Origin of the sequence: Brevibacillus laterosporus (assembly GCF_030489605.1) — a bacterium.
Classification (GTDB): Bacteria; Bacillota; Bacilli; order Brevibacillales; family Brevibacillaceae; genus Brevibacillus_B; species Brevibacillus_B laterosporus_E.
This window is the reverse complement of the sequence record NZ_JAUKFY010000030.1, coordinates 1-40,829: the sequence shown is the minus strand read 5'-3', so window position 1 is coordinate 40,829 and position 40,829 is coordinate 1. Positions and strand designations below refer to the sequence as shown.

40 protein-coding genes, 2 pseudogenes and 2 other annotated features are annotated in these 40,829 nt (G+C 42.6%); of the genes and pseudogenes, 39 read left to right on the top strand and 3 right to left on the bottom strand.

All coding sequences use genetic code 11. From position 1 onward, the window contains the following. From QZ995_RS21600 to QZ995_RS21590, 3 genes are all read left to right on the top strand, one after another. A partial coding sequence (locus QZ995_RS21600; RefSeq protein WP_301811655.1) for a LysM peptidoglycan-binding domain-containing protein occupies nt 1–785 on the top strand: 785 nt, incomplete at its 5' end. A 14-nt stretch (nt 786–799) separates the two neighbouring features. After that, a complete protein-coding gene (locus tag QZ995_RS21595; protein ID WP_301811652.1) occupies nt 800–1,783 on the top strand; it encodes a hypothetical protein in 984 nt (327 codons plus the stop codon). Beyond that, the gene (locus tag QZ995_RS21590; protein ID WP_301811649.1) at nt 1,780–2,775 is read left to right on the top strand and encodes a phosphotransferase; all 996 of its coding nucleotides are present in this window, start codon (nt 1,780–1,782) and stop codon (nt 2,773–2,775) included. Before QZ995_RS21595 ends, QZ995_RS21590 begins: the two co-directional genes overlap by 4 nt. A gap of 67 nt (nt 2,776–2,842) precedes the next feature. On the opposite strand, the gene QZ995_RS21585 is transcribed toward QZ995_RS21590, so the two are convergent. Continuing rightward, nucleotides 2,843–3,028, bottom strand: a complete 186-nt coding sequence (locus QZ995_RS21585) for a hypothetical protein (protein ID WP_301811646.1) — start codon at nt 3,026–3,028, stop codon at nt 2,843–2,845. A 135-nt stretch (nt 3,029–3,163) separates the two neighbouring features. Here QZ995_RS21585 and QZ995_RS21580 point away from each other — a divergent pair. The 26 genes and pseudogenes from QZ995_RS21580 to QZ995_RS21455 all read left to right on the top strand — a co-directional run bounded on the left by QZ995_RS21580 (nt 3,164) and on the right by QZ995_RS21455 (nt 29,850). Then, nucleotides 3,164–4,026, top strand: a pseudogene (locus QZ995_RS21580) (YitT family protein). Nucleotides 4,027–4,160: 134 nt separating this feature from the next. Then, nucleotides 4,161–4,440: a binding site (T-box leader), on the top strand. A gap of 61 nt (nt 4,441–4,501) precedes the next feature. Next, nucleotides 4,502–7,168 (top strand): valine--tRNA ligase, encoded by a 2,667-nt coding sequence (locus tag QZ995_RS21575; protein ID WP_301811643.1) that lies wholly within the window; start codon nt 4,502–4,504, stop codon nt 7,166–7,168. A gap of 51 nt (nt 7,169–7,219) precedes the next feature. After that, nucleotides 7,220–8,590, top strand: coding sequence for a bifunctional folylpolyglutamate synthase/dihydrofolate synthase (locus tag QZ995_RS21570; RefSeq protein ID WP_301811640.1), 1,371 nt, complete (start codon nt 7,220–7,222; stop codon nt 8,588–8,590). Nucleotide 8,591: 1 nt separating this feature from the next. Further along, nucleotides 8,592–9,998, top strand: coding sequence for a UDP-N-acetylmuramate--L-alanine ligase (gene murC / locus QZ995_RS21565; protein WP_301811637.1), 1,407 nt, complete (start codon nt 8,592–8,594; stop codon nt 9,996–9,998). Nucleotides 9,999–10,137: 139 nt separating this feature from the next. After that, nucleotides 10,138–10,656, top strand: coding sequence for a prepilin peptidase (locus tag QZ995_RS21560; protein WP_301811634.1), 519 nt, complete (start codon nt 10,138–10,140; stop codon nt 10,654–10,656). Nucleotides 10,657–10,726: 70 nt separating this feature from the next. Next, nucleotides 10,727–12,223 (top strand): sporulation protein, encoded by a 1,497-nt coding sequence (locus QZ995_RS21555; RefSeq protein ID WP_301811632.1) that lies wholly within the window; start codon nt 10,727–10,729, stop codon nt 12,221–12,223. Nucleotides 12,224–12,407: 184 nt separating this feature from the next. Then, entirely contained in the window at nt 12,408–12,650 is a 243-nt protein-coding gene (locus QZ995_RS21550) for a DUF4321 domain-containing protein (RefSeq protein WP_003338397.1), read from the top strand. An 11-nt stretch (nt 12,651–12,661) separates the two neighbouring features. Continuing rightward, nucleotides 12,662–13,252, top strand: a complete 591-nt coding sequence (locus QZ995_RS21545; RefSeq protein ID WP_301811628.1) for a Maf family protein — start codon at nt 12,662–12,664, stop codon at nt 13,250–13,252. A gap of 71 nt (nt 13,253–13,323) precedes the next feature. Further along, nucleotides 13,324–14,013 carry a RadC family protein gene (gene radC / locus QZ995_RS21540; protein ID WP_064019237.1) on the top strand — a complete coding sequence of 230 codons (690 nt, stop codon included), beginning with the start codon at nt 13,324–13,326 and terminating at the stop codon, nt 14,011–14,013. Between the two features lie 94 nt (nt 14,014–14,107). Beyond that, the gene (locus QZ995_RS21535) at nt 14,108–15,148 is read left to right on the top strand and encodes a rod shape-determining protein (protein ID WP_301811623.1); all 1,041 of its coding nucleotides are present in this window, start codon (nt 14,108–14,110) and stop codon (nt 15,146–15,148) included. A 15-nt stretch (nt 15,149–15,163) separates the two neighbouring features. After that, on the top strand, nt 15,164–16,222 hold the full coding sequence (gene mreC / locus QZ995_RS21530; protein ID WP_301811620.1) for a rod shape-determining protein MreC: 1,059 nt from the start codon (nt 15,164–15,166) through the stop codon (nt 16,220–16,222). Between the two features lies 1 nt (nt 16,223). Further along, nucleotides 16,224–16,751, top strand: a complete 528-nt coding sequence (gene mreD / locus QZ995_RS21525) for a rod shape-determining protein MreD (RefSeq protein ID WP_031410668.1) — start codon at nt 16,224–16,226, stop codon at nt 16,749–16,751. Between the two features lie 27 nt (nt 16,752–16,778). Next, complete coding sequence (locus QZ995_RS21520) at nt 16,779–19,181, top strand: penicillin-binding transpeptidase domain-containing protein (protein ID WP_301811614.1); 2,403 nt, start codon at nt 16,779–16,781, stop codon at nt 19,179–19,181. A 93-nt stretch (nt 19,182–19,274) separates the two neighbouring features. Further along, complete coding sequence (minC, locus tag QZ995_RS21515) at nt 19,275–19,946, top strand: septum site-determining protein MinC (RefSeq protein ID WP_301811612.1); 672 nt, start codon at nt 19,275–19,277, stop codon at nt 19,944–19,946. 29 nt (nt 19,947–19,975) lie between these two features. Further along, complete coding sequence (gene minD, locus QZ995_RS21510) at nt 19,976–20,770, top strand: septum site-determining protein MinD (RefSeq protein WP_301811609.1); 795 nt, start codon at nt 19,976–19,978, stop codon at nt 20,768–20,770. A gap of 197 nt (nt 20,771–20,967) precedes the next feature. Beyond that, nucleotides 20,968–22,101: a rod shape-determining protein RodA gene (gene rodA, locus QZ995_RS21505; protein WP_301811605.1), complete on the top strand. Its 1,134-nt coding sequence runs from the start codon at nt 20,968–20,970 to the stop codon at nt 22,099–22,101. Nucleotides 22,102–22,333: 232 nt separating this feature from the next. Further along, nucleotides 22,334–22,534 (top strand): cold-shock protein, encoded by a 201-nt coding sequence (locus QZ995_RS21500; RefSeq protein WP_301811602.1) that lies wholly within the window; start codon nt 22,334–22,336, stop codon nt 22,532–22,534. A gap of 153 nt (nt 22,535–22,687) precedes the next feature. Next, the gene (locus tag QZ995_RS21495; protein ID WP_301811599.1) at nt 22,688–23,491 is read left to right on the top strand and encodes a M23 family metallopeptidase; all 804 of its coding nucleotides are present in this window, start codon (nt 22,688–22,690) and stop codon (nt 23,489–23,491) included. After that, on the top strand, nt 23,484–24,326 hold the full coding sequence (locus QZ995_RS21490; RefSeq protein ID WP_301811596.1) for a M50 family metallopeptidase: 843 nt from the start codon (nt 23,484–23,486) through the stop codon (nt 24,324–24,326). The genes QZ995_RS21495 and QZ995_RS21490 overlap by 8 nt, the downstream gene beginning before the upstream one ends. A 106-nt stretch (nt 24,327–24,432) precedes the next feature. Next, nucleotides 24,433–25,944, top strand: a complete 1,512-nt coding sequence (locus QZ995_RS21485; RefSeq protein WP_301811595.1) for an Rne/Rng family ribonuclease — start codon at nt 24,433–24,435, stop codon at nt 25,942–25,944. Between the two features lie 56 nt (nt 25,945–26,000). Next, nucleotides 26,001–26,083, top strand: a sequence feature (ribosomal protein L21 leader region). Nucleotides 26,084–26,094: 11 nt separating this feature from the next. Beyond that, nucleotides 26,095–26,406, top strand: coding sequence for a 50S ribosomal protein L21 (rplU, locus tag QZ995_RS21480; RefSeq protein ID WP_003338381.1), 312 nt, complete (start codon nt 26,095–26,097; stop codon nt 26,404–26,406). Then, nucleotides 26,406–26,762: a ribosomal-processing cysteine protease Prp gene (locus QZ995_RS21475; RefSeq protein ID WP_301811589.1), complete on the top strand. Its 357-nt coding sequence runs from the start codon at nt 26,406–26,408 to the stop codon at nt 26,760–26,762. Before rplU ends, QZ995_RS21475 begins: the two co-directional genes overlap by 1 nt. A 5-nt stretch (nt 26,763–26,767) precedes the next feature. Next, entirely contained in the window at nt 26,768–27,061 is a 294-nt protein-coding gene (gene rpmA / locus QZ995_RS21470; protein ID WP_026315215.1) for a 50S ribosomal protein L27, read from the top strand. A 122-nt stretch (nt 27,062–27,183) separates the two neighbouring features. Further along, nucleotides 27,184–27,768 carry a Spo0B domain-containing protein gene (locus tag QZ995_RS21465; protein ID WP_301811586.1) on the top strand — a complete coding sequence of 195 codons (585 nt, stop codon included), beginning with the start codon at nt 27,184–27,186 and terminating at the stop codon, nt 27,766–27,768. Nucleotides 27,769–27,783: 15 nt separating this feature from the next. Continuing rightward, the gene (gene obgE, locus QZ995_RS21460; RefSeq protein WP_301811583.1) at nt 27,784–29,061 is read left to right on the top strand and encodes a GTPase ObgE; all 1,278 of its coding nucleotides are present in this window, start codon (nt 27,784–27,786) and stop codon (nt 29,059–29,061) included. A 33-nt stretch (nt 29,062–29,094) separates the two neighbouring features. Then, nucleotides 29,095–29,850, top strand: a complete 756-nt coding sequence (locus QZ995_RS21455) for a PilZ domain-containing protein (RefSeq protein ID WP_301811581.1) — start codon at nt 29,095–29,097, stop codon at nt 29,848–29,850. A gap of 67 nt (nt 29,851–29,917) precedes the next feature. Here QZ995_RS21455 and QZ995_RS21450 read toward each other — a convergent pair whose 3' ends face one another. Continuing rightward, complete coding sequence (locus QZ995_RS21450; RefSeq protein ID WP_003338374.1) at nt 29,918–30,070, bottom strand: hypothetical protein; 153 nt, start codon at nt 30,068–30,070, stop codon at nt 29,918–29,920. Between the two features lie 210 nt (nt 30,071–30,280). Here QZ995_RS21450 and QZ995_RS21445 point away from each other — a divergent pair, with 210 nt between their 5' ends. The 7 genes and pseudogenes from QZ995_RS21445 to safA form a co-directional block, all read left to right on the top strand. After that, nucleotides 30,281–30,727 (top strand): ACT domain-containing protein, encoded by a 447-nt coding sequence (locus QZ995_RS21445; protein WP_064019245.1) that lies wholly within the window; start codon nt 30,281–30,283, stop codon nt 30,725–30,727. Between the two features lie 28 nt (nt 30,728–30,755). Next, nucleotides 30,756–32,081, top strand: a complete 1,326-nt coding sequence (locus QZ995_RS21440; RefSeq protein ID WP_301811571.1) for a homoserine dehydrogenase — start codon at nt 30,756–30,758, stop codon at nt 32,079–32,081. Continuing rightward, the gene (thrC, locus tag QZ995_RS21435) at nt 32,074–33,132 is read left to right on the top strand and encodes a threonine synthase (protein ID WP_301811569.1); all 1,059 of its coding nucleotides are present in this window, start codon (nt 32,074–32,076) and stop codon (nt 33,130–33,132) included. The genes QZ995_RS21440 and thrC overlap by 8 nt, the downstream gene beginning before the upstream one ends. 13 nt (nt 33,133–33,145) lie before the next feature. Beyond that, complete coding sequence (thrB, locus tag QZ995_RS21430; RefSeq protein ID WP_301811566.1) at nt 33,146–34,084, top strand: homoserine kinase; 939 nt, start codon at nt 33,146–33,148, stop codon at nt 34,082–34,084. Nucleotides 34,085–34,120: 36 nt separating this feature from the next. Beyond that, nucleotides 34,121–34,993 carry a prephenate dehydratase gene (pheA, locus tag QZ995_RS21425; protein WP_301811564.1) on the top strand — a complete coding sequence of 291 codons (873 nt, stop codon included), beginning with the start codon at nt 34,121–34,123 and terminating at the stop codon, nt 34,991–34,993. Between the two features lie 59 nt (nt 34,994–35,052). Continuing rightward, complete coding sequence (gene ilvE / locus QZ995_RS21420; protein ID WP_301811561.1) at nt 35,053–35,934, top strand: branched-chain-amino-acid transaminase; 882 nt, start codon at nt 35,053–35,055, stop codon at nt 35,932–35,934. A 122-nt stretch (nt 35,935–36,056) separates the two neighbouring features. Continuing rightward, a pseudogene (safA, locus tag QZ995_RS21415) lies at nt 36,057–36,212 on the top strand (SafA/ExsA family spore coat assembly protein); the annotation flags it as partial. Nucleotides 36,213–36,295: 83 nt separating this feature from the next. Here safA and QZ995_RS21410 read toward each other — a convergent pair. Next, entirely contained in the window at nt 36,296–37,186 is an 891-nt protein-coding gene (locus QZ995_RS21410) for a hypothetical protein (RefSeq protein ID WP_301811673.1), read from the bottom strand. Nucleotides 37,187–37,190: 4 nt separating this feature from the next. On the opposite strand from QZ995_RS21410, the gene QZ995_RS21405 reads away from it, so the two are divergent. The 3 genes from QZ995_RS21405 to QZ995_RS21395 all read left to right on the top strand — a co-directional run bounded on the left by QZ995_RS21405 (nt 37,191) and on the right by QZ995_RS21395 (nt 40,779). Beyond that, nucleotides 37,191–37,694, top strand: a complete 504-nt coding sequence (locus QZ995_RS21405; protein WP_301811670.1) for a hypothetical protein — start codon at nt 37,191–37,193, stop codon at nt 37,692–37,694. A 15-nt stretch (nt 37,695–37,709) separates the two neighbouring features. Next, the gene (locus QZ995_RS21400; protein WP_301811557.1) at nt 37,710–38,702 is read left to right on the top strand and encodes a phosphotransferase; all 993 of its coding nucleotides are present in this window, start codon (nt 37,710–37,712) and stop codon (nt 38,700–38,702) included. Nucleotides 38,703–38,964: 262 nt separating this feature from the next. After that, nucleotides 38,965–40,779: a glycerophosphodiester phosphodiesterase gene (locus QZ995_RS21395; protein WP_301811555.1), complete on the top strand. Its 1,815-nt coding sequence runs from the start codon at nt 38,965–38,967 to the stop codon at nt 40,777–40,779. Nucleotides 40,780–40,829: the final 50 nt, after the last annotated feature.

Genomic DNA, 40,829 nt, shown 5'->3' with positions numbered 1-40,829 from the left:
CGCAAGAGACAGTTGCCGAACCAAAAGAAATTGCTACGAAACAACATGAAGAATGGATCGAGAATCATCACTCTCAATCAAAAGTGCAATTGGTTGCTGATTCCGATCCATATGCAAAATATTGGGAGGGAAGTGAAGAGGAGCAGGTAGACATAACTACAACAGCAAAAAAAGAAGCGATAACAGAAAGAGCAACAGAAACAGCCAAAGTACATGTCGAACTAGATGAAAATAAGGTAAAAGCTCATACAGCGGAATATGATCAGGAGCAGCAAGAGCCTGCTATCAGCACGGAATTAAGCACAGAAGAAGCAACTGTGCTTATGGCTCAATTGGAAAAGGAAGAAGCAAAATCAGCAGAGGAAAATACAGCATCCTTAACAGTTGAACAGGAAACAGAAATGAAGGTTGCCATTGGTTCAAAAAACAATCATAAAGAGCAAAATGAAATGATGAACTTCTCCAATATTTTCTCACACTTACATGGAAATGAGAAAAAGAAAAATCAGCGTGAGGAGAGTAAACAAGAGGAGGAGGTTTTAGAGCAAACGAAGGCAAAAAGTGATACCAGCAGTTCACGTAGAGACGCATTAGGGAACCTAACTTCATTTGTACAAGATCGCACAGAAAAATTCAGTAAATTGAAAATGTGCATTATCCAAAAAAATGATACCTTAGATTCTATTGCACAGCGGTATGAAATGTCCGTGACCAAAATTAAAGAAGCAAATCGAATGTCAACAGATCGAGTAGAAGAGGGGCAAATTCTTTACATTCCGCAATAAGGGGAGAGAAGGGCATGGCAAAGGAACAATTAGATATTTCCCCCATCTGCAAACGATATAAACTGAAAACGACCAAAATAACGCCAAAAGTGGATTACTATTTAATAGAAACAAACAGGGGAACCAAAGAGATAAGGGTATGGCCTCGTATAGAATATATGCGTTGGTCTTACGGATGGCGTGAGCAAATGGCACGTCAGGGAGTTAAAAACGTAGAACGATTTATTCGTACCAAAGATTCTAAGCCTTATGTAGTATCAAATAAAAAGGGTTATAGCTTGATGGATCACCATCGCGTAGCAGAACCAATCGCCTACACCATTGATAACATGCTGGAATGTGGTCGTATTACAGCGCAAATGCATTTAGCCCAACAGGCCCAATCCCTCCAAATTGGTGGAGAATTATTGAGACGAGAACAATTACATGCACAGCAAGTACTGGATCGGACAAAAAAATTTTTAAAGCAGTGGGAACGGGATCAGAATGCGAAGAAGCGCAATAAATGGGGAAGCTTGTTTCCGTCTATCTTAGAACGGATGGAGCGCAGTGCTACCTTAATCCAGAGCGTATCCTTACCAGATGAAGTGCTGGCAGCTTCTCATAAGGAATTATCACGGAAGAATTGGGTAATGGTTGACGATCAAGTGTTTTTGCGAGGCTTTTATAAAACCTCTCTCACTGTTCAGCATAAGGATACAGCAAGTTTTTTACACGAAATTGCGTTGGATGGTGGAGATCAGGCATTGGTTGACGCCTTTCTAGATGGTTATGAAGAGGTAAAACCATTGAATTATGAAGAATTTCGTTTATTGCTCTCCTTTATGGCCTATCCGCAGGAATTGTGGAGAACATTGGAAAAAGTTCTTCAGGCTAACACAAAAGAGGATAAACAAGCAACGGAGGATGTCAAACAGTCAGTCATGCGACAGCGAGAATTGGATTATCATCTGCAACGCTTGGCGAAGCGAGCAGAGCGAGGGCGGCAATCGTCATGAGTCAGTACGATCAACTCTTCCCCTTGTTTAACGAGTATGATATGTATGTACAATCAATTGAGATGGTTAAAGCTCCGCATGTATATAAAGGAATTACTCCAAACGGGTGTTATTCCTGCAAAAAAACAGCCGCACCGGCCACTCGCCTGCTTTATGTGGGTGGCGTATTGAGACATTTGGAGCAAAGAGGCTGGGATGGTGCTATACCTCTTTTATATACCAAAATTGATGAACCATATGTAAGGCAAGGGGGAGAGGTTTATTATTTAACCCAATGGGAGGATAGTGTTTCCATTTCCAAAGCGAATCTGTCTAGCTGGGCTTCGGGGACGGTTGTTCGATTGGCGGAGTTCCATCAGCTAACGCAAAATTACCGAATTGAAGATCCAAAGCAGGTGGAGCCGCTCGTTGATGCCCTAATTAATAGATGGCAAAGCTGGATTCGTCAATTGGCTATGTTCCGTGATCTCGCTAATGAACGGGATTATGCGTCTCCGTTTGATGTTGCATTTTTAGCTAATCATACGTTTATTGCTGACACTGCTAATCAAGCGCTGGAAAATTTACGCATTTGGCGAAGACGACACGAAACAAGCAATCAATTTCGACTCTCGCTCATCCATGGTTATCCACATCCAAGTCATACGGTTATGAATGAGAGCGGCAAAGTGCGTTTGCTCAATTTTGACCGAACCGTGTTTGATACCCCCGTTCGAGATATAGCGGTAATGCTACGTAATTATTTTCAGCTCGGGGGGGAAAGTAAAACAGCAACTGACCTTTTTGAACAGTACAGCGAAGTGTTTCCCCTTCGGCCAGAAGAGATTTCGCTGCTACAATACTTTTTACAATATCCCGAGAGGATCATGCGTAATCTGGAGTCCTATTATAATCGACGGTACGAATGGACGGAGCTGTATGCAGTTAAGCGATTGGAAAAGGATTTGGATCGGCTGGTGAGCTTAAATAGATGGACCAATCAAGCGTTTTGATCTAGACGCCTTCTTGGGAAAAGGAGGCGTTTTTTTGCATGATGGGTGCGTAAACATAATGACGTGACTACAGCCAATCCATCGAAAATGCAGCATAAGAAATGGCGAGGAAGCCTAGGATTAATACATCGAGGGAGGTGGGCAGCAGTAAGGTTCTAATAAACTGAAAGGCTGTAAAAGGCAATAGAAACTGTTTATAGGAAGCCTTTATATTGTATAGAAAAGAACTGTATTTAAAGCGTCGCCAATTCATAATTATCACCCCCTACTGCACAGCGTATGCAGTATGCGGATAGAGGGTGAAGTAAGCGGCAATTTGTGAATCGTTTATTTCCACAAATTGCAGTAAAATATAGAAAACAAATCAAGAAGAGAGGATGTGGTTCTTTTGGTTGAACATCGAAGAATTAACACAGTTCAACTATTCAAGAGAGCTTTTTTATCATTCTAGGGTCCATGATTTTTACATTTGGACTAGAAGAATTTTTGATTCCCAATCAAGTCATTGATGGAGGGATTACGGGTGTTTCGATTATTTTTAGCCATTTGACAGGCTGGCCAATTGGTCTTTTCTTATTTTTGTTAAACCTACCCTTCCTACTTATTGGTTATAAGTACATAGGTAAAACCTTTGCTCTATCTACATTGTTTGGAGTTACGACCATGTCAATTGCTGCAAGTTTATTGCACCCAGTTAGCGCTGTTACGAGAGAACCGTTTCTCGCTGCGGTTTATGGAGGCGTATTTTTGGGGATAGGGGTAGGCTTGGTCATTCGTTATGGTGGGTCGCTTGATGGGACAGAGGTTGTAGCCATTTTGTTTAACAGGAAAACAGCCTTTTCTGTTGGAGAGATAATCATGGTTTTCAACATATTTATTTTAGGCAGTGCAGGATTTGTATTTGGCTGGAATCAAGCAATGTATTCTTTGCTTGCTTACTACATCGCCTACAAAATGATTGAAGTAACACTTGAGGGTTTTAACGAATCCAGATCAGTCTGGATTATTAGTGACAAGCATCGAGAAATTGGTGAAGCTTTGCTAGCAAGGCTAGGGCGTGGTGTTACTTATTTGAACGGGGAAGGCGGATATTCTAGAGATAATAAGACAATTATCTTTACCGTCATCACCCGATTGGAAGAGGCCAAATTAAAATCAATTGTAGAAGAATGGGATCAGTCTGCATTTTTAGCCATTGGAAACATTCGTGATGTTAAAGGCGGTCGTTTTAAGAAAGAAGCAATTCATTAAAAGGAACGAAGGCTGTCTGATTTAGAAGGGAAGGTAAATCAAACAGCTTTCGTTTCTGTTTGCAAGCATTCACATTTTTCTCTATTTGACGTACCATTATGGGTTCGCTATAATATGCTGTATATGATTATATATGCAATGCTATGATTGGAAAGAGTACATATACCCACCTTATCAGAGAGGGAGAATCATTAGCTGCGAGATTCTCTAAGGCGTAGGGATATGGAAAGTCGTCCATGAGCAATTCCAATGAAATGAGAAGTCATAAAGTAGTTGGAATCGGCGTCAAACCGTTATCTTGTTAGAGTGAACGCGTGAGTTCCGTACTTTCACATAGTGGGAAATGTATTTGAATGATGATGGTGCGCGTTAACAAAGGTGGTACCGCGAAACAAACTCCTTTTCGTCCTTTGATGATGAGGAGTTTTTTTATTTGCCCATGTAATGATGTGCAATTATAAGGAGGAATAGGATTATGGCAAACGAACAAGCATCTCTTGATTCACAACTACCAAAAAACTATGATCCAAAGGCAGCGGAGGCCAAATGGTATCCCTACTGGATGGAACAAGAATTTTTTAAAGCGGAGCGCGATCCTAAGAAAGCTCCTTATACGATTGTAATTCCGCCTCCAAATGTAACAGGTAAGCTACATTTGGGCCATGCATTGGATACAACGCTACAAGATATTATTACACGTGCCAAGCGTATGCAGGGATACAGCGCGCTGTTTCTACCAGGAATGGATCATGCGGGTATCGCAACACAAACGAAGGTAGAAGCAAATCTTCGCGAAGAGGGCTTAAGCCGTCATGATTTGGGCCGTGAAAAATTCCTAGAAAAAGTATGGGAATGGAAGCATGTCTATGCTAATCATATTCGTGAACAATGGGAAAAACTTGGGCTTGCTCTAGATTACTCACGCGAGCGTTTCACGATGGACGAGGGCTTATCACGTGCCGTTCGTGAAGTGTTTGTTCGCCTCTATGACAAAGGTTTGATCTACCGCGGCAAGCGCATCATTAACTGGGACCCAGCCGCTCGTACAGCCTTGTCTGATATCGAGGTTATTTATAAAGAAGTAAAAGGCGCGCTGCACCACATGCGTTATCCATTGGCTGATGGAAGCGGCTTTATTGAAGTGGCTACGACTCGTCCTGAAACAATGCTAGGCGATACCGCAGTAGCCGTTCACCCAGAGGATGAACGTTATAAAGATTTAGTTGGCAAAATGGTTGTTCTGCCGATTACAGGTCGCGAAATTCCGATTATAGCGGACGATTATGTAGACCCTGAATTTGGTTCTGGTGCAGTTAAAATCACGCCTGCACACGATCCAAATGACTTTGAGATGGGTCAACGCCATAATTTGGAACAAATCATTGTCATGGATGAATCAGGGGTAATGAATGAAAATGCTGCCTCCTATAAAGGGCTTGATCGTTTTGCTTGTCGCAAGCAAATTATTAAAGACTTACAAGATCAAGGCGTTATGTTTAAAATCGAGGAGCATATTCATCAGGTTGGACATAGTGAACGAAGTGACGCGGTAGTAGAACCTTACCTATCGACACAATGGTTTGTTAACATGCAGCCTCTTGCAGACGAGGCACTAAAAAATGCTGCTTCCGAAGACAGTGTTACATTTGTTCCTGAGCGTTTTAAAAACACGTACCTGCGCTGGATCGAAAATATTCGTGATTGGTGCATTTCACGCCAATTATGGTGGGGTCACCGCATCCCTGCTTGGTATTGCCAGGATTGCGGCGAGTTGCATGTATCCCGAGTTGATGTCACAGAATGCTGCAAATGTCACTCCAGCAACCTTTCTCAGGATAATGACGTCTTAGATACGTGGTTCAGCTCTGCGTTGTGGCCATTCTCCACATTAGGTTGGCCAGATGAAACTGAAGACATGAAATACTTCTATCCAACTAACGTACTTGTAACAGGCTACGACATCATTTTTTTCTGGGTAGCACGTATGATTTTCAGTGGTTTGGAATTCACTGGTGAGAAGCCATTTGAGCACGTGTTAATCCATGGAATTATCCGCGATTCTGAAGGACGTAAGATGTCTAAATCGCTTGGTAACGGGGTTGACCCGATGGAAGTAATCGAGAGGTACGGTGCGGATGCCTTGCGCTTTACATTGGCAACGGGTAATTCCCCGGGCAATGACCAACGTTTTTATTGGGAAAAAGTAGAAGCGAACCGCAATTTTGCAAACAAGACCTGGAATGCTTCACGTTTTGCTTTGATGAATCTACAAGACTTTACGTATGAAGATATCGATTTAACCAAAGAATTATCTGCGCCCGATAAATGGATTTTAACCCGTCTTCAAGGAACCATCGCTGATGTTACTCGATTGATGGATGCGTTTGATTTTGGAGAAGCAGGTCGTCTGTTATACAATTTCATCTGGGATGATTTGTGCGACTGGTACATTGAAATGGCCAAATTGCCATTGTACGGTACAGATGAACAAGCGAAAAAAGCAACTCAATCTGTGCTTGTATATGTGCTAGACCAGACGTTGCGTCTACTGCACCCATTCATGCCTTTCATCACGGAAGAAATATGGCAAGCCCTACCGCATCAGGGTGAAAGCATAACAATTGCTGCTTGGCCGCAGGCAAAAAGCGAGTTAACTTTTAACGATGCTGAAGCAGAAATGAGCTTGCTTATGGATATTATCCGCAGCGTGCGTAACATCCGTGCAGAAGTAAACGTGCCAATGTCTAAAAAAATTGAACTGGTAATCAAGGCTAACGATCAACAATCTCTTCAAAGTCTGCAACGTGGCGAAGAGTTCTTGGTACGATTCTGCAACCCTGAGAAACTAGTAATTGGTACTGATTTGGAAGCCCCGGAAAAAGCGATGTCCGCTGTTGTTACTGGTGCAGAGTTATTTTTACCGCTTGCAGGGTTACTTGATTTGGAACAGGAGCGCAAGCGTTTGGAGAAGGAAATTGATACACTAAATAAAGAAGTAGAACGCATCGAGAAAAAGCTGAACAACCCAGGCTTTATGGCAAAAGCTCCCGCAAATGTTATTGAGGAAGAGAAAGCTAAAATGGCAGACTACGCAAACAAGCGTGAAAAGGTTATTGCGCGTTTAGCTGATCTAGAATCCTAAGCCTGTCTGCTTCGTTTTTGTCATAACTAAACGATTGGGGTCATACGGTAAATGAAGGCAGATCATATCCTTACTTATGATGAAGCATTGGATTGGCTTCACAGCCTGTTACGTTTTGGACTTAAACCTGGTTTAGAGCGCATGAATTGGATGCTAGAGGAGTTAGGGCATCCTGAACGAAATTTATTATTTGTTCATGTGGCAGGTACCAATGGAAAAGGCTCTACATGCACTTTTTTGACACACGTAATGCTGGAAGCGGGAATAAGTGTTGGAACCTTTACTTCTCCATACATCACTGATTTTCGCGAACGTATTCGATTTAATAACCAACTCATTCCACAGGACGACCTTGTTCGTCTTGTGGATGAAATAAAGCCGTTGGTGGGGCGCTGTGAACAGGAAACGGAGTATGGCTGTCCTACTGAGTTTGAGGTTATTACTTTACTGGCGATCTGTTATTTTGGCAGAGTGGTCAGACCTGCGATTGTGATTTGGGAAACGGGGCTTGGTGGACGTTTGGATTCAACGAACGTTGTCCATCCCATCATAAGTGTCATTACCAATGTTGGTCTTGATCATACCAATGTTCTAGGCTCAACGATTGGTGAGATTGCTTTGGAAAAAGCCGGTATTATCAAATCAGGAGTGCCTGTTGTAGTAGGACAACTGCAGGAAGAGGCGCTTGATGTTATTTCTCGGATTGCCAAACAAAAAAATAGCAGGCTTTATAGGCTAGGTAACGAATTTTATTCCAAGCCTCTCTTTACAGAAGCTTCAAGAGGAGCCCAGCATATCGAATATGGTAGTTTGTTTCGTCCCAACTCTTCCACATATCAATTGGGGTTACTAGGCAAACATCAGGTGCAAAACGCGGGCGTTGCCTTGATGGTTCTAGATCTCATGAGAGAATTCTATGCTTTTTTTGTGGAGGAAGAAGATAGGAAGAAGGGTTTGGCGCAAGCTACATGGCCGGGGCGCTTGGAGATTGTCTCACGAAAACCGTTATGTATGATAGATGGAGCACATAACACGGAAGGTATCACGATGCTAGTCGACAGTTTAGCTGAGCTAGCAAACGATACAAAGCGAATTCATTTAATGTTCTCTGCTCTTGAGGATAAACCGTTGCCTCAAATGGCTCGGGTTCTTAAAGAGGCGCCGCTCGAATTTGCCAACGTGTATCTCACGAGCTTTGATTTTCCAAGAGCCGCCTCTGTAGATACCTTGGAGGATGCTTTTTTGATGGGTGGCTTTAATCAAGAACAACTGGAACGTGTTGATGATTGGGAAATCACGTTGCGTGAATGGCTGAGCGACGAGACGAAGAGCGATGAGACGTTGCTGATTTGCGGATCACTTTACTTCATCTCTTTGGTACGCTCAATCTTTTTAATCCCCGTAGAACAGGTAGGTGAATAAAGTGGAACCATTGCAACATGTCCACTTCGTCGGAATCGGCGGTTATGGTATGAGTGGAATTGCACGCGTATTAGTTGATTTAGGATATAAAGTAACAGGATCGGATGTTGCGATGAACGATCTTGCCCGAAAGCTACAGGAAAAAGGAGCACAAGTGATTATCGGTCATAATGCTTCTCATATTGATGGGGCAGATATCGTCGTTTATTCTACCAGTATATCGAAAGAAAATCCTGAAGTTGCAGCGGCCCTGGAAAAGGGGATTCCGCTGCTGCATCGTTCACAGATGCTTGCAAAGATTCTAAATGAGAGAACAGGTGTAGCTGTAGCTGGTGCTCATGGCAAAACAACTACAACTTCGATGACAGCCCACATTTTAGAATCATGCGGCGAGGACCCCACTTTTATTATTGGTGGTGAACTAGTCAACGCTGGTACAAATGCAAAAGCCGGTAAAAGCAATTATGTAGTGGCCGAGGCAGATGAAAGTGACGGCTCCTTTAAGGAATACCATCCAGCATATGCCATTGTAACCAATATTGAACCAGATCATTTAGAGCATTTTGATGGAGACTTTGCCAACCTAAAAAAGGCTTATGTTCATTTTCTGGGTAACATCAAACCAGATGGTACAGCTATTGTGTGTCTGGATGATCATCATGTACGTGAATTAATGCCCTCCGTTAATCGAAAGGTAATTACCTATTCTATTGACCCTGTTTATAGTGGATCAGCGGACTATTATGCTACGGAGATTGTATGCGGTGATCTAACGACGACCTATCAGGCATGGCATAAGGATGTTCATTTAGGCGAGGTAATTCTTCACTTCCCAGGCAAGCATAATGTAGCCAATTCCTTAGCAGCGATGATAGTAGCCCTAGAAGCAGGAGTTCCCTTTGAAAGGATTTCTCAGGCCTTGAGTACGTTCCGTGGCGCAAAACGCCGTTTCCAAATTATTGGGGATGCACAGGATATTTTAGTGGTTGATGATTATGCTCATCATCCAACAGAAATCATGGCAACATTAAATGGAGCGAAGGCTTGTGGACGTCGGGTGATTGCAATATTTCAGCCACAGCGCTATACCCGCACGTTTTTCTTGATGGAGGAATTTAGCCGAGCTTTTTCAGAAGCGGACGAGGTTATTATTACGGATATTTTTTCTCCCGCAGGGGAAAAGAAAATCGAAGGGGTATCCTCTCAGGTTTTAGTTGATAAAATTAAAGTAAATAGTCATCCGCGTGCACAGTACGTTCCTACCAAGGAAGAAGTGCAGCAACAACTGGTGAAGCAATTGCAGCCAGGAGATCTCGTCTTAACAATGGGAGCGGGGGATATTTGGAAATCCGCATATTGGTTCGCCGAGCAATTGCAACAAAAAGTGAAAGAAACACAGGAAAGCTGAGAATAAAAGCATTTATTGTCATACTAAACTAGATAGTGGTAACAAAGGAAACTGCCGGATTTGTCTGGCAGTTTTTTTGTCTTTATCGAATGAGCTAGGATACACATTGAACGTAGTAACAAGCTGAGGGAGGTGGTTTATGATGCTACAGTGGGATTGGCCCATTAAATTAGTGGAGGAAGCTGAAATCGAACAACTGATTTGCTGGATCTGCGGGGCTTTACTAGGGGTGATTTGCTTTTCGGATATAAGGAAGCGCCTGATCCCTAATCCTGTTGTTTTGCCCGCTATTTTTGCATTTTTATGTGTACGTGTGATTCATCCATTAGAAAAAGAGACATTTACAACCCATATGTTCGCCATGGTATTGGCCTTTGTGCTCTTATATATAACAGCGATTGTTACAAAAGGAGGAGTGGGAGGAGGAGATATCAAGTTAGCAGCCTTATTAGGGTTAATTGTTGGGAGGACCTATATTATCTCCTTGTTGCTTGTAGCGGGGATTAGCGCAATTGCACTTGCGGTTCTATTAGCTCGACAGCCGCGGATAAGAAAGGAAGGAATACCATTTGCCTGTTGTTTGACAATTGGCTGGTTGTTTACGTATGTAGGCAGGATTGATGTGTTGCGTGTCTATGCTATATTTTTTCTTTCCTGAGCAGTCATAAGTCGTCAGGTCTGTTCGTAAACTAGTAGTACTAGAGTTAAGAGAACGAGGAGGACCTACTATGAGCGGACAACCTTCCAATCGAATTTCTATAAAACTATCACCTGTCAACCCTCCCAAAAGTAAGATGGGAGCAAATACACCCGTACAAAATATGCAGGTAAAAGAACAGAAGAATTACAAAAAAACACAGCCAGAAAAGGCCACAGGTAATGAGGCAGTACATGGAGGAATACGGGGGCCAGTAGGTGATGACAATAAAGAAACAAGGCAAGGATATGATGAGCAGCAAGCGAAGGAGGCAGAGCTGGAATTAGCTGAGGCAATGAGTAGATTGGGTAAACTGGAGGAACAAAACCCACCGACTCATACGAGTAAGGAACAGTTTCTGGCTGAATTGTCTAAAGACGAGCGCCTATTGGAAAAAGAAGAGCAGGATAGAGCGGTTATAGAAGACCGGCTGGGTGAAGAGGGATGTCAGAATCCATATTACGAGGGGCTTTATCCCTCTGATTGGGCGCTAGAATCAAGGAAGCCGGCATGGTGGGAAAAACTAATTAGAAATCAAAGCCATATGTCAAAGCGACCTATTTTAAGAGTGTTTATTACAACAATAAGTGCCATTATCCTTGGAGTATTATTTGGCTTTATTGTTTTAAATATCTTCGTACAAGAACAGCTAGTGCATCCCTCACAAGCGGGTGCTGTACAGAATTCGGCTGCTACTTCTGGAGGGACGAGTGCATTCAAGGAAAAAGCTGTTCCCGTTAATGGTGAGCGTCAACCTAATGGATCTAAAGATTCACAAGAAGAGGGCCTGTCTAAAGAAGGAGCGTTACAGCAGGCGAGATCGCCCATTGGCTCTACTAGTCAGAAAGCAGATGCCGTTCTTGCAACCGTCCAATTTCCAGAACAGAACTATTACATGGTTCAAATGGGGGTGTTTACTGACCCAAAAGCAGCCGAGCCAGCTATTGCCTCTCTTGACGAAAAGGGATTACCCCATTTTCTTTATCCAATCGAAGGAAGGCTTCATTTATTTACGGGAGTATCGCCAAATCGCGATGCCATTCTGGGATTGGCAGATCATTTTAGACAAAAGCAAATTGAAGTCTTTGTAAAAGAAGTGAAGCTGCCAGCTGCAGAGAAACAAGTTCAGATTGTCCCTACCTCCCCTTTAGAAGTAGGTGCTTCCTCTGATAAAGGGGTTGTTAATGCTTTTATCAAATCGGGAATAGATATCATTCAACAGCTTTCTACTTTATCCAGTCAAGTGGTTAATACAGATAAGCAAAAAGTACAGCCGCTTACAGCAGAGCAAGAAGCTAAGCTTAAAAGGATGCATGTCGCTTTTTTAGATAATAGTAGAGCAACACAGCAGGCCTTGTCACAAAAGGAGCAAGTCTATATAGCGGGGATGGTGCAGGGGATGAATCAGGCAATGAGTACGATGACCCAACTAAAAACAGGCAATGCAGAGCCGTATGCTTGGCAGGTGCAAAAAGGAATTATGCAATATTTACATTATTATGCTACATGGATGAAGGAGACGAATTAGAAAAACGGCTTTGTTTGCAAAAGGTTTCTTGCAAACAAGGTCTTTCTTTCGTTATGATCAAAAAAATAAATCTGAAAATCAACTGCTTCGGTAGTTGTCTCTTGATGTCAAGTTTTGCTACACTTAGGTGTGATTATAACGACTTTCTTCCAAACAACAACGATGAAAAACGAGGGTAGAGGGAATGACGGGGAAAGAATTTGTAATTTTATTGATTGTCCTGTTATCAGGTCTCCTGTTTGGTAGTCTATTAGGGCAAATATTAGGTCCTTGGATTCCTTTTCTTCGAGAGAGTAAGATGTTAACATGGAGTCCTGCGGCAGATTTGGACATTTTGAAGTACAATCTTCATTTTGAGGTAAAACTAAACCTAGCCAGTATCGGAGGGCTTGTTCTCGCTTTTTGGATATATAAAAAAATTCGATAGGGGGAGATATAATGAATCCCGAACAGCCAATCGTATTAGCTTCTTCTTCCCCGCGACGTCAGGAATTGCTGGCATGCTTGGGCTTGCCTTTTCGCGTTCAGGTGAGCAATGTAGATGAGACGATATCTGAAGAGATTGCACCAGAAGAAATCGTGAAAATCTTATCTCATAGAAAAGCGGATGCAGTTGCCAAAAATTTGTCATTTGGTCTAGTTATTGGCTCTGATACAATTGTTGTGCTAGACGGACAGGTATTGGGAAAGCCGGAAGATGAAGAGGATGCATTTCGGATGCTCACTTCATTACAAGGGCGCGAGCATGAAGTATTCAGCGGCCTAGCTATTATTGATGTTTCGACCGGGAAGACAGCACTTGATTATTCATCAACAAGGGTTAAAATGCGTACAATGACAGATCAGGAGATACGTGGATATATCGCCAGTAAAGAACCGATCGATAAAGCTGGTTCCTATGCTATACAGGGCCTTGGATCGACGATTGTAGAACGAATTGAAGGCGATTATTTTACGGTAGTGGGACTACCGCTCAATCGCTTGGCCCAGATGCTTAATCAATTTGGAATTTCCCTGTTAAACAAGTAGGTGTTCCTCTTAGATTGCTTCTCCATGATAAAAGCCGCTTGGCAGGAATGAAGGAAGGGGCAAAATAAGAGATGAACTGTAACAATTTTAAGTTAAAAAACGTCCCTACATATGAGCGTCCGCGCGAACGTTTGTTAAGGCAAGGGTCTGGTGCTTTATCGGATGTCGAACTCTTAGCGATTTTACTTCGAACTGGCACAGAAAAAGATCCAGTCCATAGGGTAGCGCAGCGCTTATTAGCTGTGTTTGGTGATTTGCAACAACTGGCAACAGCGACTCATGAAGAGCTGACAGATATAAACGGGATTGGTCCCGTTAAGGCTGTGGAAATACAAGCTGCGCTGGAGTTAGGACGAAGATCTGCCATTAAAGCTCGAGATATTCGTATCAGCATCCGCTTGCCAAAAGATGTAGCAGATTTTATGATGCCGGAAATGGCTGGTCTCGTGCAAGAACATTTTGTATGCCTGTTTTTAAATACGAAAAACCAGGTGATTGGGAAGAAAACAGTTTTTGTGGGAAGCTTGGATTCTTCTATTGTTCATCCACGGGATATTTACCGCGAAGCCATTAAGCGTTCTTGTGCCTCTATAATCTGTTTGCATAATCATCCAAGCGGAGATCCTGCTCCAAGCAAAGAGGATATTAATGTGACTAAAATTCTGCTTCAAGCAGGAGATTTAGTAGGAATCCCTCTTTTGGATCATCTTATTATTGGAGATGGTCATTACGTTAGTTTAAAAGAACAGGGATATATGTAACACGTACCCTTTCACAAAACAAATAATACCTGTCTGTCAGCGGAAGCATCCTAGGAAAATGACCGTTTTGACAAAATGGAAGGAGATTTTCAATATGTTTGGTAGTTTCACACGCGATATGGGGATTGACTTGGGAACAGCTAATACCCTCGTATACGTTAAAGGAAAAGGAATTGTGGTGAGCGAGCCTTCTGTTGTAGCGATCCGCACTGATACAAATACAATTGAGGCTGTAGGTAATGCAGCTAAAAACATGATTGGTCGTACACCAGGTAATATCGTGGCTGTTCGTCCGATGAAAGACGGAGTTATTGCTGATTTTGAAACCACTGCAACCATGATGCGTTATTTCATTCGTCAAGCTCAGAAAAATCAAGGCTTCTTTAGCCGTCGTCCTAGTGTAATGGTTTGTGTGCCATCTGGGATTACAGCGGTTGAAAAACGTGCGGTAGAGGATGCAACGAAGCAAGCAGGAGCAAAAGAAGCATATACAATTGAAGAGCCTTTTGCGGCTGCAATTGGTGCTGATTTGCCTGTTTGGGAGCCAACAGGTAGCATGGTAGTGGACATTGGGGGCGGTACGACGGAAGTAGCGATCATCTCACTGGGTGGAATTGTTACTAGTCGTTCCATTCGTGTAGCTGGTGATGAAATGGATGAGGCTATCATTCAGTATATTAAACGTCGTTACAATCTGATGATTGGTGAGCGTACTGCTGAGACGTTGAAAATGGAGATTGGTTCCGCTATCGCCCCGGATGAACAAGAAACGGTAGAAATTCGTGGTCGAGATCTTGTGACAGGTTTGCCAAAAACGATCTCTGTTACAAGCACAGAAATTGCCGAAGCATTAGCTGAAACGATTATGTCAATTGTTGAAGCTGTGAAAATTACATTGGAGAAAAGTCCTCCGGAGTTGGCTGCAGATATCATGGACCGTGGAATTGTACTCACTGGAGGAGGGGCGTTGCTACGTCACATTGACCGTTTATTAACACGTGAAACAGGTATGCCTGTTCATGTGGCGGAGAATGCACTTGACTGTGTAGCTATTGGAACAGGGCGAGCACTTGAGAATTTGCATCTCTTTAAATCTAAACATGGAATAACATCTTCACGTGCAAAAAGACGATAAGCGGGTGACGTGTCTATGTCATTCTTCGGTAATCGAAAACTTATAATTGTATTAATTGGCTTAGTTGTTCTGTTAGTAGTGATGGGTTATACCGCCAAGGACAGAATGAATCTGACATGGCCAGAAAAATTTATGAAAGATACAACCAGCGTGGTGCAGGGTCTGTTTTATCGCCCTGCCCAGGCTGTTTCGCAGTTTGTTCACAATGTTCAAGATGCTTATCATGTGTACGAAGAAAATCGTGTACTAAAAGCAAGCTTGGATCAATACGCGCAGATGTCTGCTGAGTTAAAAGCCGTAAAGTATGAGAATGGACAACTTAGAGAAAGTCTTGGCACAAAACAAAAATTAAATGATTACAATGTCATTTATTCAGAAGTAGCTGCAAGGAATTCGAGTCAATGGAACGATGTGTTGGTTATCAGCAGCGGTAGCAAACAAGGTGTTAAGAAAGACATGGCTGTTATGACCTCTAAAGGTTTGATAGGGAGAGTGAAGGATGTTTCCAATTTTTCTGCGACAGTTGAATTGCTCACAAGCAGAGAGAGCTCTAACCGCAACCATGTTTCAGGATACATTTTGGCAACTCAGCCAATCCAAACTCCGCCTTCAACTACTGGTAATGGTCAACAGACGAATGGCACAAGCAATACTGCAAATGCGTCAAATTCCAATAAATCAAATGCAGCTACCACACAGGCGAATAACCAACAGAAGCCAGCAACTACTACGAAGTATGTAAGTGGAATTTTAGAGGATTACGACTCGGTTGAAAAATTATTGATTATGCGCAAAATTCCTTTAGATCAAAAGATCAGTGTAAATGATGCGGTAATTACGTCTGGGTTAGGCGGTATGATTCCTAGTAAACTACCTATTGGTGTAGTGGTCAAAACAGAGCCAGGAGACTATGGGTTAACCCAAACAGCCTATATAAAACCGTACGCTGATTTTACATTAATTTCCGATGTCTTGGTTATTGATCGGAAGTCTGTGGGGACTCCAACTGGCGATTCGAGTTCTTCCAGTCAAAAAGGCACCACTCAGCAATCGAAGGGAAAAGGGGGTAAATAGTATGTTATCTCGAACGAAATTGTCCCTCTTTTTGCTATTGCTGTTTATATTGGAAGGATCGGTAGTACAAGTTTTTGTGCCGAGTGCATGGGGGATGTCTTACGAGACGATTCCCCGCTTTGCTTTGGTGGGAACTATCCTGATTTCCTTGTTTATCGGAAGAAGGGAAGGATTGCTATATGGATTGGTCTTTGGGCTGTTACAAGATGTTGTTTTCGGTCATATAATCGGCGTGTACACGTTATCTATGATGGTGGCAGGGTACTTTGCTGGACTAGTCTTGATGCTATTTCACCGTAGCTTTGCCGTCGTGTTTACTACGCTTCTTCTAGTTTTATTCGGGCATGAGTGGCTTACTTATACGCTGTTTCGTTTATTTATGACCAATCCTGTAGATGTTCGTTGGACACTTACTCACGAAATTTTTCCGACAGTTCTTCTAAATATGTTGTTTGCGGCTTTTGTTTATTTGCCGATGAAAAAGCTTTGCTTGCAAGTAAAAGAAAACAAAGAGCGCTCTCATGAGTAGGATCTGACAGAAGGAGGAGTAGCTCGAATGGGAGAGAACCAACAACAACCTAAATCCCATATTGCCACTAGATTAAACGTTTTGTTTTTTTTCGTGTTTATTTTTTTTGCGGCAGTTATTTTACGACTTGCCTATGTACAAATCGTAGAGGGAGAACAGTATCAACACGATTTGGAAAAGTATAGTATTAGACAATTGCCAATACCTGCACCGCGTGGTCGTATCTTAGACGTGAACCACAATGTTTTGGTTTCGAATAAGCCAGTTTTTACGGTTACTTATACATCCGAGCAAAAACGGGAAATTAATGAGGAAGCAGTAGCTGAAAAGCTGACGAGCTTGCTGCAGATGGATGAAAAGATTGGGACTGATAAAGAGCTGATAAAAAAAGCGACTGAATTGCAGACCACTTTACCTGTCACTTTAAAGCCAGAGCAATCTCAAAAGGTAATCCAGCAGCTAACTCCCAAAATTAATGCTCTTCCAAATTCGGCTCAATTAAAGGGGATAAAGGACTATGATTTAGTAAAAACAGCCTTTGCCTTGGGACTCTCAGTAAGATCCCCTTTCGATGAAAATGACCGTGAAGCTTTACAAAAAAAATTGCCAGCAACGATTCAGGTAGACGGCAAGAACGTGGATACGAAGACAGCCTATGACAGTCAATTATTAAAATACGTCATAACAGCTAATGTACCGTATCCAATTGCTCTTGAAGACAAAGTAAAGGAATCTTTGCAAAAGGAAGTAAAGTTACTTTTAAGCAAGATGCCTTCTGCTAGTGAGCTAAGCAGTAAAACAGATGCAGAATTACTTCAGTATGCTGCTAGATTTGATTTGGATGTTGCATTGCCATTAACTCCGGAGCAACGTCAGTATCAGTGGCACCGTATTAGCATTTTAAACAGCATGCGAGATTATAGTATGCCAAAATTCATTCCTCGTCGAATTAAGGAAAACGCTACTGAAATTGAAGTAGCCAAAATCAATGAAAATTTAAGTGAATTACCTGGAATTAATGTAATTGTTGAGCCTGTTCGGCAAATTAGACAAGATGAGGATGGCGCTTTTGCCACGCATATTCTTGGCTACATCAGTCCAATTAATGCAAGTCAGGTCAATGAGTATCTTGCTATGGGATATTCCAAGACAGATCGTATTGGAGTCGAGGGATTAGAAAGATATTACGAGAAAGATTTACGTGGAAAAGATGGCATTATGGACGTGCAGGTAAACAAGGATGCAGAGACAGTAGTGAAAGGAAGAACTCGCGGAGCAATACCTGGTAATGATCTAGTTCTTTCCTTGGACTATCGCTTCCAAAGTAAATTGGAGGAAATTCTTAAACGAAATGTCAATGAGATGAGACGCTCTGCTAAAGGAAAAGTAAATTCTGCCTCTGCGGTCGTGATGAATCCTAATACAGGTGAGGTTTTGGCTATGGCTAACTACCCTGATTACGATTTAAACCTCCACTATAATCGAAAGCTATTCAATGAGAATTATGAGAAGGTAGTTGCTCCAGCACAGCTTAATAATGTCACTAGGGGTGTTTATCCGCCGGCTTCTACAGTGAAACCTATTTCGGTCATGATGGCTTTACAAGAAAAGTTAACCACACCCTATGAGTCAATTTTTGACCCTGGTTATTTCCAATTTGGGGATGTAAAGAAACGAAACTGGAAATTAGGTGGACATGGTCAAGTTGATGCGAGACGAGCAATAGCTGTATCTAATAACACATACATGTACACAATGGGATGGAGATTAAAGGAGCGCGAGATAGCAAAAGGAAATAGTTATCGTGAATCCTTTAAGATCATTAATTTTTACAATCAGCAATTTGGTTTAGGAGTTAAGACTGGTATTGATTTACCAAGTGAAAAGGCTGGCTGGCCAGCTCCAACATTTGAAATGGGACGTATTGCCGATGCTCTTATTGGGCAGTATGATAGCTTTACTCCTATCCAATTGGCTCAATACGTTTCTACAATCGCAAATGGCGGATATCGAATTCGACCGCATATGGTTAAAGAAATTCGAAAAGGCTCTATTGATCCTAAGAAGCCAGGTGATGTCATTACAACAATAGAACCGCAAGTATTAAATAAAATTAATATCAATCCAAGCTACCTCAAGGTAGTTCAAGAGGGGATGCGCCGTGTTACTCAGCCTGGTGGTACTGCTGCGACAGCGATGGCAGGCTTGCCGTTTAGTGTAGCTGCTAAAACAGGTACCGCTCAAACAGGCGGAACATCTTCTGATAACTCTTTGATCCTTGGGTATGCGCCTTATGAAAATCCTAAAATTTCCTTTGTAGTAGTGGTTCCTCACTCTGGAGGACATGGTTCAGATAGAATCGCGCGTGAATTGCTGGAGGCTTATCATGCCTTGTATCCACTTAACAGCACGGTAACGCCGACAAAGTAGGCTTTCTAAGATTAATTCGCTGAGTTTTTTAATAGCGAGGCAGGAGTTTGTTGTATAAATGGCGAATGGTAACGGTCGAGGTGAAACATCTCCATGAATACGGCCAAAAGTAAAGTAATCATTAAAGGAACCAAAGATGGACTTGTCTTTTTTATGGACGATACCTGTTCATTTTCGGAGCTTTTAGATGATTTGCGTGACAAAATTGAGCACAGCCATCCACAATTTTTTAGTGGTCCTCTCATCAGGATTACATTAAAACTTGGGAAACGTTACTGCACTCCAGAGCAACAGGAAGAGTTAACGCAGATTATTCGCATGAAGGGTAATCTGGTTATTCATATGATCGACTCGGATGTGATTCTTAAAGAAGAAGCATATAAAGAAGCCAAAGCTCCCGGATTGATTGTACAAACAAACACGGTTCGTTCCGGTCAGGTATTAGAATACGACGGAGATATTTTGCTGCTGGGTGATGTTAATCCTGGTGGTACGATAAGAAGTACGGGGAGTATCTTCGTGTTAGGTAATCTTCGTGGTGTAGCGCAAGCGGGAACGAATGGCGACAAAGATGCTGTAATCGCCTCCGCTTGCTTACATCCAACCCAACTGAGAATTGCGGAAGTAATCAGCCGTCCGGGAGATGAATGGTCGGACTATAGCGGTACTACTGAGTTTGCTTACTTGGAAGAGGATCGGATGGTAGTCGCTAAAATGAACTTTTTGCATCGCTTACGCTCAGATTTGGGTAAGAAGAAAGCATAACGGTACGGAATGAAGGAGAGGGAGCATACGTGGGTATTGCAATAGTTGTTACTTCAGGGAAAGGCGGAGTGGGGAAAACAACCTCATCTGCTAATATAGGAACCGCATTGGCTCTCAATGGCCAGAAGGTGTGTATGGTAGATACAGATATCGGCTTACGCAATCTGGATGTGGTCATGGGACTAGAAAATCGGATTATTTATGACCTGATTGACGTAGCAGAAGGCAGTTGCCGTTTGCAACAGGCATTAATTAAAGATAAGCGTTTTGAGACGTTGTCATTATTACCAGCAGCGCAGACCAAGGATAAATCAGCGCTTACAACAGATCAAATGGAAGATATCGTCACCCAATTGAAGCGTGATTTTGACTACGTCATTATTGATTGTCCAGCAGGTATTGAACAAGGATTCCGCAATGCTGTAGCAGGGGCTGATCAGGCTATTGTTGTGACAACTCCGGAAAAGGCGGCAGTGCGTGACGCAGATCGTATCATTGGCCTGCTTGAACGTGAAAATGTAGGAATGCCTAAATTAGTGATTAATCGAGTGCGGTCCCACATGGTCAAAAATGGTGACATGTTAGATGTAGAGGATATTCTGGATTTACTTGCCATTGATTTACTGGGTGTGATTCCTGATGATGAATATATCATCAAATCAGCAAATGCAGGCGAGCCGGCAGTGATGAATCATGAATCTCGTGCGTCCTTAGCATATCGAAATGTAGCAAGACGTTTGTTAGGGGAATCAGTGCCTTTACTGCCGCTTCAGGATAAACCAGGAGTTTTTCATAAGTTCCGTAAGTTTTTTGGCTTAAAATAAGGAATGCTAGTCGAGAAACAAGAGAACAGGGGTATACTCCTGTTTCTTTTTTACTGATCCGAACTTATAGAATTTTTGTCTTACAAAGTGCAACGAAGGTTCTTAGTGCCAAAGGTTTGGTTTTCAAGTTTTTCTTTGCATTTCCGAATAATATAAGACTTACAGATACTAGACCTTAACATGCACGGGGGAAAAAGATGGATTTTGAAAAGCGATATATAAAGCAGTTGGATTGGTTGATTCTGTTGATCCTTCTAGGTCTTGGCTTGTTTAGTTATCTCGGTATAAGCGGATCTGCCCCAGGAGTGGCGACGGCGAACCGACAGCTTATGTGGTATGCTATTGGTTTTGGCGTATTGTTTTGTACACTGATTGTTGATTATCGGGTGTTCCGTCAGCTATCATATGTAGTTTACGCTATAGGATTAGTTTTGCTTTTCGGCGTATTTTTTACAAAGGCGATTAACAATGCTACTAGTTGGTATAATCTAGGTGTCGTTTTGTTTCAACCATCCGAACCTATGAAAATTTTTACGATAATAGCTGCTGCACACTATATGTCCAAACGTGAAGAAAAATTAGGTAAGCCTTATTATCTTTATGAATGGTGGCCTGTATTTCTGATCGTTGGGGTACCGCTTCTTATGATTTTTAAACAACCAGACTTGGGGACAGCTTTAGTCTTTTGTTCCATATTAGCAACCATGTTGATTGTCGGTGGCATTCGCGTACGTCATATGATTACGTTTAGCGGGATTGCTGCTGTCGGAGTAGGGCTAGTTTCCTATATTTATATGTACCATAAAGATGATATCTTTTTTAAATTAATAAAACCTTATCAATGGGCTCGAATTGAATCCTGGATAGATCCTTATCTTGATCCAGTAGGACAGGGATTTCAACTGTTACAATCGCTTATTGCAATTGGATCGGGGCAGTTAACAGGTAAAGGCTTACACACAGCTACGCAGGCTAGCTTGTTATGGGTTCCGGTTGGTGAGAGTGATTTCATTTTTACGGTCATTGCAGAGCGTTTAGGGTTTATTGGAGCAGGAATTATGATGATCCTGTTTTTCGTGTTAGTGTATCGAATGATTCGGATTGCTATGGAGTGTAATGATCCATTCGGTGCCTATGTAGTATCAGGTGTAGTTGGAATGCTTACGTTTCAAATCTTTGAAAATATTGGAATGACCATTCAGTTAATGCCAATTACTGGTTTGCCTTTGCCATTTATTAGTTATGGTGGAAGTTCCCTTTTGACCAATTTCTTAACAATAGGTGTAGTGTTGAATATTGGGATGAGGAAGCAGAAACTTAGTTTCGATTAAGTTAAAAATCGTGACAAACCAATAAATGTGTGATATATTCAAGGTAAGTTAACCATTTTACTTACCTAGTGATTTGATGGATTGGATGATATGCCGTGCTTTTCAGAGATAGCGTCACCATGTGATCAAGTCTCTGTTGGGCACGGCTTTTTTCCTTGAAACAAGCTTTAAGTGATGGTTAACAGATATTTTAATCGTCTGAAAAGGCGAACATTTCTAGGAGGTTTTTTCCATGCAACAAGGTACTGTAAAATGGTTTAACGCAGAAAAAGGTTTTGGTTTCATTCAAGTTGAAGGCGGAGAAGATGTATTCGTACACTACAGCGCTATCCAATCTGAAGGTTTCAAAACTCTAGAAGAAGGTCAAAAAGTTGAGTTTGAAATCGTTCAAGGTAGCCGTGGACCACAAGCTGCTAACGTTACTCGTCTGTAAGATCAAATACGTATAAAAAGAAGCAGTCTCTCTTTTGAGGGGCTGTTTTTTTGCATTTATGCCAGTGATGACAGCTCTGTTTTACAGTGTCATATCCCACCTAGACAAGTCATATACTCCAAGTAAAGCTTGGCCTGAGAAGGGGTGGGATGCATGTTTCATGAAAGAGAACGGGTAAAGGAGAGAAGACAGGAAAGAAAAGAACAGCTTCTCTTACAATCGCGCGACAGTATGCCGCCACACATTGATGAACTGCATGATCCGATGGAAAGAGTGCTTATTCCTGATCAATATGCAAAAAACACTGTTTTCACCAACGAGACTCCCCCGAGCAAACCGGCGGGGTTCCAGCTTAAAAGGCAAATCTATCTTTCCCTAGCGGTTATTGGGGTTGCGTTTATCCTATTGAAAAGCCCGTTTGGTGTTCCAAATACATGGCGAGATTTATCCAGAGAAGTGATGACTCGCGATTTCAATTTTGAGGGTGTGGCGGTTTGGTACGAACAAGTCACAGGTCATTCGCCAAGCGTGTTACCGGTTCTTTTTAACAAAAAGGAAAAGGAGAGTGTGCCAGCTAACGCGTATCAGCTAAGTAAGTGGAGCTTCCCGAAGGAGTGGAAAATAGCAAAGGAATATGATTCTAAAAGTGCCAAAATAGTTGTTGACTTAGGGGATAAAGGAGAGGTCATCAACTTGGATACCGGATGGGTAACTTTTGTTGGAGAAAAGCCTGGTTATGGAACCACAGTGGTCATTCAGTATACCGATGATCGAGAGATTTGGTATGGAAACCTTGAAAAAGTCAATGTATCTGTAAATGACTGGGTGAATAAAAAGGACACTGTTGGCCATGCCAAGCCTTTTGTCGATCAAATGGTTAAAACGCGTTACCTCTTTATGGCGATGAAACAAAACGGGAGATTTACTAATCCATTGGACGTGATTTCATTTGAGTGACTTTTGGCCAGGCGGTATTCGTGTCCGCATCCACCTTTTATTTTGGCTGGTCATCGGCCTAGCTGTAATGGCTGGTTATTTTGTTGAAACGATTGCGCTGTTTATCATTGTACTGATCCATGAGCTTGGTCACATAGCGGCCGCCCGTGAACTCGGCTGGGAAGTAAAAGAAATTCAATTGTTACCCTTCGGTGGAGTCGCGGTTATGGAGGAATCTCCAACATCTGATGCCATAGACGAGATTGTCGTAGCATTAGCAGGTCCTTTTATGAATATTGTTATGATTTTTTTTTCTCTTTTATTTTGGTGGGCAGGAATATGGTCGGAGCATTGGGCCTATTTTTTTATGAAAAGCAATATGATGATTGCTTTATTTAATTTATTACCGATGTGGCCCTTAGATGGTGGTCGAATTGTGCAAGCAGTCTTAACATCGTTCATTTCTTATCGGAAAGCGGCGATTTTATCATTTAGTAGCAGCTGTGGATTAGCTATTTTACTTCTAGGAGTCGGAATTTGGCTGCTTCATGCTAATCTAACTGCTGTTGCGATTTATTTAGCTCTTGCCAATGGGCAAGCATACAAACGCTTTCCTTATCAGTTTGTTCGATTTTTACATAAAAGATATCAGAGAGCGCCCAGATTAGAGCCGATAGAGCCTGTTCGCGTACCTTCGTCTCTCTCCGTTTGGGAAGCTACCCATAAACTGCAAAAAGGTAAATATCATTTGTTTTATATTACAGGGAAACAAGGCGGGGTACTGCCTGAGGAGAATGTGCTTTATGCTTGTCTGGTGGAGCGGCGCCAGCGAGACTGGATCAGCAGCTTGCTGTAGCGTGTTATGCTTTTTGACCATTGGAAAGCTAATTCTGTTATTTTTCAAATGGAGTAGAAATGCGCTACAATGAGAGGATAGGACAGACCTCCAGGAGGAAGATTAGTTGAACAAAAAACAACAACGTGCTCTCCAACAAATTATCGTGAGCCGTGACATAGAAGAAACACGTATTGCTGTCATGGAAGCAGGGAGACTTGCAGAATTGACAATGGAACAGAACAAACCAATGGCGGCGGTAGGCAATATTTACAGAGGGCGAGTAAAAAAAGTCTTACCAGCCATGCAAGCTGCCTTTATAGATATTGGAGAAGAGCAGGAAGCGTTTTTATATATTGACGAGGCTTTGCCCCCAGGCTGGAAAGTACAGAACCGAGGGGCGGCCAAGCCTAATATTCGGACTTTGGTGCAAGTAGGCGAGGAAAAAATTGTCCAAATTAGCAAGGAAGCGATAGGGAGCAAATCTCCAAGACTTACCTCTGAAATCAGCCTGCCGGGACGCATGCTGGTTTATTTGCCATTTGCAGGGCTGATCTCGTTGTCACGTAAAATTGTGGATGCAGAAAAACGGGAACGACTAAGAGCGTGGGCAACAGATAGCTTAGCTGAAGGAGAAGGGATTATTGTAAGAACGATGGCAGAGGAAGCTTCCGTGGAGCAGTTGCAAACAGAACTTGATTTCCTGCGTGCAAAATGGAAGGCGGCCTGTCAGGAAACGGGAAGGAAAAAAACGCCGTCCCTTCTACTGTCAGCAGATAATGCAGTAAGCCGCATTTTATTAGACCGCTCGGAAGATCAGATGCTAGAAATAGTAGTGGATGACGCAGAGCTGTATCATGAGCTTAGGGGACAAGCGAAGGCTATTTATCCAGCCATGTTTAATAAAATTCAATTTTATCAAGGAAAAACCTCTGTATTGGATTCCTATGGTGTCGACAAAGAAATTGAAAAAGCTCTGTATAGGCAAGTGTGGCTGAAAAATGGGGGCTTCTTGGTGATTGATCAGACAGAGGCTATGACCGTGATCGATGTTAATACAGGGAAATTTACGGGGAAGAGCGGCCAGCAGCTAGAGGATACCGTGACGGCAACCAATGTGGAGGCAGCCCAAGAGATTGCCAGACAACTAAAGCTCCGCGATATTGGCGGTATTATCATTATTGATTTCATTGATATGAAGCAGGCCAAGAACCAACAGATTGTACAGGAAGCCTTGCAGAGTGAATTAGACAAAGATGTGACCAATAGTTATGTCATGGGCTTTACACAATTAGGCCTTTTGGAAATGACAAGGAAAAAGGTAAGAAACAACCTTGCATCTATTCTAACGAAGCCATGCATCACTTGCAGTGGTAAGGGGAGAATTTTAACGGAGCAGGAGGTAGCCGGACGTTTTATTCGAGAGGCTAAAGCATTGATCCGAGCACAGGATGCAGAAGCTATTGTAGCCGCTTTTCATCCTCATGTGTATGAGTATGTTCAAGCTGAGGGCAGACGTGAGCAATTTGCAAAGGATTGGGGTGTCTTGGTTCAATTTATTTCACGTGAAACCATGCACCCAAGTGAATATCAGATTTTGCATGTTGGGAAAAAGGCTGACTCTAAACGTTTTTCTTGACCTTTTCTGCTAGGTATGATATTCTCTGATTGTTATGCAGCTATGCTTGTACCTTGAGCATACTGTAACCGCGCGAATCAGGTTTTAGCAAGATGGTTTTAAAAAACCACACCTGCATGAGGCGAGTCTGAGTATAGGAGGTGCAATAGAATGTACGCAATTATCGTAACGGGTGGTAAACAATACAAAGTTGAAGAGGGTGCTACTCTTTTCATCGAAAAGCTAGCTGCTTCCGAAGGTGAAACAGTTACTTTTGATCAAGTATTGTTCGTAAGCAAAGACGGTAAAGTAACTGCGGGTACTCCAACTGTAGCTGGTGCAACTGTAACAGCGAAAGTTGAAAAGCACGGTAAAGGTGAGAAAGTTATCGTGTACAAGTACAAAGCAAAGAAAAACTACCGTCGTAAGCAAGGTCACCGTCAACCATTCTCTAAAGTTGTTATCGAAAAGATCAACGCGTAATGGTTAAGGTCGAGGTAATTCGATCCCAGACGGGCATTGCAGAGATTGCTATGACAGGTCATGCTAATGCTGGCAAATACGGAGAGGACATTGTTTGTTCGGCTGTATCGGCTATTATATTAGGCAACCTGAATGCGGTACATCTTTTGCTCGGTTTGAAGCCGGATGTGGAAATGAACACAGAAGAGGGCGGATTTTTAAAGTGGCGGCTTTCATCTTTGGATGATCCGGTACTTGAAGAGAAGCACCAACTACTAGCGGAAAGCACAGTGGTTGCTCTACTGGCTATTTCCCAAAACTACGGAACATATATTTCTGTACAAGATTCAAAATGGCAAGGGGGTGCTCACTCATGATGAACATGCTATTCACTATGGACCTGCAATTCTTCGCATCCAAAAAAGGGGTAGGTTCTACAAAGAACGGTCGTGACTCCATCGCTAAGCGCCTTGGTACAAAGCGTGGCGACGGCCAATTCGTAAAAGCTGGTAACATTCTTGTTCGCCAACGCGGAACAAAAATTTATCCAGGTGCTAACGTAGGCATCGGCGGCGACGATACTTTGTTCGCGAAAGCTGACGGAATCGTTCGTTTCAAACGTCTGGGACGCGATCGCAAGCAAGTTGTGATCGAACCAGTTGTTGCTGAAGCGTAATAACGACAAGAAGCTAAAACCCAGCCAATCGCTGGGTTTTTCTTTTTACTCACGATCCTTTACTCTACTCGTACTTATGTTAAAATAAAAGATGGAATCCATATAGTGACAGGTGGGAAAACATGAAGGACGAACAAAAGTTTATAACGGATCATGCGGACACGTTATTGAGAATTTTAAACCAGGATCGTCATGATTGGCTCAATCATCTTCAGGTTATCCATGCTTATTTGAAGCTGGGACGCTACCAAGATGGGGAGGCTTACCTGCAAAAAGTGACCGAGGAAGCTCACCGTGAAAGTATGATTGCTCGCATAAACTGTTCGCGTTTGTCTGCTTTCTTTTTGACGTTTAATGCGTTAAATCGAGACATAATAGTAGAAGTAGAGGTTAAAACACAGGTAGATGTGACCAAGCTAGAGATGCAAAGCGATAGCTTTTTTTATTTGATTTCAACTTGCATCGGTCTATTACAGCATCACTTGCATACAGAACAAGTGGAGCATCCTCACTTAGCGGTGACGTTGTTTCACTCGGATAATGAAGTATTTGCCAACTTTGACTTGGAAGGTCAGGTCTCTGCATTAGTTGCAGGGGAAGTGGAAAAGCTTATTCATGATCACAAGGGTATGGCCAAGCTCGTAAGTGAACAAATACATACCGATACAGGCTGGATTGCTGAAATGAGCTTTCCTTGCAAAATGTAGAGAGGTGGCAATTTCGTGTTTGTTGATCAAGTAAAAGTTTATGTAAAAGGTGGAGACGGCGGTAATGGAGCAGTTTCATTCCGTCGTGAAAAGTATGTAGCACTCGGAGGTCCTGCGGGTGGAGATGGTGGTAAGGGAGCGAACGTTGTTTTCGTCGTGGACGAAGGGTTGCGTACGCTTATTGATTTCCGTTACCAACGACATTTTAAAGCAAAACGCGGTGAACACGGAAGAACGAAAGGAATGCACGGTGCTGGAGCAGAAGATATGATCGTTCGTGTTCCTCCAGGTACTACCGTGTACGATGATGATACACAAGAAGTGATTGCTGATCTTATTGAACATGGTCAGCGTGCAATTATTGCAAAAGGTGGCCGCGGTGGACGAGGTAATATTCGTTTTGCCACTGCTTCCAATCCGGCTCCCGAAATTGCGGAGAACGGTGAACCAGGTCAAGAACGCTATATTCGTATGGAATTAAAGCTGATTGCGGATGTAGGCTTAGTTGGTTATCCAAGTGTAGGAAAATCAACTCTTCTAGCTTCCGTTACAGCAGCAAAGCCTAAGATTGCTGCGTATCATTTCACAACAATCGCTCCAAATCTAGGTGTAGTAGACGTAGGTGAAAAAAGCTTTGTAATGGCTGATTTGCCAGGCCTTATTGAAGGTGCTCATGAAGGCGTTGGGCTTGGTCATCAGTTTTTACGTCATGTTGAGCGTACAAGGCTGATTGTACATGTGATCGATATGGCTGCGACTGAGGGACGTGATCCATACGAGGATTATCTTCAAATTAACGAAGAACTTAAACATTACAATGCCCGCATGGAAGACAGACCACAAATTATTGTGGCTAATAAAATGGATTTGCCAGATGCAGAAGCGCATTTACAGGCTTTCCGTGAAAAATGTCCAGATGCGAAAATATATCCGATTTCTGGCGCCACTCGTCAGGGTGTACAAGAACTCATGTATGCTATTAGTGATTTACTCGAGACGATCCCGGAACGTTTCGAAGTAGAGGAAGTGGCAGAAGTAGAAGAAAGAGTTGTGTTTAAAGCAGAGCCAGAAGAAATGCCATTTGTCATTACAAGAGAGAATGACGTATTTGTGGTGAGTGGTGAGAAGCTTGAAAAATTAACGAAGATGACTAACTTGAACAGCTATGACTCCATTCAACGTTTTGCACGTTTAATGCGCACAATGGGAATTGATCAGGCCCTTCGTGAGCGTGGTGCGAAAGACGGAGATACCGTTCAGATTGGTAAATTTGAATTTGAGTTCCAAGAGTAAACTTTCGTTAAAAGTGAGTGTGAGATGGGGACTATGGGGGAAGACAAACAGCTTGTACGCGGAACCATTGTACATGTATCACGTGAAAATGAATCCGTTGCTCTAAAGGATGCTATGATAGAGTATCAGAAGGGAGATTATTTACTGCTCTCTTGCATTTTAGATCAGGCGAATCCTTCTTTTTTGGGTTGTATTCTTCATGTGCGTTTCAATGAAGGTCAGGAGTATCGAGCCTACGAGGTATATACAGAGAAGATCGCATGGCCGGTTGTGATTATGGGGCTACTCCCTGTACGCACAGAATCAGTAGCTGAGGGATCGAAGCAGCAGAAAGGACAAACCTCTTCCTCTGTTGTAAGCTCTCATGATGCTGCTCGCCAAGCTATCCTAGCAAAATTAAAGGGAAGCAAGCAAGATGCATCCGCTCTCACGAATAACCAGTCTGGTAATCGAGAAAATCAAGCTCAACAATTAGTGAAGCCTGACTTTATTATTAATGTTCCTTACAAGCGAATGGGAGCTAAACCGAATGAAGAGCTGGGAGAGGGAGTGCTCCTTAGCTTTTCGGAAACGGAGCTTCATGTAGGGACAGATGGTTATTTGGCAAAGGGGGATTTTGTTAATCTCTCGTTTGTCATTCCGCGTACGAAAACGGAAGTAGTAGCCATGACGAAAGTAATTGAAAAACGGTTTGATAATAATATCACAATTGTTACGCTCTCGATCACAGATGTCGATCCTGCTCAGCATGCTGAGCTAATCGCCTACCACAAGACGATGTTATCTTAAATCTTAATAAAAGGCACCTCGTTTTACCATAACGAGGTGCCTTTTTATTTTGCTGTGTGAGCGCCAATCAGCCCCCGCGCTCGTTGTCTATCTGATAATTTGGAGAAACAGCCATGCGTTTCTCATCTAATTTTTTCCCGAATTGATCCAACGATCCCGGTTTTCCAACACCATTGTGGTTACGTCTTTGTGATTTATCAGATTTTCCACGTCCACCCATTCGTTACACCTCCTTAATTAGAGTAGATGGTACATTTTTTTTGATTGGAGAAACATGGACAGTACAGGGTATTTTCCGGTTTTACTGTCACAGCCTAGTGTGTACGTCGATAGTTGCTTTCATGTAATCCGCTTTTTGGGGTTGTCATAGTATCAGAGTCAGCGTATAATGTCCTTTATAAGAAAACACATGTACTTTTCAGGAGGACACATGAGTAAACGAGATGAAAAATTCTATTTAATTCGAGCGGACATCCTCCCAGAATCGATCGCGAAGACGATTGAAGTAAAAAAATTGTTAGAATCAGGCGAAATTGACACGGTGAATGAAGCGGTCGAGCGGGTTGGGCTGAGTCGCAGTGCTTTCTATAAATATAAAGATGCGATTTTCCCTTTCAACGCCATGATGAGTGAAAAGATTATGACCGTGAGTCTTACATTGGAGCATCGTTCGGGAATTTTATCAAGGGTATTGCAATTTGTAGCAGAAAAAGGTGGGAATGTCCTAACAATCAATCAAACCATTCCGTTACAAGGGATTGCCAATGTAGCAATGTCTGTAGATATGGCACAGCTGCATATGCCAACGACGGAGTTTTTAGATTTGCTTGAAAAGCTACAAGGGGTACGCAAGGCAGTAATCGTGGGCAGAGGCTAATAACGAGGACAACCAAGGAGGCGTAAGCATGGAGAAAAAGCAGGTAAAAGTAGGTTTGATGGGACTTGGAACGGTAGGAACAGGTGTAGTTCGAATTGTGGATGCTCATCAGGAGGACCTGTTTAACCAAACGGGTCTGAGCATTGAGATTCACAAGATTCTGGTACAGGACAAAGAAAAAGCCCGGAGTATCGTGATTGATCAGGAGAAAATCACCACTAACGCGGATGATCTATTAGAAGACCCGGATATCGATGTCATTGTCGAGGTAATTGGCGGCATACATCCTACAAAAGATTATCTGCTGAAGGCTCTTGCGAAAGGGAAAAATGTAGTCACGGCAAATAAGGATTTAATGGCGTTGCATGGTGCAGAGCTATTGCATAAAGCCCAAGAAAAAAAATGCGATGTTTTTTATGAAGCGAGTGTTGCTGGGGGAATCCCGATACTTCGCGCTTTGGTAGAAGGTTTTTCCTCGGACAGAATCACTAAAATGATGGGGATTGTAAATGGTACGACTAACTATATTATGACTAAAATGAGCAAGGAAGGGGCTGAGTATCAGGAAGTACTGGCTGAAGCTCAAGCGCTTGGATATGCAGAGTCTGATCCGACTGCCGATGTTGAAGGCTTCGATGCCGCTAGAAAGATGGCAATTCTCTCTACACTTGGCTTCCGTGTTCCGATGAATTTGGAAGATGTGCAGGTAAGAGGCATTAGCAAGGTCAGCAAGGAGGATATTGCTTACGGGAAAAAATTAGGCTACGAAGTAAAGCTGCTTGGGATTGCACGCCGCGATGACGATGAGATCGAAGTAAGCGTACAGCCTACAATGGTTCATAAGTCTCACCCGTTAGCTTCTGTGAATGGCGTGTTTAATGCGGTGTATGTTCATGGGGAAGCGGTGGGAGAAACGATGTTTTATGGACCTGGAGCTGGTGAGATGCCAACAGCTACAGCAGTGGTTTCTGATTTGATTAGCGTAGTAAAAAATATGAAATTAGGTGTAAATGGACGTGGAACAGTGGCCCCATACAAAGAGAAAAAACTAAAAACTGATGATAAAAAATTCTCGAAATACTTCATTCGGCTGATCGTTGCAGATAAGCGCGGCGTACTTGCTCAAATTACAAATCTTTTAGCAGAGAAGGATGTTAGTTTGGATCAGGTTATCCAACAGCCGTATCAGGATAGCGGTCAATCCGAAATTGTAATGGTTACACATACTTCCTCCAAATATAATGTGGCATCCGTACTAAAAACGCTAGAGGGCATGGATGTCATTAGCGAAATTAAGAGCTACTATCAGGTGGAGGGTACAGATAAGGAAGCAGGTGCTGTTCATAATGAGTAGGGATAGACTAGGCATTATCGCACAGTATAAAGAATTTTTGCCCGTATCAGAAAATACGCCTCTTTTGACCCTGCATGAGGGAAATACCCCATTGGTCCATGCAGCTCGCTTATCTGAAGAGTGGGGAGTAGAGCTCCACTTTAAATACGAGGGGTTAAATCCGACCGGCTCCTTTAAAGACCGAGGCATGGTGATGGCGGTTGCCAAAGCAGTAGAAGAGGGAAGCAATACCATTATGTGTGCTTCAACAGGTAATACATCTGCTGCCGCTGCCGCTTATGCAGCGCGTGCAGGACTGCATTGTATCGTATTAATTCCAGACGGAAACATTGCCTTGGGTAAATTGGCCCAAGCAATTGCTTACGGAGCAGAAGTCATTTCAATCAACGGTAATTTTGATGAAGCATTGCGCATTGTCCAACAAATTACAAAAGAAGAGCCCATTACTTTAGTTAATTCGGTAAATCCATATAGAATTGAAGGGCAAAAAACAGCATCCTTTGAGATATGTGATCGTATAGGAGAAGCTCCTGATATTTTAGCAATTCCAGTTGGAAATGCAGGTAATATCACAGCTTATTGGAAGGGCTTTACAGAATATAAACGTGCAGGTAAGATTACCTCCCTCCCAAAAATGTATGGATTTCAAGCAGCAGGAGCAGCCCCGCTGGTCTTAGGGCATCCAGTAGATAAGCCTGAAACAATTGCAACAGCGATTCGTATCGGGAATCCTGCCAGCAAAGATGGAGCATTACAGGCATTGCAGGAATCAAATGGTCGCATAGAAAGTGTCACAGACGAGGAGATTTTAGAAGCGTACCAGCTATTAGCTAAAAAAGAGGGCATCTTCTGTGAGCCTGCCTCTGCAGCATCCTTTGCAGGTATTATTAAATTACGCCGGATGGGACAGCTGGCACAAGGAGCTCGCATCGTATGCGTTTTGACTGGTCACGGTTTAAAAGATCCGAGCATCGCAATTAAGACCATTGCCAACGAACCCGTGAAAGTACCTGCAACAAGAGAAGATGTCATGGGACTGATCAAAAAGTAAAGTAGGTGTCAGCATGTCTATACAGAAAGTAACAGTGAGAGTACCAGCTAGCACAGCCAATCTGGGTGCTGGTTTTGATACAATCGGTCTTGCTTTCCAGCTTTATACAACCATAACCATGAGCATCGCCGAGCAAACTGAGATTCGACTAATGGGACCAGAGCTTGCTAGCTTGCCTCAAGATAAAACTAATCTACTTTACGAAGTGGCGGCCTTCTTATTTGAGAAGGCCTCGCTTCCTGTACCTGAATTATCGATTGAGGTAGAGACAAAAGTCCCTTTGACTCGAGGGCTTGGCAGTAGTGCGGCGGCAGTTGTAGGTGCCCTACTAGCAGCAAATATCCTTGCAGGTAAGCCGTTTACAGACGGACAGCTCTTTACGTTTGCCAGCCGTTGGGAGGGACATCCAGATAATGTAGGAGCATCACAATTTGGTGGTCTAATTATTTCAGCATTACCAGATAATGAAGCCGAGCAAGTTCCTTATGCTAAATTTTCGGTTCCTGAGCGATTGAAGACACTGGTAGTCATCCCTGATTTTGAATTGCCTACTCATCAAGCGAGGAAAGCATTGCCTGAGCAATATTCCCGTGAAGATGCGGTTTATAATATTTCACGTGCAAGCTTATTGGTTGCTGCATTTGCTCAAGACCGGTTAGATTTATTGGCTACTGCGATGCAGGATCGTCTGCATCAGCCTTATCGTACAGCTTTGGTTCCAGGCCTATCCGAGATTGTGGAAAAAGCGCAGGATTACGGCGCCTTAGGGGCAGCCTTGTCAGGAGCAGGGCCAACTATTCTTTGCTTTTTCGAAAATGATCAAGCGGAGCAGAGATTGTTACAATTTATTGAACAAGTTATGCAGAAAAATCAATTAAGCTATTCTACTATGGTGCTCCTTCCTGATGATAATGGGGCAATTATTGACACAAGCCCTGTATATACAGCATAATGCATAGAAAAACATCAGATGGGAGCATGAAGTATAATGGGGAGAACACTAGCTTTTTTAGGACCTTCTGGCACATTTACAGAGGAGGCAGTACGTCAATTGCCTATTCAAGAGGAGCTTACAACTAAGCCATATGTAAGTATTCTCGATGTGCTGGAAGCAGTTAGTACGAATCAGGCCGATTTTGGTGTGGTACCCATTGAGAATTCAATTGAAGGAACGGTTAATTTAACGATGGATGGCTTAATACATGGGGAGAAACTGCCTATTTTAGCAGAATTAGCTCTACCAATCACACAGCACCTATTACTGGCAGCTAGGCCAAAGCCTCTTTTATTACAGCAGATTACAAAGGTCTGCTCTCATTCGCATGCAATTGCCCAGTGTCGCTTGTTCCTACAAAAATACTTACCGCATGTAGAGATTGAATATACCAACAGTACAGCATCAGCAGCAAAACTTGTAAGTGAACAACCAGACCGACCATGGGCTGCTATTGGAACGAGATTGAATACAGAGATATACCCGCTTTTTCTCGCTCAGGAAAGCATTCAGGACTATGCTAACAATTTTACGAGATTTGTGCTGGTGGGAAAAAGTCAGTTGGATTTACCGGTATCTGATCATCATAAAACAACCATTTTGGTCACGTTACCCGAGGATTATTCAGGTGCACTGTATCAGGTATTGGCAGCGTTCGCTTGGCGCAAATTGAATTTGTCCCGCATCGAATCGCGACCTACGAAAAAAGGTCTGGGTAGCTATTATTTTGTGCTGGATATCGTACAGGGCATGGACACAGTGTTGATGCCAGGCGCTTTTGCGGAGATAGAGGCATTGAGATGTCAGGTTCGTGTACTGGGTAGCTATCCAGTGTTCGCCTATAGGGGTATAGGTGAAAAGAATTGACGCTATGTTGCATATAGATTTATACTATTCAAAAACGTTAGAAAAAAGGGTGAAGTAGCATGACGCAGCAGTTGATCTACTTAAACGGTGAATTTGTAGAAAAAGAAAATGCAAAAATTTCTGTCTATGATCATGGCTTCTTGTATGGCGATGGAATTTTTGAAGGAATTCGTGTTTATAATGGTAATATATTCCGCCTGCAAGAGCATATCGAACGTTTATATGAATCCGCACTATCCATCATGCTCGTTATTCCGATGAAAATAGAAGAAATGATGGATGCAGTAGTCGAAACCGTTAGAAAAAATGAACTGCGTGATGCCTATATACGACTTGTAATCTCGCGTGGCGATGGGGATTTAGGTCTTGATCCTCGTAGCTGTAAGCGGGCAAATATTGTTATTATTGTTGAACAGCTTCGACTCTTTCCGCAAGAATTATATGAGACAGGATTAAAAATTGTGACAGTTCCAACACGTCGCAACAAACCAGATGCATTGAATCCAAAGATCAAATCTCTAAACTATTTAAACAACGTTATGGTGCGTATGGAAGCTAGCATGGCTGGTGTTAGCGAAGCGCTAATGCTAAATAGCGAAGGCTATGTAACTGAAGGCTCAGGCGATAATATTTTCCTTGTTAAAAAAGGTGTCATTTATACGCCTCCTACTTACTTAGGCGCGTTGGATGGCATTACACGTCAAGCAATTATGGATATCGCTAGAGAATTAGGTTATGTGGTTAAAGAGGAGCCTTTTACTCGTCATGATGTCTATATTGCTGATGAAGTATTCCTGACAGGGACAGCAGCAGAGGTAATCTCAGTATCAGAAGTGGATGCACGAGTAATTCGTGACGGAAAACCAGGTCCTGTGACAAAACAATTGCTGGAAGAATTCCGCCGTTATGTCCAAGAAGATGGTGTAAAAGTATACGAATAAGGGAAAGGAATAAAAAATAACAGAGAACAGAGCCGGTAAATATTTATGGCTCTGTTTTTTTATGCGATAAATTGAACAGGAGCAAAACGCCTAGAGGCGCATAACATGGTAGGGACTCAAGTATGAGAGGAGAGGCAGTAGTGAAAATCCATATCGTACAAAAAGGGGACACCATGTGGAAGATTGCCAAGAAATATGGTGTCGACTTTCAGGAACTATTGGATCTAAACAAATCAACAATAAAAAATCCGGATAAAATTATGCCTGGAATGAGGGTGAAAATACCAACCGGTACGTCCAGGAGACCGGGAATGCAACAGCGACCGCACATGGAAAGACCGATGAAAGAAAGACCTGTGCCTCAGGTGCCAAGCAAGGAGATGCCGATACCTCCAGCATATGAATCACCGGAGATGATGGAGTCTCCAGTTATACCACAGCCAGAAGAAATGATACCGCCACCTGTACCGCCCGTTGCACCTGTACCGCCCGTTGCACCTGTACCGCCCGTTGCACCTGTACCGCCCGTTGCACCTGTACCACCCGTTGCACCTGCACCGACTGTACCATCTCCACCACCGAGACAAGAACAGCCGCCAGTAATGCCGGCACCGCCTAAGGAAAGGCCTAAAAGGGCGATTCCGCCTTTGAAAGAAATGCCCAAACGACATATTCCAATCCCAATACCTATACCGGTGCCAAGACCAGCACCAAGACCAGCACCACAGCCAGCACCACAGCCAACACCAAGACCAGCACCACAGCCAGCACCAAGACCAGCACCACAGCCAACACCAAGACCAGCACCACAGCCAGCACCACAGCCAGCACCACAGCCAGCACCAAGACCAGCACCACAGCCGGCACCACAGCCAGCACCACAGCCAGCACCAAGACCAGCACCACAGCCAGCACCAAGACCAGCACCACAGCCAGCACCAAGACCAGCACCACAGCCAGCACCACAGCCAGCACCACAGCCAGCACCAAGACCAGCACCACAGCCGGCACCACAGCCGGCACCACAGCCAGCACCAAGACCAGCACCACAGCCAGCACCAAGACCAGCGCCAAGACCAGTACCGCAACCAGCGCCAAGGCCAGTACCAAGACCAGTACCAGTACCATGTCCACCATTGCGGCCAAAGCCATTTCCACCTCTACAGCCGCCAATGCAAAGACCGTTTCCTGTACAGCCCATGCCATATCCGCCTATGTGTCCGATGCCAATATGTCCACCGCCAACATGCATTCCAATGTATCCGCCAGCCGTAGCACCTTGCCCGCCTTATAATCGACCAAGGTATCCAGAACATTCCTCCGCTACTTCTAGTCCACATATTCCAGATCACGCAACAAGTACGAGTCCTTCTAGCACAAGTAGTTGGATGGAGCAGAGCGCACAGCCACATTATCGACCAAGAGAAGCAGATAGTTCATGTCATGAAAGTAGTACGTCCAATACCTATAAATGGGGGAAGGATGATTGTACTCCAAAACATAAAACAGCTTATCCTTACTCAGAGTCAGGGTTCCATCAACCGATCAATCCTTATCCACCTGTTTGCCCGGCAGCTCCAATGCCACAGCCATATCCGCAGTCTAAATATTGCCCGGATGTTCAACCCTACCCACATTCATCTTCAGATATGTATGGACATCATACACAACACATGCCTGCCAATCCTAACGTACCTCGTCCAGAGATGTGGCCTAAATGGGATAAAGGCCATGAAGAATCCTCGTTTACGTCTTGCTGAAGGTAAACAGTAAAAATGGATGCCAACTTTATAACAGCGTTAGAAAAAGCGTTTAGCTGTCAAATAGTAGGGATGAAACCGCAACGAAGCGTTTTTTCTGTTCGCACCGATCGAGGGGCATGGATTGTCAAAGGGTATGCGGAAGAAGAGAAGGCCTTATGGGTTACGCATTTAGCTGACGTACTACGAGAGCAAGGTTTTTATAATACCGTGAAATACGTAGCGAACTCCTATGGCCATAAAGTGCAACCGATTGGAGACCGATTCTACACTGTCATGAAGGAAATAAATGGTAGAGATGCTACTTATACGAATGTAGGGGACATTAAAAAATCAGTGACTGCATTGGCAAGATTTCATCTAGCTGCAGAGGGTTTTCCCACTTTCCCTTTTTTGTCAGAAATAGAAATTAGCAAGCCGCCTCTTTTAGAGAAATGGGAGAGAAGACTGGAACAATTTCAGCGAATCTCCAAACGAATTGCTACGCGCGGTCCGCAAAATCGATTTGAGTTCATGGTTCAAAGCATGGCTAAAGAGATTAAGAGGGATGGGCAGGAAGTCTTACAGGTAGTTAATCAAATGCCAATTCATCAGCAAATGGAGCTGGCCCATTATTATGGGACATTAGCTCATCGAGATGTAGCTAGTCACAATTTTTTAATTAAGGAATCGGGTAGTTGTTATTTAATTGATTTAGATACTGTAGCTCCTGATATGCAGATTGTAGACCTGGTTCAGATAGCAAGTCGTATGTTATTTTTGCATAATTACGATAAACGTATTTATCATCAGGTAATCGAATCTTATCACAAGATTAAGCATTTATCTGATGATGAAATTCAAATGATTTATCATTTACTCCGTTACCCAGATAATCCCTTGCGTGAAATTACAGGTATCTATAATAAGCTGCCAGGCTACCGAATAAAAAGCGTTACACATTTATTGCAATTAGAACGCAAATTAAAACGTGAACGTAGAAGGTTCTTTCGAGAAGACCATTTTTAATAAAGGAGCGACAACAGGTCGCTCTTTTTTGTTCAAAAAAGCACCTCGCTGGATTTATGAAAACTAGCTCTATACGTGTAATAGACAGCCTTCCCAGTAAGAAAATCACGTAGTTTTCATGAAAGCAGTTGTGATTTCTAGTAAAACTTTACTTATAAATAAATTTTATCCTATAATTATAAACGTGATTTCGTAACGAATCGACCAATCAACAGGGTTTATCATATAAGATAAAGATGGTGAGTTATAAGGAGAAAACGGGATGAATTTATTTAAATATGCGTGGAAAACGTTAAAGTATTCTTTCTGGAATATCTTATTATTTGAAATTATGTATCGTCTATTTACTATCATAATCGTGATTCCATTCTTATCAGTAGTTTTGAAAAACTTAATCCAACAGAGTGGCTATACCTATGCAGCAAATGAGGATCTGTTATACTTTTTTCTCACGGAGTATGGAATTCTGGCCAGTGTGTTACTGATGATATTTTCTGTTCTGATTATATTTTACGAGTTTGCCGTGTTAATCCTATTGATCTATTACGCAGGTAAGGAACAGAAAGTACATTTACGCTTTGTGCTACGTAAAGCGTTATCGCCATTACAGGCCCTGTTTACTTTTTCGTTGCCCGTTTTTGCTCTCTATCTATTGTTACTGCGTCCTCTAATGAAGCTGGGGGTCAGTAGCACCTTACTTCCGACATTAGCTATCCCTAATTTTATTACAGGCGAATTATTTAAAATGGAATATGGCGTTTATTTGTACATCGGCGTGCTTTTCATAGTATTTTGTATTAACATTCGCTGGATGTTTGCTTTACCAATTATCGTTCTTGAGGAAAAAAGCTTTTGGAGAGCGGCTAAAAAGAGTGGGGAAATTGTAAAAAGAAATCTAGGGCGTATTGTGATTGTAGCTCTTTTTACCATTGCAGGGCTTTTCTTATTGTTTTTATCTGTAGATGGGGTTTCTGAACTATTGTACCGACTTTCTACATCAACAAGCAACAGTTATCTGGCTGCTTTAGGGGCGATAGTGTATACACATCTTATTTATATTTTTGCCATCTTTTTGACACCATTAATGCTGTCTATTATGACTTGGTTTTATATTCGTAAAGCTGGTGAGGAAGAGATTCGCGTAATGGATGATCCTCATGTCTGCCCAGATAAACATCCTACATTTGTAAAAAGACATAAGTACAAATTACTTATTAGCTACCTGGCTATCATTAGTGTGATTATTATCGCTATCGTTAACTTTTTGTATGTGTTTCCAGCTTTCGAGCATAAACCAATAACCATGGCACATCGGGGTGCGACGGAAAAAGGGGTAGAAAATACTCTGGAAGCCATACAAGGAGCCATTGATACACATGCTGACTATGCCGAAATTGATATTCTACAGACGAAAGACAAGCAGCTTGTCGTTATACATGATATTAATTTATCTCGGCTTGCAGGTGTAGAGAAACATGTTTATGACATGACGTTGGCGGAGTTAAGAGAGATCACATTGCACCAAGGAAGATATACTGGAAAGATTAGCACATTAGATGAAGTGATCAAATATGCGAAAAACAAAATCAAATTAAATATTGAGGTAAAACTACATGGGCACGAGCAGGAACAGGAGGTTATCACGGACCTGCTGCGTATCATAAAAGAAAATAGGTTTGAAGCGGAATGCGTTATCCAGTCTCTGCATGATACAGTAGTGCACAACGTCAAGAAAGCAAATCCAAATTTACAGGTAGGTTTTGTATTATTTGCTAATCGAACAGGCTTAAAAGACTTGCCAGGTGATTTTTTCGTAATGGAAGAATACATGCTGAACAAGTCTGTATTGAAGGAAGCGAAATCGTTAAATAAAGCTGTTTATGTCTGGACTGCCAATAGCTATGATGCCATTTACACCTTCTTAAAAATGGGGGTAGATGGGGTAATTACAGATTATCCTGAATATGTTCATGAAGCAATTTGGCAGATTACTCAAGAGCATAAACAATACGGACCGTTCCGAGTGGCAACTGAGGCGATGGAGTCAATGTTTGATAAAATTATTCGTATCGAGTAGGGGACGGTTTTGGTTTAGTAAAAAAAGAGAAAGGAATTTCCTTTCTCTTT

What these genes read in the sequence shown, in the direction of transcription:
- QZ995_RS21445 (WP_064019245.1), top strand. Translation starts at nt 30,281, where the DNA reads ATGAGTAAACGAGATGAAAAATTCTATTTAATTCGAGCGGACATCCTC.
- QZ995_RS21450 (WP_003338374.1), bottom strand. Translation starts at nt 30,070, where the DNA reads ATGGGTGGACGTGGAAAATCTGATAAATCACAAAGACGTAACCACAAT.
- QZ995_RS21595 (WP_301811652.1), top strand. Translation starts at nt 800, where the DNA reads ATGGCAAAGGAACAATTAGATATTTCCCCCATCTGCAAACGATATAAA.
- QZ995_RS21500 (WP_301811602.1), top strand. Translation starts at nt 22,334, where the DNA reads ATGCAACAAGGTACTGTAAAATGGTTTAACGCAGAAAAAGGTTTTGGT.
- QZ995_RS21405 (WP_301811670.1), top strand. Translation starts at nt 37,191, where the DNA reads ATGTATCCGCCAGCCGTAGCACCTTGCCCGCCTTATAATCGACCAAGG.
- QZ995_RS21585 (WP_301811646.1), bottom strand. Translation starts at nt 3,028, where the DNA reads ATGAATTGGCGACGCTTTAAATACAGTTCTTTTCTATACAATATAAAG.
- mreD (WP_031410668.1), top strand. Translation starts at nt 16,224, where the DNA reads ATGTTATCTCGAACGAAATTGTCCCTCTTTTTGCTATTGCTGTTTATA.
- QZ995_RS21400 (WP_301811557.1), top strand. Translation starts at nt 37,710, where the DNA reads ATGGATGCCAACTTTATAACAGCGTTAGAAAAAGCGTTTAGCTGTCAA.
- QZ995_RS21440 (WP_301811571.1), top strand. Translation starts at nt 30,756, where the DNA reads ATGGAGAAAAAGCAGGTAAAAGTAGGTTTGATGGGACTTGGAACGGTA.
- QZ995_RS21475 (WP_301811589.1), top strand. Translation starts at nt 26,406, where the DNA reads ATGGTTAAGGTCGAGGTAATTCGATCCCAGACGGGCATTGCAGAGATT.
- QZ995_RS21495 (WP_301811599.1), top strand. Translation starts at nt 22,688, where the DNA reads ATGTTTCATGAAAGAGAACGGGTAAAGGAGAGAAGACAGGAAAGAAAA.
- mreC (WP_301811620.1), top strand. Translation starts at nt 15,164, where the DNA reads ATGTCATTCTTCGGTAATCGAAAACTTATAATTGTATTAATTGGCTTA.
- QZ995_RS21455 (WP_301811581.1), top strand. Translation starts at nt 29,095, where the DNA reads ATGGGGGAAGACAAACAGCTTGTACGCGGAACCATTGTACATGTATCA.
- rodA (WP_301811605.1), top strand. Translation starts at nt 20,968, where the DNA reads ATGGATTTTGAAAAGCGATATATAAAGCAGTTGGATTGGTTGATTCTG.
- QZ995_RS21545 (WP_301811628.1), top strand. Translation starts at nt 12,662, where the DNA reads ATGAATCCCGAACAGCCAATCGTATTAGCTTCTTCTTCCCCGCGACGT.
- QZ995_RS21520 (WP_301811614.1), top strand. Translation starts at nt 16,779, where the DNA reads ATGGGAGAGAACCAACAACAACCTAAATCCCATATTGCCACTAGATTA.
- QZ995_RS21550 (WP_003338397.1), top strand. Translation starts at nt 12,408, where the DNA reads ATGACGGGGAAAGAATTTGTAATTTTATTGATTGTCCTGTTATCAGGT.
- QZ995_RS21570 (WP_301811640.1), top strand. Translation starts at nt 7,220, where the DNA reads ATGAAGGCAGATCATATCCTTACTTATGATGAAGCATTGGATTGGCTT.
- QZ995_RS21590 (WP_301811649.1), top strand. Translation starts at nt 1,780, where the DNA reads ATGAGTCAGTACGATCAACTCTTCCCCTTGTTTAACGAGTATGATATG.
- thrC (WP_301811569.1), top strand. Translation starts at nt 32,074, where the DNA reads ATGAGTAGGGATAGACTAGGCATTATCGCACAGTATAAAGAATTTTTG.
- QZ995_RS21395 (WP_301811555.1), top strand. Translation starts at nt 38,965, where the DNA reads ATGAATTTATTTAAATATGCGTGGAAAACGTTAAAGTATTCTTTCTGG.
- QZ995_RS21555 (WP_301811632.1), top strand. Translation starts at nt 10,727, where the DNA reads ATGAGCGGACAACCTTCCAATCGAATTTCTATAAAACTATCACCTGTC.
- pheA (WP_301811564.1), top strand. Translation starts at nt 34,121, where the DNA reads ATGGGGAGAACACTAGCTTTTTTAGGACCTTCTGGCACATTTACAGAG.
- minC (WP_301811612.1), top strand. Translation starts at nt 19,275, where the DNA reads ATGAATACGGCCAAAAGTAAAGTAATCATTAAAGGAACCAAAGATGGA.
- QZ995_RS21560 (WP_301811634.1), top strand. Translation starts at nt 10,138, where the DNA reads ATGATGCTACAGTGGGATTGGCCCATTAAATTAGTGGAGGAAGCTGAA.
- rpmA (WP_026315215.1), top strand. Translation starts at nt 26,768, where the DNA reads ATGCTATTCACTATGGACCTGCAATTCTTCGCATCCAAAAAAGGGGTA.
- QZ995_RS21410 (WP_301811673.1), bottom strand. Translation starts at nt 37,186, where the DNA reads ATGCATGTTGGCGGTGGACATATTGGCATCGGACACATAGGCGGATAT.
- QZ995_RS21575 (WP_301811643.1), top strand. Translation starts at nt 4,502, where the DNA reads ATGGCAAACGAACAAGCATCTCTTGATTCACAACTACCAAAAAACTAT.
- QZ995_RS21465 (WP_301811586.1), top strand. Translation starts at nt 27,184, where the DNA reads ATGAAGGACGAACAAAAGTTTATAACGGATCATGCGGACACGTTATTG.
- ilvE (WP_301811561.1), top strand. Translation starts at nt 35,053, where the DNA reads ATGACGCAGCAGTTGATCTACTTAAACGGTGAATTTGTAGAAAAAGAA.
- thrB (WP_301811566.1), top strand. Translation starts at nt 33,146, where the DNA reads ATGTCTATACAGAAAGTAACAGTGAGAGTACCAGCTAGCACAGCCAAT.
- radC (WP_064019237.1), top strand. Translation starts at nt 13,324, where the DNA reads ATGAACTGTAACAATTTTAAGTTAAAAAACGTCCCTACATATGAGCGT.
- rplU (WP_003338381.1), top strand. Translation starts at nt 26,095, where the DNA reads ATGTACGCAATTATCGTAACGGGTGGTAAACAATACAAAGTTGAAGAG.
- QZ995_RS21535 (WP_301811623.1), top strand. Translation starts at nt 14,108, where the DNA reads ATGTTTGGTAGTTTCACACGCGATATGGGGATTGACTTGGGAACAGCT.